52 protein-coding genes (1 of these 52 only partly in view) are annotated in these 57,671 nt (G+C 43.8%); 30 read left to right on the forward strand and 22 right to left on the reverse strand.

Annotation, left to right across the window (positions count from 1 at the left end):
* Positions 1–72: the 5' end (the start) of a hypothetical protein gene (locus tag VRU48_RS02165; protein ID WP_330106289.1), read on the reverse strand. The gene continues 123 nt to the left of window position 1, outside the view; 72 of the gene's 195 nt are visible here — the first part of the coding sequence; the start codon lies at positions 70–72; its stop codon lies off the left edge, out of view.
* A gap of 60 nt (positions 73–132) precedes the next feature.
* On the opposite strand from VRU48_RS02165, the gene VRU48_RS02170 reads away from it, so the two are divergent.
* Positions 133–2,109, forward strand: a complete 1,977-nt coding sequence (locus VRU48_RS02170; RefSeq protein ID WP_330106290.1) for a sensor histidine kinase — start codon at positions 133–135, stop codon at positions 2,107–2,109.
* A 70-nt stretch (positions 2,110–2,179) separates the two neighbouring features.
* Here the strand turns inward: VRU48_RS02170 and VRU48_RS02175 are convergent, their stop codons facing one another.
* The 3 genes from VRU48_RS02175 to VRU48_RS02185 form a co-directional block, all read right to left on the reverse strand.
* Entirely contained in the window at positions 2,180–2,506 is a 327-nt protein-coding gene (locus VRU48_RS02175; protein WP_199141482.1) for a HesB/IscA family protein, read from the reverse strand.
* 98 nt (positions 2,507–2,604) lie between these two features.
* The gene (gene iscU, locus VRU48_RS02180; RefSeq protein ID WP_330106291.1) at positions 2,605–3,018 is read right to left on the reverse strand and encodes a Fe-S cluster assembly scaffold IscU; all 414 of its coding nucleotides are present in this window, start codon (positions 3,016–3,018) and stop codon (positions 2,605–2,607) included.
* 115 nt (positions 3,019–3,133) lie between these two features.
* On the reverse strand, positions 3,134–4,345 hold the full coding sequence (locus VRU48_RS02185; RefSeq protein ID WP_330107747.1) for an IscS subfamily cysteine desulfurase: 1,212 nt from the start codon (positions 4,343–4,345) through the stop codon (positions 3,134–3,136).
* A 123-nt stretch (positions 4,346–4,468) separates the two neighbouring features.
* Here VRU48_RS02185 and mce point away from each other — a divergent pair, with 123 nt between their 5' ends.
* The 9 genes from mce (at position 4,469) to VRU48_RS02230 (ending at position 11,004) form a co-directional block, all read left to right on the forward strand.
* Positions 4,469–4,870: a methylmalonyl-CoA epimerase gene (mce, locus tag VRU48_RS02190; RefSeq protein WP_330106292.1), complete on the forward strand. Its 402-nt coding sequence runs from the start codon at positions 4,469–4,471 to the stop codon at positions 4,868–4,870.
* A 136-nt stretch (positions 4,871–5,006) separates the two neighbouring features.
* On the forward strand, positions 5,007–5,564 hold the full coding sequence (locus tag VRU48_RS02195) for a hypothetical protein (protein WP_330106293.1): 558 nt from the start codon (positions 5,007–5,009) through the stop codon (positions 5,562–5,564).
* A gap of 9 nt (positions 5,565–5,573) precedes the next feature.
* Positions 5,574–5,861, forward strand: coding sequence for a hypothetical protein (locus VRU48_RS02200; RefSeq protein WP_330106294.1), 288 nt, complete (start codon positions 5,574–5,576; stop codon positions 5,859–5,861).
* A 203-nt stretch (positions 5,862–6,064) separates the two neighbouring features.
* Positions 6,065–6,313, forward strand: a complete 249-nt coding sequence (locus VRU48_RS02205) for a type B 50S ribosomal protein L31 (protein ID WP_330106295.1) — start codon at positions 6,065–6,067, stop codon at positions 6,311–6,313.
* 71 nt (positions 6,314–6,384) lie between these two features.
* The gene (locus VRU48_RS02210; RefSeq protein WP_330106296.1) at positions 6,385–7,554 is read left to right on the forward strand and encodes a putative sugar nucleotidyl transferase; all 1,170 of its coding nucleotides are present in this window, start codon (positions 6,385–6,387) and stop codon (positions 7,552–7,554) included.
* A gap of 22 nt (positions 7,555–7,576) precedes the next feature.
* Positions 7,577–8,338, forward strand: coding sequence for a triose-phosphate isomerase (tpiA, locus tag VRU48_RS02215; RefSeq protein WP_330106297.1), 762 nt, complete (start codon positions 7,577–7,579; stop codon positions 8,336–8,338).
* Entirely contained in the window at positions 8,338–9,177 is an 840-nt protein-coding gene (gene prmA, locus VRU48_RS02220) for a 50S ribosomal protein L11 methyltransferase (RefSeq protein WP_330106298.1), read from the forward strand. Before tpiA ends, prmA begins: the two co-directional genes overlap by 1 nt.
* Before the next feature lie 81 nt (positions 9,178–9,258).
* Complete coding sequence (locus tag VRU48_RS02225) at positions 9,259–10,611, forward strand: UDP-N-acetylmuramate--L-alanine ligase (protein WP_330106299.1); 1,353 nt, start codon at positions 9,259–9,261, stop codon at positions 10,609–10,611.
* 33 nt (positions 10,612–10,644) lie between these two features.
* A complete protein-coding gene (locus VRU48_RS02230; RefSeq protein ID WP_330106300.1) occupies positions 10,645–11,004 on the forward strand; it encodes a helix-turn-helix domain-containing protein in 360 nt (119 codons plus the stop codon).
* Here VRU48_RS02230 and VRU48_RS02235 read toward each other — a convergent pair.
* From VRU48_RS02235 to VRU48_RS02255, 5 genes are all read right to left on the reverse strand, one after another.
* Positions 10,981–12,099 (reverse strand): GNAT family N-acetyltransferase, encoded by a 1,119-nt coding sequence (locus VRU48_RS02235; protein WP_330106301.1) that lies wholly within the window; start codon positions 12,097–12,099, stop codon positions 10,981–10,983. The two genes, VRU48_RS02230 and VRU48_RS02235, sit on opposite strands and share 24 nt — an antisense overlap.
* Positions 12,100–12,168: 69 nt before the next feature.
* Complete coding sequence (locus VRU48_RS02240) at positions 12,169–12,375, reverse strand: hypothetical protein (protein WP_199141605.1); 207 nt, start codon at positions 12,373–12,375, stop codon at positions 12,169–12,171.
* A gap of 449 nt (positions 12,376–12,824) precedes the next feature.
* The gene (locus tag VRU48_RS02245; protein WP_330106302.1) at positions 12,825–15,767 is read right to left on the reverse strand and encodes a sensor histidine kinase; all 2,943 of its coding nucleotides are present in this window, start codon (positions 15,765–15,767) and stop codon (positions 12,825–12,827) included.
* Entirely contained in the window at positions 15,757–16,536 is a 780-nt protein-coding gene (locus VRU48_RS02250) for a LytR/AlgR family response regulator transcription factor (RefSeq protein WP_330106303.1), read from the reverse strand. Before VRU48_RS02250 ends, VRU48_RS02245 begins: the two co-directional genes overlap by 11 nt.
* Positions 16,537–16,702: 166 nt before the next feature.
* Positions 16,703–17,827: a CofH family radical SAM protein gene (locus VRU48_RS02255; RefSeq protein ID WP_330106304.1), complete on the reverse strand. Its 1,125-nt coding sequence runs from the start codon at positions 17,825–17,827 to the stop codon at positions 16,703–16,705.
* 181 nt (positions 17,828–18,008) lie between these two features.
* Here VRU48_RS02255 and VRU48_RS02260 point away from each other — a divergent pair, with 181 nt between their 5' ends.
* Genes VRU48_RS02260 through VRU48_RS02270 form a run of 3 tightly spaced genes read left to right on the forward strand, consistent with a single transcriptional unit; the run spans position 18,009 to position 20,991 of the window.
* Positions 18,009–19,247 carry a M16 family metallopeptidase gene (locus tag VRU48_RS02260; RefSeq protein WP_330106305.1) on the forward strand — a complete coding sequence of 413 codons (1,239 nt, stop codon included), beginning with the start codon at positions 18,009–18,011 and terminating at the stop codon, positions 19,245–19,247.
* A complete protein-coding gene (locus tag VRU48_RS02265) occupies positions 19,240–20,514 on the forward strand; it encodes a M16 family metallopeptidase (RefSeq protein ID WP_330106306.1) in 1,275 nt (424 codons plus the stop codon). Before VRU48_RS02260 ends, VRU48_RS02265 begins: the two co-directional genes overlap by 8 nt.
* Before the next feature lie 24 nt (positions 20,515–20,538).
* Positions 20,539–20,991 (forward strand): GNAT family N-acetyltransferase, encoded by a 453-nt coding sequence (locus VRU48_RS02270; protein ID WP_330106307.1) that lies wholly within the window; start codon positions 20,539–20,541, stop codon positions 20,989–20,991.
* 61 nt (positions 20,992–21,052) lie between these two features.
* On the opposite strand, the gene VRU48_RS02275 is transcribed toward VRU48_RS02270, so the two are convergent.
* The 3 genes from VRU48_RS02275 to VRU48_RS02285 form a co-directional block, all read right to left on the reverse strand.
* Positions 21,053–22,948 carry a DUF3857 domain-containing protein gene (locus tag VRU48_RS02275; protein ID WP_330106308.1) on the reverse strand — a complete coding sequence of 632 codons (1,896 nt, stop codon included), beginning with the start codon at positions 22,946–22,948 and terminating at the stop codon, positions 21,053–21,055.
* A complete protein-coding gene (locus VRU48_RS02280) occupies positions 22,948–24,924 on the reverse strand; it encodes a DUF3858 domain-containing protein (protein WP_330106309.1) in 1,977 nt (658 codons plus the stop codon). Before VRU48_RS02280 ends, VRU48_RS02275 begins: the two co-directional genes overlap by 1 nt.
* A gap of 235 nt (positions 24,925–25,159) precedes the next feature.
* Positions 25,160–26,155, reverse strand: coding sequence for a sterol desaturase family protein (locus VRU48_RS02285; RefSeq protein ID WP_330106310.1), 996 nt, complete (start codon positions 26,153–26,155; stop codon positions 25,160–25,162).
* Positions 26,156–26,401: 246 nt separating this feature from the next.
* Between VRU48_RS02285 and guaB the strand changes: the two genes are divergently transcribed.
* The 3 genes from guaB to VRU48_RS02300 all read left to right on the forward strand — a co-directional run bounded on the left by guaB (position 26,402) and on the right by VRU48_RS02300 (position 31,695).
* Complete coding sequence (guaB, locus tag VRU48_RS02290; RefSeq protein WP_330106311.1) at positions 26,402–27,871, forward strand: IMP dehydrogenase; 1,470 nt, start codon at positions 26,402–26,404, stop codon at positions 27,869–27,871.
* Positions 27,872–28,123: 252 nt separating this feature from the next.
* Positions 28,124–31,018 carry a TonB-dependent receptor gene (locus VRU48_RS02295; RefSeq protein WP_330106312.1) on the forward strand — a complete coding sequence of 965 codons (2,895 nt, stop codon included), beginning with the start codon at positions 28,124–28,126 and terminating at the stop codon, positions 31,016–31,018.
* Positions 31,019–31,110: 92 nt separating this feature from the next.
* On the forward strand, positions 31,111–31,695 hold the full coding sequence (locus VRU48_RS02300; RefSeq protein WP_330106313.1) for an LOG family protein: 585 nt from the start codon (positions 31,111–31,113) through the stop codon (positions 31,693–31,695).
* Between the two features lie 3 nt (positions 31,696–31,698).
* Here VRU48_RS02300 and VRU48_RS02305 read toward each other — a convergent pair whose 3' ends face one another.
* Positions 31,699–32,430, reverse strand: coding sequence for a hypothetical protein (locus VRU48_RS02305; RefSeq protein WP_330106314.1), 732 nt, complete (start codon positions 32,428–32,430; stop codon positions 31,699–31,701).
* Positions 32,431–32,582: 152 nt separating this feature from the next.
* Here VRU48_RS02305 and VRU48_RS02310 point away from each other — a divergent pair, with 152 nt between their 5' ends.
* The 7 genes from VRU48_RS02310 to VRU48_RS02340 all read left to right on the forward strand — a co-directional run bounded on the left by VRU48_RS02310 (position 32,583) and on the right by VRU48_RS02340 (position 40,536).
* Positions 32,583–34,211 (forward strand): acyl-CoA carboxylase subunit beta, encoded by a 1,629-nt coding sequence (locus VRU48_RS02310; protein WP_330106315.1) that lies wholly within the window; start codon positions 32,583–32,585, stop codon positions 34,209–34,211.
* Between the two features lie 110 nt (positions 34,212–34,321).
* Positions 34,322–34,894 (forward strand): toxin-antitoxin system YwqK family antitoxin, encoded by a 573-nt coding sequence (locus VRU48_RS02315; protein ID WP_330106316.1) that lies wholly within the window; start codon positions 34,322–34,324, stop codon positions 34,892–34,894.
* Positions 34,895–34,932: 38 nt separating this feature from the next.
* Entirely contained in the window at positions 34,933–35,544 is a 612-nt protein-coding gene (locus VRU48_RS02320) for a toxin-antitoxin system YwqK family antitoxin (protein ID WP_330106317.1), read from the forward strand.
* A gap of 3 nt (positions 35,545–35,547) precedes the next feature.
* The gene (locus tag VRU48_RS02325; RefSeq protein WP_330106318.1) at positions 35,548–36,705 is read left to right on the forward strand and encodes a dipeptidase; all 1,158 of its coding nucleotides are present in this window, start codon (positions 35,548–35,550) and stop codon (positions 36,703–36,705) included.
* 149 nt (positions 36,706–36,854) lie between these two features.
* Complete coding sequence (gene trxB, locus VRU48_RS02330; RefSeq protein ID WP_199138652.1) at positions 36,855–37,823, forward strand: thioredoxin-disulfide reductase; 969 nt, start codon at positions 36,855–36,857, stop codon at positions 37,821–37,823.
* A 166-nt stretch (positions 37,824–37,989) separates the two neighbouring features.
* Positions 37,990–39,858: a beta-N-acetylhexosaminidase gene (locus VRU48_RS02335; protein ID WP_330107748.1), complete on the forward strand. Its 1,869-nt coding sequence runs from the start codon at positions 37,990–37,992 to the stop codon at positions 39,856–39,858.
* 63 nt (positions 39,859–39,921) lie between these two features.
* A complete protein-coding gene (locus VRU48_RS02340) occupies positions 39,922–40,536 on the forward strand; it encodes a hypothetical protein (protein ID WP_330106319.1) in 615 nt (204 codons plus the stop codon).
* Between the two features lie 51 nt (positions 40,537–40,587).
* On the opposite strand, the gene VRU48_RS02345 is transcribed toward VRU48_RS02340, so the two are convergent.
* From VRU48_RS02345 to VRU48_RS02355, 3 genes are read right to left on the reverse strand one after another with little or no spacing between them, the layout of a single operon-like run.
* Positions 40,588–41,130 (reverse strand): DUF922 domain-containing protein, encoded by a 543-nt coding sequence (locus VRU48_RS02345; RefSeq protein ID WP_330106320.1) that lies wholly within the window; start codon positions 41,128–41,130, stop codon positions 40,588–40,590.
* A gap of 52 nt (positions 41,131–41,182) precedes the next feature.
* A complete protein-coding gene (locus VRU48_RS02350) occupies positions 41,183–41,815 on the reverse strand; it encodes a response regulator transcription factor (RefSeq protein ID WP_330106321.1) in 633 nt (210 codons plus the stop codon).
* Positions 41,808–44,747, reverse strand: coding sequence for a sensor histidine kinase (locus tag VRU48_RS02355; protein WP_330106322.1), 2,940 nt, complete (start codon positions 44,745–44,747; stop codon positions 41,808–41,810). The genes VRU48_RS02350 and VRU48_RS02355 overlap by 8 nt, the downstream gene beginning before the upstream one ends.
* A gap of 172 nt (positions 44,748–44,919) precedes the next feature.
* Here VRU48_RS02355 and VRU48_RS02360 point away from each other — a divergent pair, with 172 nt between their 5' ends.
* Entirely contained in the window at positions 44,920–45,774 is an 855-nt protein-coding gene (locus VRU48_RS02360; protein WP_330106323.1) for a helix-turn-helix transcriptional regulator, read from the forward strand.
* Positions 45,775–45,804: 30 nt separating this feature from the next.
* Complete coding sequence (locus VRU48_RS02365; RefSeq protein WP_330106324.1) at positions 45,805–46,248, forward strand: hypothetical protein; 444 nt, start codon at positions 45,805–45,807, stop codon at positions 46,246–46,248.
* Positions 46,249–46,528: 280 nt separating this feature from the next.
* Here VRU48_RS02365 and VRU48_RS02370 read toward each other — a convergent pair whose 3' ends face one another.
* Together VRU48_RS02370 and VRU48_RS02375 are read right to left on the reverse strand one after the other, a co-directional pair.
* Complete coding sequence (locus VRU48_RS02370; protein ID WP_330106325.1) at positions 46,529–47,131, reverse strand: hypothetical protein; 603 nt, start codon at positions 47,129–47,131, stop codon at positions 46,529–46,531.
* On the reverse strand, positions 47,118–47,615 hold the full coding sequence (locus tag VRU48_RS02375; protein WP_199138669.1) for an RNA polymerase sigma factor: 498 nt from the start codon (positions 47,613–47,615) through the stop codon (positions 47,118–47,120). The genes VRU48_RS02370 and VRU48_RS02375 overlap by 14 nt, the downstream gene beginning before the upstream one ends.
* 152 nt (positions 47,616–47,767) lie before the next feature.
* Here VRU48_RS02375 and VRU48_RS02380 point away from each other — a divergent pair, with 152 nt between their 5' ends.
* From VRU48_RS02380 to VRU48_RS02400, 5 genes are all read left to right on the forward strand, one after another.
* Complete coding sequence (locus tag VRU48_RS02380) at positions 47,768–49,153, forward strand: dicarboxylate/amino acid:cation symporter (protein ID WP_330106326.1); 1,386 nt, start codon at positions 47,768–47,770, stop codon at positions 49,151–49,153.
* A gap of 24 nt (positions 49,154–49,177) precedes the next feature.
* Positions 49,178–49,684, forward strand: coding sequence for a hypothetical protein (locus tag VRU48_RS02385; RefSeq protein WP_330106327.1), 507 nt, complete (start codon positions 49,178–49,180; stop codon positions 49,682–49,684).
* Positions 49,684–50,196, forward strand: a complete 513-nt coding sequence (locus VRU48_RS02390) for a hypothetical protein (protein ID WP_330106328.1) — start codon at positions 49,684–49,686, stop codon at positions 50,194–50,196. Before VRU48_RS02385 ends, VRU48_RS02390 begins: the two co-directional genes overlap by 1 nt.
* A gap of 69 nt (positions 50,197–50,265) precedes the next feature.
* Complete coding sequence (locus VRU48_RS02395; protein ID WP_199138677.1) at positions 50,266–50,628, forward strand: BlaI/MecI/CopY family transcriptional regulator; 363 nt, start codon at positions 50,266–50,268, stop codon at positions 50,626–50,628.
* Positions 50,629–50,632: 4 nt separating this feature from the next.
* Entirely contained in the window at positions 50,633–52,132 is a 1,500-nt protein-coding gene (locus VRU48_RS02400) for a M56 family metallopeptidase (RefSeq protein ID WP_330106329.1), read from the forward strand.
* A gap of 111 nt (positions 52,133–52,243) precedes the next feature.
* Here VRU48_RS02400 and VRU48_RS02405 read toward each other — a convergent pair whose 3' ends face one another.
* From VRU48_RS02405 to VRU48_RS02420, 4 genes are all read right to left on the reverse strand, one after another.
* Complete coding sequence (locus VRU48_RS02405) at positions 52,244–54,898, reverse strand: TonB-dependent receptor (RefSeq protein ID WP_330106330.1); 2,655 nt, start codon at positions 54,896–54,898, stop codon at positions 52,244–52,246.
* Positions 54,899–54,920: 22 nt separating this feature from the next.
* Positions 54,921–55,865, reverse strand: coding sequence for a GLPGLI family protein (locus VRU48_RS02410; protein ID WP_330106331.1), 945 nt, complete (start codon positions 55,863–55,865; stop codon positions 54,921–54,923).
* 93 nt (positions 55,866–55,958) lie between these two features.
* On the reverse strand, positions 55,959–56,819 hold the full coding sequence (locus VRU48_RS02415; protein ID WP_330106332.1) for a GLPGLI family protein: 861 nt from the start codon (positions 56,817–56,819) through the stop codon (positions 55,959–55,961).
* Between the two features lie 13 nt (positions 56,820–56,832).
* Complete coding sequence (locus tag VRU48_RS02420; RefSeq protein WP_330106333.1) at positions 56,833–57,666, reverse strand: GLPGLI family protein; 834 nt, start codon at positions 57,664–57,666, stop codon at positions 56,833–56,835.
* Positions 57,667–57,671 lie beyond the last annotated feature (5 nt).

Consider the following 57,671-nt stretch of genomic DNA (forward strand, 5'->3'; position numbering starts at 1 on the left):
GCAAATTTCCATATCTTGGATAGGCTTAATGTAACTTTTTGGTGTAAGAATTGAGGGAGTAAAATGGTCCATGTTTTTTCCTGTTATGTTTTTAAAGAGGACAAAGAAGTAATAACGATAAAATAATTAGCTATGAAATTTACAATTGCTTTTTTGTTGGTGTTTTGTACCGCTAATAGTTGGGGGCAGCTGCCTTCGGATAAACAGCGGCTGGTTGATAGCCTTACCGCATCACTGAAATCGCTCAAAAGCGATACCGCGAAAGCAAGGGCCAATTTTTTGATCAGCTCAAGCTGGTCTGACTTTGATTTCGAAAAAGCGCAGGGCTATCTTAAAACCGGTAGGCAATTGGGCGGAAAGGACCGACTTATGCAGGCGTTGTCTTATTTTTACGAAGGAAGGATTTTTGATCCCCGTGATTTAGAAAAGAGCAGCCAGGCCTACCTTACAGCCATCAGCTTATTTAACAAGCTAAAAACGAAAGAGGCTTATCTGCTTAAAGCAAGAGCTTATTTTAACTACAGCATTAACCTCTATAAACAAAACGAAAGTAAGAAGTGTGTCGATGTAATGCTCAATGAAGGTATCCCGGCAGGAAAAGAAAGCAGGGATTCGGTTTTGGTAAGCAAATTTTATATCATGCTGGGGAAAGTCTTTATGAACAACCAGCAATGGGAAAAGGCGGCTGCTTATTTCAAGCAAGCCATTGATCTGTTGGAAATTGTAGACCCGAAATCAAAGATCCTGCTTACGGCTTACACGCGCTTGGCATTTGCCTACTGCCACGTTGATAAGTTTAACCAAGTGAAAATGGAGTTGGACAAGGCAAAAAAACTGATTGCCTTTTTTCCTGATTCGAGAGAACTGCTCGATTATTATGAAGTAGAGGCCGTGTACCTGATGATGGGGCTGCAACAGGATAACCAAGCACTGGCCACGCTAGACAAAGGCCTTGCGCTCGCTCATAAAATCAGAGCTGATGATAGGGCAATTACTTTTGCTTTTCAGAAATACAATGTCTTAGTAAACAATGAAAAATTTGAAAAAGCACTGCCCATTTTAAAGCAGATAGCCAAGGATACTCAGTTTATGGATGTACCTTTTAATAGGCAACAGGTATACAAAGAGTTCAACAATACGTATGCTTCGATGGGGAACAAAAACGAAGCCTATAACTGGTTGCAGCAGTACGCCAAAATAACCGACAGCCTGAATGAATTAAAATCAAAAAAAGAGATCAATGAGCTGGAGATAAAATTCAGGAATGCCGAGAACCAGAAAAAGATCGTGGAGCTCAACGCCGCCAACGAAAAGAACAAGCTCAAGGCTAAAAACAACCGACTGATTGGGCTTATTGTGAGTTTGTTTTTGCTGGTTGTAGCCGTTTTTGGCTGGATGCTTTACAGGAAGAGCAAAAAATTGTCGGATCAGGAAGAACTTAATCATAAGCAGGAAATCAAAGAAATAGCCCAGAGAGAACAGATTAAAATAGCACAGGCCATGTTGCAGGGCCAAGAAGAGGAACGGAAAAGGGTAGCGCAAGACCTGCACGATGGCCTGGGTGGTATGCTTGCGGGCGTAAAGATGAACCTCTCGGTATTTGTTGCCAAAGAAAGAAAAGAAGAGCAAGCAGAGCTGTATGGCATCATCGAGCAATTGGATAAATCCGCTAGTGAGCTTCGCCGTATTGCCTATAACATGATGCCCGAAACTTTGCTGAGGTTTGGATTGGAAACCTCGTTGAGAGAGTTGTGCGAATCTTTTGTTTCGAGCCAACTGACCATAGATTTTCAGTACTATGGTTCCAAAAATGATTTGCCTATCCAAGAGCAGATCAGTATTTATCGCATTGTGCAAGAGCTGCTGACCAATGCCTACAAGCATGCTCATGCCAAAAAAATACTCGTGCAGTGCAGTCAAGATGAAAAAAACTTTCTAATTACGGTTGAAGACGATGGGGGCGGGTTTGATCCCCATACCGTTAATCAAGGGATGGGCCTTGCCAATATCAGAAACAGGGTAGATTACCTGAAAGGCACTATAGAAATCGTCGCCGGAGCTAAACAGCAAGGTGCCCAGGTCAATATCGAGCTCAAGTTGCAGCGCTGAGCCTGATTTGCCCAAACGAAAAAGGCGCGCTTGATTGCTCGAGCACGCCTTTTTGCCTTATTAAGTAATATTAAACAGAAAAACTTTCGCCACAGCCACAAGAACGGCTGGCGTTTGGATTGTTAAAGTTAAAGCCCTTGCCGTTTAGTCCGTCGGTAAAATCCAGTTCGGTGCCGGCAAGGTAAAGGAATGATTTCATATCCAAGGCGATCTTGATGCCCTTGTCTTCAAAAAACTGGTCGCCGGTTTTGGTTTCGTTGTCGAAATCAAGGTTGTAAGATAAGCCCGAGCAACCACCGCCCTTTACAGAAACCCGTAAAAAGTAGTCAGAACCCAGTTGCGAATCCTGCATCAGGTGGTCTATTTTGCTTTTTGCTTTATCGGTTATGGTAATCATAATTATTTACGATTTACGATTTTGGATTTACGATTTTGAATTGAATTCATCGATTGAATGACCCAATCTAAAATCGTAACTCGTCAATCTCAAATTTACTAGTGGTGCGATTTTTCTAAAACCAATGCTTCCATGCCGTTTTTAACGCGGTAATCGTTAATGGCCGATTTGATGGCATCTTCTGCCAATACTGAGCAGTGGATTTTTACCGGTGGCAAAGCCAACTCTTCCACGATGTCCATGTTGTCGATTTCCAAAGCTTGGTCAATGGTTTTTCCTTTTAGCCATTCTGTAGCCAAAGAAGAAGAGGCAATAGCCGAACCACAGCCAAAGGTTTTGAATTTAGCATCGGTAATCACGTTGTTGGCATCAACTTCTATCTGCAGACGCATAACGTCGCCACATTCTGGTGCGCCAACCAAACCGGTACCTACGGCTTTGCTGTCTTTATTTAAAGTACCAACGTTACGTGGGTTGGTATAATGATCGATTACTTTTTCTGAATATGCCATGATATTTTAGATTTTGGATTTTAGATTTACGATTTTCTAAAATCTAGGTCCCTTTTATATTTTTTCATCGTAGAGTGCTAATCGTAATTCGTCAATCTACAATCGTCATTCTATTTTAGTGTTCAGCCCACTCAATTTTGCTCAAGTCAACGCCTTCTTTAAACATTTCCCAAAGCGGAGAAAGGTCTCTCAGGTGGTTAACGGCTTTCTTGGTGTTCTCAATTGCGTAGTCAACTTCTTCTTCGGTGGTAAAACGGCCCAAGCCAAAACGGATTGAAGAGTGTGCCAAATCATCAGATAGACCTAGGCTTTTCAATACGTACGATGGCTCTAAAGAAGCCGAAGTACAGGCCGAACCTGACGATACCGCCAAATCTTTCATGGCCATCATCAAGCCTTCGCCCTCTACATATTTGAAAGAGATATTGGCTACATGTGGCAAGCGGTGTTCGCGATTGCCATTTACATAGCTTTCTTCCAAAGTAGTCAACGCACTTTCCAATTTATCGCGCAAAGCCGATAAACGCTTGGCTTCTGATTCCATTTCCAACCTGCACAATTCGCAAGCCTTGCCTAAACCTACAATGCCCGGTACGTTTAAGGTACCCGAACGCATGCCGCGCTCGTGGCCACCGCCGTCCATTTGTGCGGTAACTTTAACCCTTGGGTTCTTTCTGCGTACATATAAAACGCCAACACCTTTAGGACCGTACATTTTATGCGCACTGAAAGCCATCAAGTCGATGCCGTCTTCGTTTACGTTTACCGGAATTTTGCCCACAGCCTGTGTAGCGTCGGTCATAAACAAAGCACCATGCTTGTGTGCAATGGCCGAAATTTCTTTGATCGGTTGGATCACGCCGATTTCGTTGTTGCCATACATAATGGTTACCAAAATGGTTTTTTCGGTCATCGCTGCTTCAAGCTCCTGCAAATCGATCAAACCATCTTCTTTTACGTTCAGGTAAGTTACTTTGGCACCCAGTTTTTCCAGGTGTTTGCAGGTATCAAGTACGGCTTTGTGTTCTGTTGTGGCAGTTATGATATGGTTACCTTTGTCTTGGTACATTTCAAAAACGCCTTTAATACCTAAGTTATCGGCTTCTGTAGCACCAGAGGTGAAAATAATCTCCTTGTCTGTACAACCAATTAGTTTTGCTACCTGTTCGCGCGCATAATCAACACCTTCTTCGGCTACCCAGCCAAAGGCGTGGTTGCGGCTGGCCGCATTGCCAAATTTGTTGGTAAAGTAAGGCAACATGGCCTCTAGCACCCTTGGATCAAGAGGCGTGGTAGCATTATTATCTAAGTAAATTGGAAGTTCCATCATCTATCAATTGTTATCAATACACAAAGATACGAAAAAAGTTTTCGAACAATTATAAATAATAGCTATGAAGCTATAGGTAAAACCCGCATTTTTACATTTGCTTAACTGTTTAAAACCAATATGAACAAGATAGAACACATTGGCATTGCCATTAAAGATATGCAACAGGCCTGTCGCACCTATGAAAAACTGCTCGGAACAGCCTGCTACAAAACAGAGCCGGTAGAATCGGAAGGGGTAAGCACTGCGTTTTTTAAGGTGGGGCAAAACAAGATCGAACTGCTGGCCAGTACCCGCGAAGACAGTGCGATTGCCAAGTTTTTGGAAAAAAAAGGCGAAGGAATCCATCATATTGCTTTTGATGTGGAAGATATCTATGCAGAAATGGAGCGCTTAAGAGGCGAGGGCTTTACCTTGCTCAATGCCGAGCCGAAAAAAGGCGCCGACAATAAGCTCATCTGCTTTGTGCATCCGAAGGATAGCAACGGCGTGTTGGTAGAACTTTGCCAGGAGATACGTTAGTTCACTAGTGTCATTAGTTCATTGGGTGATTGGATATTTAGATTGTTAAATTGTTGAATTGCCAAACTGTTGTTAATAAAGAACTGCCAGCTGCCGATTGTAAACTGCCAATTGTTAACCGCCAACTGTAATGGAAATGGAATTAGTTCAAGTTGTAATTGATTTATTAAGAGCTAGTTATTCGGATGTAACTTATGATGGGTTGCACGTCGAATATGAAGCTGGACGTGGCAGGCGTTCTATTTATGTACATGATATCGACTATGCCGATGGCAGGCTGGCTTGGCATGAAGCCGATGGCTCAGACAATCCTTACCTGGTGGTTTATGGCGATGGTGCTGTTTGGAGTTGGGCACCCATAACCGGTGGCGAAAATTCTGTTTATTTTGAATGCCTCTTGGTCGAGTGGTATCAAGGACACCTCCTCTTTATCTGCTTTGAAAAAAACAGGATCTACGTGAACTCGATGAAGGATAAAAAGATCAGGGCCTTTAGTTTTTATGGCGATGAACTGAAAAGAAAAGATGACGTGCTCTATTGCCACCTGTATAAAGAACGGAATCTGGTGAGGCGGGTAAAGTTGCCCGAGCTCATCGAAATGGAGCCCCTGAGTTTAGAGGAGTGCCGAAAAAATGGAGTAGCGCCCGAAACTATAGGCGGATTAAACGATTTGTCGTCAAAAAAATATAAATAAGTTAAAATAATGGCTGAAGTAGCATCATTAATCAAAATAATCAGCAAAGATTTCGATATCGCCGAGAACCTGAACGAAGAACAGCTTTACCACATCCTGGTCAATTCGTTCGATTATTTGGTGGAAAACGATTTTTCGAAGCTTTTGCAAATTCTTTACCGGGCCGATGTAGACCAGTACAAGCTTAAGGAACTGTTAGAGAGCAGTGGCAACCAAAATTCAGCCGAAGTGATTGCCAAGGCCTATATCGAACGCCAAAAAGCCAAGATAGAAACCTGGAAAAAATACAGTTCGTAAGCAGAATTTGGAGGAGCAATCCATCTTCTTCGAATTTTAATTGATTTGGTGTTGTAAATGAAAAATAAAATTAGGATATTTGCATCCTCTAAAATTAGAGCGAAGAAACAAAAGACTAATTGAAATATTCATAAGTAGCGTTGCCAGCAAATTGCAACCTTATTCTTGAAGTTTCATACACATAAAACTTAAATAATATTCAAATGAAAAAAGATTTGCATCCATCAAGCTACAGATTTGTTGTGTTTAAAGACATGTCTAACGACTATGCTTTCTTAACCAAATCATGCGTTGAGACTAAAGAAACTATTAAATGGGAAGATGGAAATGAATATCCATTATACAAATTAGAGATTTCTCACACTTCTCACCCTTACTATACTGGTAAAATGAAATTGGTTGATACCGCTGGTCGTATCGATAAATTCAAATCGCGTTACGCAAAGAAATAATTTTAGCTTACGCATAAAATATTTGAAAGTCCCGTGCAAATGCCTCGGGACTTTTTTTATTTTTGTAGCTTATGACAATCAATTTATTTGATGACAAGTCTTGGCTTTCGCTAAGGCCGCTGACCTTTACCAGGCCTGTGGCAAATTTGAGGATAGGCATCTTAACCATTGCCGAAAAATGGGCAAAACACCTCCATGCCGATTTTGGCTACTTAACGCAAGCCTACCTGAGCTCCAAATACCCTGCAATAGATTCATCTCTTTATATCAACGGGTCTATTTGTCCGGATGAAGCGTTGCTGCAGGCTGTAACGGCACTCAAAGATGGTGAGGTACTGGTTAAAAACGAATTGGTTATCGCTTATGCTGCTTCGGTTCGCTTAGTGGCCGACCAGGCTTTGGCGCAATTGAAACCCATAAACTTTACTGGCGATTTTACCCATTTGGTTTATCCAGAACAGTTGTTTGGGCTTAACCCCACAGAGATAAGAAAGGATTTTGCCTTGCTCACCAAGGGCAGAACTTCGGCGCAGCTCGACAGTACCAATACCGTTTTGGGCGACCATATCTTTGTAGAAGAAGGTGCAAAAGCTACATGCAGTATATTTAACACCACTTACGGGCCTATTTACCTGGGCAAAAACTCGGAGGTTTGGGAAGCGAGCGCCATCCGTGGTTCGTTTGCGCTTTGCGAAAATTCGTCGGTAAAAATGGGTGCCAAGATCTATTCGGGCACTACAATCGGCCCTAATTGTCGCGTAGGAGGCGAAATCAACAACTCGGTAATCTGGGGCAATTCGGCAAAAGGCCACGAAGGTTACCTGGGTAATTCGGTGATGGGCGAGTGGTGCAATATTGGCGCCGACAGCAACAATTCGAACCTGAAAAACAATTACGCCAACGTAAAGCTATACGATTACGAAACGCAAAAAATGCGCGATACCGCCTTGCAGTTTTGTGGCTTGATCATGGCCGACCATGCCAAATGTGGCATCAATACCATGTTTAACACGGGTTCGGTAGTAGGGGTAGGCGCCAATGTTTTTGGGGCGGGCTTTCCGCCAAACCATATTCCAGATTTTAGCTGGGGCGGTGCGCAGGGCTTCGAAACCTATCGTTTAGACAAAATGCTGGCTACCACCGCAAAAGTGCTGGCCAGGAAGCAAGAGGTTTTAAATGATACCGATGGGGCCATTTTGGCGCATATTTTTGAAATAACAGAACAATATAGAGGGTTTTAAACTCAACAAAGCAATAAAAATTATGAGAAAGAAGATAGTTGCAGGCAACTGGAAAATGAATTTAGATTACCAAGAAGGGGTATCTCTTTTTTCGGAAATCGTAAATATGGTGAGAGATGAAAGAAAAGGCAATCAGATTGCCGTGATCTGCTCGCCGTTTATCCATCTTAACAGCTTGTCGCAATTAGCTGGCGGCGTAGTGAAGATTGGAGCCCAAAATTGCCACCAAAACGAAAGTGGTGCATTTACTGGCGAAATTTCGGCCAAGATGCTCAGTTCTGTGGGTTGCGAATATGTAATTATCGGCCACTCTGAGCGCAGGCAATACTTTGCCGAGTCGGACGAGCTTTTGGCTCAAAAAACCGAATTGGTACTTAAAAACAACCTTACGCCAATTTTTTGCGTAGGCGAAACCCTCGATGAGCGTAACAATGGCAGCTATTACCACGTGCTCAAAACACAATTGGAAAACGGCCTGTTTAATTTAAGCGCTGATGATTTTGCGAAGATTGTTTTGGCCTACGAGCCTGTTTGGGCTATTGGTACCGGTTTAACTGCAACGCCAGAGCAGGCACAAGATATCCACGCCTTCATCAGGGCCGAAATAGAAGCCAAATATGGCGCTAACCTTGCCGATAATACAACGATTTTATACGGTGGCAGCTGTAACGCCAAAAATGCGCCCGAACTATTTGCCCAACACGATATCGACGGTGGCTTAATTGGCGGCGCTTCGTTAAAATCACGCGATTTTGTTGACATCATCAAAACCTTCAATTCCTAATGGATTATAAACAAGTAGCTTTTCAGTTTGGCCAGATCGAAGAATACCAGAAAGATTTATTGGTAGGCGCCCTCGGCGAAATCGGTTTTGATACCTTTGAAGATAACGACAAGGGCTTTGATGCCTTTATTCTGGCTAACCAGTTTAACGAAATCGAACTGAACGAGGTTTTGGCAAGTTTTGGCGATGAACTGCAGTACACTTACTTGGTAAGCGATATCGAGGCCCAAAACTGGAACGAAGAATGGGAAAAGAATTTTAGTCCGCTTATTATTACCGACAATTGCTATGTGAGGGCCACTTTCCATGAAGCACAGCCCCAATACGAATACGAAATCGTAATCGACCCCAAAATGGCCTTTGGCACCGGGCATCACCAAACCACCACCATGATGATGCAGTATATCCTCGAAACAGACGTTGAGGATAAAACGGTACTCGACATGGGCGCAGGTACCGGTATATTGGGTATTTTGGCTTCGAAAAGAGGCGCAAAGCAATTGGTTGCCATAGACAACGACGAGGTTTGCCATCGCAGTACCATCGAAAATGCCGAATTGAACGAAGTAAGCAATCTGGCGTCGTTTTGTGGCAGCAAAGAGGCCATTCCAGCTACCCAGTTTGATATCATATTGGCTAATATCAACCGTAATATTTTGCTCGATCAAATCGAGTCTTATGACAAGGTTTTAAGAGAAAAAGGCCTGATTTTTTTCAGCGGCTTTTATGAAAGTCCGGATTTGGACATGATCAAGGCGCACTGTGCCGGTTTCGACCTGGTTTATCTAAACCATAAGAAGCTCGGCGATTGGGTAGCGGCCCAGTTCGTGAAAAAGTAAGCCGTAAGGTTGTAAAGTTTTAAAGTTGAAATGTTTGAGTATCTGAGCTTTTCAACGTTCCAACAATTTAACATTAAGCATATGCGTATACATTTTATCGCAATAGGGGGCAGTGCCATGCACAATTTGGCTATTGCCCTGCACAAGAAAGGTTTTAACGTTACAGGTTCTGACGATGTGGTTTTCGAGCCATCGAGCAGCAGACTGGCCAGCTATGGACTTTTACCGGCCGAAATGGGTTGGAACGAAGAGTCGATTACGCCTGATATCGATGCCGTTATCTTGGGTATGCATGCCCGGGTAGACAATCCGGAGTTGCTAAAAGCTCAGGCATTGGGCTTGAAAATTTACTCTTATCCCGAATACATCTACGAACAATCTAAAGATAAATTGAGGGTGGTGATTGGTGGCAGTCATGGCAAGACCACCATTACTTCGATGATCTTGCATGTGCTCAATTATTACAAGCGCGATTTTGACTATTTGGTAGGGGCACAGCTGGCCGGCTTTGATACCATGGTTAAGGTAACCGACTCTGCACCTGTAATTATTATTGAAGGCGACGAGTATTTGGCTTCGCCAATTGACCGCAGACCAAAGTTCCATTTGTACCATGCAAACATTGGGGTAATCAGCGGCATAGCATGGGACCATATCAACGTTTTTCCTACATTTGGGGAATATATTTCCCAGTTCAGTAAATTTATCGACACGATATCGCCCAACGGAAAATTGATTTATTGTGAAAATGATCCGGAATTAAGAAAAATTGTAATTAACTCTAAAGCAAATATTGAGCGCATTCCCTATGGCGTTCCGGCCCATGAAGTAATAGACGGAGTAACATATATTTTGCCTCAGCGCACCCCGCTTAAGGTGTTCGGGGATCACAATTTAATGAACACGAGCGCGGCCAGGTTGGTGTGCGAGCAATTGGGTATAAACGAAAATGATTTTAACCAGGCTATTGCATCTTTTACTGGGGCAGCCAAGCGTTTAGAGCTGTTAAACGCCAGTAAACAGACCAATGTATACAAAGATTTTGCACATTCACCATCTAAGTTAAAAGCTACTATTGATGCCGTAAAGGCACAATTTAAAGATAGGAAACTGGTGGCCTGCATCGAGTTGCATACCTTTAGCAGCTTAAACAAAACCTTTCTGCAACAATATCAAGATACGATGAACGACGCTGACGTCGCCATTGTTTACATAGACGAAAAGACTTTTAGCCAAAAGAAAATGGAGCCCTTGACAGAAAAAGATGTTCAAACATCTTTTGGCGATGAAAGGCTGCTGTTTTTTAACAACGCGGCACAATTGGAAGCATATTTGCGGCAGCTTGATTTTGCTCAAACAAACCTGTTGTTGATGAGCTCGGGTAACTTTGGAGGCATGGATTTGGTTAGATTGGCATTAGAGTTGAATGTATAGTGATGTACAAACTCTATTTACCTAACAAATCAAATGAACAACATTGGAAAAAACATCAGACAGTTGCGTCAAAAAAATGGCTGGAGCCAAGGAGAGGTAGCCAAAAGACTTGATATTTCTATTCCCGCATTTTCAAAAATCGAGACAGGTATAACAGACATCAATATTTCCAGGTTGGACCAGATAGCCAAGCTATTCGAGGTTTCTACGCTGGAAATTATTTCTAACGATGGCAAAGGCATCCAAGGTGGGATTTCGTCGGTAGAAATCAGCATTCTGAAAGATAAGCTTGCCATCAAGGAAGAAGAAATCACCAAGCTCCAAAAAAAGATCATCGATCTTTATGAGGAGCTCAGAAATTTATCGGAATCAAAGAACTTTCCGCAACGTTAAATGGCGCTTGCCAAAAGTTGCACCAGTAGCCTGATGTACGGCAATCATTTTTTCGTTAAAATCGCCTACCCACGAAAGTTCCAGTTCCTTATATTGGTTTTTGGGTATAACGTACTCCTTTAGCTTGATAAAAAGTGCGGATTCTAATCCGTGCTTTTGGTAGGCCGATTTGGTACCCATTACAATGGCACGCATACGCGTAACGCCTACCCATCGCCTGTAGGCAAACTTTAGCTTTTCCAATAGGCCCAATTTGCCATCCAACCCCTTGATCATTTGGTTGGCATCGGGAATAATGACCACAAACGAGGCTGGTTCGCCATTGGCATAAGCAAACCAAATAAGCTTTTCGTCCATGATAACTTCCATTTGCTTAAAGCTTTCTTCGAGTACTTCCTGCTTAATAGGTACAAAGTTTTCAAAATCCTTCCAGCCATCGTTGTAAATCTCCATCAGGTCTTTGATGTATTTTTGGGAATCGCTTTTTTTGAAATGCTCAAAAGTATAGCCTGGCTTATTGGCCACCCAGTTGGCAATTTTGGTAAACCTCTCGGGAAACGGGATGCTGAGGTTGATATGGTTGGTTAGCTGTTCGTAGGCGGTTTCAAAACCATATTCGGTAAAGAATTTCTGGTAATAAGGCAAATGGTAGTTCATGCCGTAAGAAGGCGGCGTAAATCCTTCAACCAATAGCCCCCAAAACTGATCGTTTTCGCCAAAGTTGATGGGGCCTTCCATTACTTTCATGCCTTTAGACAAGAGCCAGTTTTTGGCGGTATCGAACAGTAAAAAAGCAGCTTCTTTTTTATCGATGCATTCGAAGAAACCCATGCCACCGGTAGGCTGCTCATAATGGTGCGCTTTTTTCTCGTTAATGAAAGCGGCTACGCGGCCAATGGTTTGGCCTTTGTTGTCAACCAAAATCCAGCGTGTGCATTGGCCATGCTTAAAGAAAGGGTTTTGTTCTTCGTCGAATATTTTTTCGATGTCCTGGTCTAGCGGGCGGATCCAGTTATGGTCGTTTTGATAGATGGTATCTACAACATTTAAAAATTCTCTTTTCGTTCCTTTGTCTTTAACGGGTACGATCTTCATTTGCGGCATGGATTTAAAATAAAAAGCACCCTAAGAGGATGCTTTTAAATATAAGGTTTTTAAACTTGATTAGTATCTGTCGTCGTCATCGTCGTCATCGTCAAAACTTTCGAAGGTATCTAAATCGTCTAACGGCATATCGAAGTCGTCGTCATCGTCTTCGTCCCTGATATCACGATCTTGGATATCATCATCTTCTTCTTCATCTGATTCCTTTTTGCTAGACATCGGCTTGTTCAATGGGTTTTTCTGAATAGGTTTTTTTGGCGTTTTCATAACACAAAAAATATTAATTGTCGGAAAGTTTTAACGATTACTCTAAATTACAAAAAATCTTTTTAAATAGAAAGAAACCTGTTTTTTTAGAATTTTATTTGAGTCAAAATTAATATAAAATCATTCTTTCTGAAAGTTTTTTTGATTTTTTTCGGGGCTTGAAACGTAAGAGATTAAGCAACAGTCGGACAGCTTTCGGAGAGCGGAAAATAGGCGTTAAAACAAAAAAGCGTCTCGAGTTTTTCGGGACGCTTTTAACACACAAATGAAACCTGAATTGAGATATAGTTTTAGGTTAGGTTAAAAAATATCTTTGTCAATCCTATAAGAACGTTTTTAAAACAAACCCATCTGGGTTGTTGAATATCTTATAACAAGTTTAATGCTATTTGAACAATGATTAGAGAATATTTAGTGAGTGGTATGAATAATTGAGTAAACGGTAAAAATTACTGCAACGGGACCAAAATTGTGATGGAAGTGCCACTTTCTCCCAGCTGTTCGATGTACAATTGTATAGGTTTTGCTTCAATCTTGTTCAATAAATTGATCCTTTCTTTGGTCAGGCTCATGCCTTTGCTTTGATGGCCACCTTTCTTTTGGCCCAGCGAATTGTTGATGCCTACGCCATTATCGATAATCTGAATGCGCAGGTAATCGTCGTCTTGCTGATTGATTTGGATATTAACCTCGCCGCCTTCCTCTTTTGGCATGATGCCATGCCATATTGCGTTTTCGATGTAAGGTTGCAAAAGCATGGAAGGAATAAGGGTTTCTTCCTTGTCGAGCTGCTGATCAACCTGGATGCTGTAAATGAGCTTGTCGCCAAAGCGGTTTTTCTCCAGGCTGAGGTATAGATTGAGGTATTCGGTTTCTTCTTCCAAGTTGATATAGCTCTTGGTACAGATCTCGAGGTTCTTTCTGATGAGCCTCGCAAAACCCGTGAGCACCTTGTTGGCCGATGAAGTGTTTTTGGTGTTGATGTAGTGCTGGATGGAATTCATCACGTTGAACACGAAATGGGGGTTCATCATGGCCTGCAGTGCCTGTTGCTCCAACATCAGGATTTTGTTTTTCAGCAATAGCTGTTCCTGTTCCTTGTTTTTCTGCCTCTTGGTAATGCTAACGGTTATGGCGTATAAAATGTAGCCGCCAATGGCCAATAGCAGGGCGAAAAACCACCAGGTTTGCCAAAAATGCTTTTCGAGCACAAAGTTGAACTTGGCGGGCTCGCTCCAGGGGCTGTCCTGGCTTTTTGCGCTTACTTCGAAGTTATAGGTGCCTGGTTCCAATGAAGAAAGTTCCAACCGTCTGTTTTTGGTTTCAGACCAAGGGGCATCTGGTTTTAAGCGATACCTGTATAGTATTTTGCGGTTCTTAAAGTCGATGGCGCTGTAGTTAAAGGTAATGTTGCGCTCGTCGGGTTTGAGCACAAAACTGGCCGAACTCAAATCGAGCACTTCCCGGTTGTTGAGCACCGAAGAAATGTAGATTTTTGGCGCTTTGGTTTGCGTGGCCCTTTGGCCGTGCGCAAAATACACCAAACCATTGTTGGTGGCAAAATAGGCCGTGTCGGTATCGATATACAGGTCGTTCAGGTCGTCTGATAGCAGGTCGTTGGCATAATCGAACGAATTGATGCTAAAGCTGTTTTGGGCTGTCGAAATGCGGGTAATGCCGGTATTGCTGATGGCCCACAGGTAATTGTCTTTAACAAACAATCTGTTGATGATGTTGTTGTTGAGGCCGTCTTTCTGGGTAATGTGCCTAATTACCTTGCCATTTTGAAAGATGACGATACCATAGCCATCGGTAGCCATGGCCAAGGCGCCGTTAGCCAGTTCCTTGATGTCGTTGATGCGTTTGGTGAGCAAAGGCGCATGCTCGTAATATTTGTTGAGCACGCCACGGTTAAACTCCGAAAGACCGCTGATGTTAGAAAACCATAAATCTTGTTTGCTGTCGTAAAAAACACGGTAAGAACGGTCCTTAAAATAATCTTGCTGTTCTTTGTAGTTGAGCGAGGAGAATTCGAACTTGTTTATCCGGTCGTTGATGATTACCACGCCCGAAGAAAGAGCCAAGGCCAGTTTGGCACTGGTATCGATGCTGAAGTTTTTGACTACAAACACCGAATTGTTGGTTTCCTTTAAAAAGCGAAGCGATTTTTGTTGCGGATTGGTAGCGGAAATGGAACCGAGGCCATAATCGGAAGCAAAGTAAAGGGTATGGTTCTTTTTGTCGATCAGCAATTGCTTGATGGTATTGTATTTTCGCTTGTCGGCAATGTTGATTTGCTGTACACTTTTCGATTTGATATTCAGGATGTTGAGGTCGCCAGTGCCCATACCCAGCCACAGTTTACCATTTTCGTCTTTGGTTACGCTTTTCACCACTTCGGTACTCAAGCCTTGGTCTTTATTGACGATGTAAAGCCTTTCTTTGGCGGCGGGCAAGCGGTAAATACCGTTTTTGGTGGTAAACCACATGTTCTGGTTGTTGTCTCTGATGACCTGGTTCACATCCACGTTTTTGAGCAGCTGCTTGGTGTTGCCGTCGTAGTCTATTACATAAACGCCGCTGTTGTTGCTTAGCCAGAGTTCATCGTCGTTGGCATAAATGTAACCCGGACTATTGCCGAGCAGTTCTGGGGCTACGTGCAAAACCGGTCTGCTCATGGCACCCGATTTGATGTTTAAGCCATCTTTATTTAAAAAGTAAACCAGTTTATCCTTGGTGAGCGCAAGCGTTTTATAAGACAAGGGCAAGAAATCGTCTTCGATGCGCACAAAGTTGTTCCTGATGTACAAAAAGCTGGCCGTGGTGCTATAAGCCCAGATATTGCCATGCAGGTCTTCATAAATAAAGGCATTGGCAAATTGCTTATCCATGGTAGGAGAGCTGTATTTGAGCAACGATTCGCCATCCCATACGCCAATGATGTTCTTATTGGTGCCAAACCAGATACGGCCTTTGCTGTCTTCGAAAAAAGAAACAACTACCGCATTGAAATTGAGCTTTTTGAGCTGTTTATCGTTATCGGGATTATAGATTTTGCCATTGTAGAAATAGCTCAATTGTCCATTAAGCGATAAAAACCAGATCCTGCCTTTTTTGTCTTCCCTCAGCTGCAATACCTGGTTGTCGGGTAGGCCATCATCAACAGAAAAGTTTTCGAACATGGTGCCGTCAAAGCGGCTTACGCCGGCATCGGTGGCAATCCAGATATAGCCCTTGCGGTCTTGCAAAGTATAGTAGCAGTTATTGCTGGGCAAGCCGTTTTTGGTGGTGTAGTGGGGCAGGTAGGCCGTTTGGGCAACAGCTTTTGCGTTGGCGAATAGCAATAAGGCCAAAACAGCAAAAAATAAACGCAAACAAGCTCTAGCTCTCACTTTGGATATTGGTATAGGCTTTAATGGCATCGAAAAAATCGCTCGCTCTTCTGCGCGACACGCTAATCGCTTCGCCGTTGGTTAATACGACCAGCAGGCCATTTTTAGAATTGTATTCTTTGACGTATTTGAGGTTAACGATGCTCGATTTATGGATGCGTACAAAGCGTTCTTCGGGCAATATCTCTTCGTAATCCTTTAAGATCTTAGAAACCGCAATTTTTTCGAGGTTGGTCAGGTGGAATACCGAATAGTTGCTGTCGGCTTCAATGCGTATAATTTCGTCTATATCCACCAATCTGTAGCCCTGTCCGCTGGGTAAGGTTATTTTTTTGATGGTGCTGCGCTCGCTCAGGTCGTTGGCCAGGTTTTTTAGGCTTTCGTTGCGGTTGTTTTCGGCCTTGTTCAGTTTGATGTACTTGGTGGCCTTGGCTACGGCCTCTTTCAGTTCGTCTATGTCGATGGGCTTGAGCAGGTAGTCGAGTGCATTAGCCTTGATGGCTTTTAAGGCATACTGGTCGTAAGCTGTGGTAAAAATAACCGTAGCATTGGCATTTTGGGCCTGCGGAATAAGTTCGAAACCATTCTCGCCTGGCATGGCAATGTCTAAGAAAATCAGGTCGACACTGTATTGGCTCAGCAGGGCCCTGGCATCGTTTACCGACTTGGCGATACCCATAATATTGACGTTTTCGCAATTTTCCTGCAGGAGGAAATAAAGCGAGGAACGCGCAAATTCTTCATCATCAACTATGATCGCATTTAGCATAGGTTAGTTTTAATAGGGCTTAATTTATCAAAAAAAGCAGGAAATAGGAAATATTCTGTGCGATTACATCCAAAAATTAGCCTTGTACGCTTGAGCGCATTGAGCTTTTTCCCTATCAATCCAACACCTGCCGTTAGTGGCGCCATTCATCGTGGTGCTAACCTTTTTAGTAGGTAATTACCTGTTCTTCCAAATGTGCGGGCAGGTCGCGGTAATTGTATTTTTGGCCACGCAACTGAGGCTCGAATCCGGCTTCCCTGATGGCGGTTTGAATGCCGTTTGCGGTGAAGCGGTGCGGTGCGCCGGCTGCCGAAACCACGTTTTCTTCGATCATGATCGAACCAAAATCGTTGGCACCGGCATGCAGACAGAGTTGGGCTACGGTTTTGCCAACGGTTAGCCAGCTGGCTTGAATATTTTTGACATTGGGCAGCATGATTCTGCTCAAGGCAATCATCCTGACGTATTCGTCGCCGGTTACGTTGTTGCTAATGCCTCTTAAACGTTTCAGCAAGGTGCCGTCATCTTGAAATGGCCAAGGAATAAAGGCCAAAAAGCCATTGGCATCGGCAGGTTTTTCGCTTTGTACCTCTCTGATCCATACCAAGTGCTCAAAACGCTCTTCAATGGTTTCTACATGGCCAAACATCATGGTCGCCGAGCTGGTAATGTCCAGCTGATGGGCGGCGCGCATCACATCGAGCCACTCCTGACCGCCACATTTGCCTTTAGAAATCAACCGACGCACCCGGTCGTTCAATATTTCGGCTCCGGCACCCGGTAGCGAATCCATGCCATTGGCTTTGAGTTCTTTCAAAACTTCGGTATGCGAAATGCCTTCCAATTTGGCGATATGGGCAATTTCTGGCGGACCTAAAGCATGTAGCTTCAAATCTGGATAAAGCTCTTTGAGCTGCTTAAACAAGTTGGCGTAAAAGCTCAGCCCCAAATCGGGATGGTGTCCACCTTGTAGCAGCAATTGATCACCACCCAGGCGAAAGGTTTCTTCTATTTTAACCTTGTAGGTTTCGATATCGGTAATGTAGCTTTCGTCGTGGCCGGGCCTGCGAAAGAAATTGCAGAACTTACAGTTGGCAATACATACGTTCGTGGTATTTACGTTACGGTCAATCTGCCAAGTCACTTTTCCGCTTGGCACCTGTATTTTTCTCAATTCGTTGGCTACATAGGCCAGCTCTGCTGTGGTAGCATTGTGGTATAAAAAAACGCCTTCTTCTTTGGTAAGGAAGTCGAATTTAAGCGCCCGCTGTAATAAATCGGCAGTGTTCATAACACAAAGATAACTAAAAGGGATGTAAGGCGGGTGTAAAAATAGTCGGGAAGTTTTGTAGTCCATGGCCTTAAGGAAAACAGCCTATTCATTAATCAATTTATCATAAAACAGACACATCTGCTATTTTGCCTTATCGGTTTTGGCTTTTTCTCTATATTTACGCTCCTTAAAAAATATTATGGTAGATTTTAATCGTTTTACGCTGTCTAATGGCCTCAAAGTACTGGTACATGAAGACAGCACCACGCCCATGGCGGTATTGAATATTTTGTATGATGTTGGCGCCAGGGACGAAGAAGCCGGACGGACCGGTTTTGCCCATCTTTTTGAGCACCTGATGTTTGGCGGTTCGATTAATATCCCGAGTTACGACGAGCCTTTGCAACGGGTTGGTGGCGAAAACAACGCTTTTACAAGCAACGATATTACCAATTATTATATTACTTTGCCGGCCGTTAATATAGAAACGGCTTTCTGGCTCGAAAGCGATAGGATGCTCAGTCTTGCCTTTTCCGAAAAAAGCCTCGATACGCAACGCAACGTAGTGATGGAGGAATTTAAGCAACGCTACCTTAATCAGCCTTATGGCGACGTTTGGCTTAAATTAAGACCATTGGCCTATCAAAAGCATCCCTACCAATGGGCAACCATTGGCCAGGATTTGGCGCAGATAGAAAATGCTAAGATGGACGATGTGAAAGCGTTCTTTCAAAAACATTACAATCCGAAAAATGCCATTTTGGTAGTAGGGGGCAACGTCAAGACCGAAGAGGTGAAAAAATTGGCCGAGAAATGGTTCGAACCTATTCCGGCCGGCGAAAAATATGTGCGAAATCTGCCTAAAGAACCTGAGCAGCAAGAGGCGAGGACCTTAACGGTTAATGCAAACGTGCCTTTGAATGGCATTTATATCGCTTTTAAGATGGCTGCAAGGCTGGATGCCGATTACCAGGTATATGATCTTTTGTCTGATATTCTTTCGCAGGGACAATCTTCGCGCCTGTACAACAGCCTGCTCAAGGAACAAAAGCTGTTCAGCGAAATCAATGCCTATATTACGAGCAGCCTCGACGAAGGCCTGTTGGTGGTAGAAGGGAAATTGGTTGCCGGTGTGGCCATGGCCGATGCAGAAAAGGCCATTTGGAAGGAACTGGAGAAGATAAGCACGGAGCTGGTTAGCGAAGAAGAACTGACCAAAGTAAAGAACAAATCCGAATCGATTATGGTATTTTCCGAAATGAGCCTGCTAGACAAAGCCATGAACTTGGCTTATTACGAGCTGTTGGGCGATGCAGCGAAGCTGAATACCGAAATAGATAAATACCTGGCCATTACAGCCACCCAGCTTCAAAGCGTAGCTGCAAAAACCTTTGTAAAAGAAAAATCGTCTACCTTATATTATTTGGCCAATGCTTAACCGTACAATTGCACCTGATTTTAAACAGGTAAATGATATCCATTTTATTCATCCCCAAGCGCAGCAACTCGATAATGGCATCAAGGTTTTTACCGTCAATGCGGGCAAACAGGAGCTGGTGAGGATCGAATTCATATTCGAAAACGTAAACTGGACTGCCAACAAGCCTCTGCAGGCCATGGCCGTAAATGGCTTGATCAATAGTGGCACCAAACAGCTTTCGGCCAAGGAAATTGCCGAGAAAGTGGATTATTATGGCGCTTTCCTGCAAACGGATTATACTGCCGATCAGACCAATGTTACGCTCTATACCTTAAATAAACATTTAAAGGCCGTGTTGCCTATTGTTTGGTCTATCCTTAACGAAAGTGTTTTTCCTCAGCACGAATTGGATATTTACATCCAAAACCAGAAGCAAAGGTTGCAGGTAAGTTTGCAGAAAAACGACTTTATGGCGCGCAAAACATTTGCAAATGCTGTTTTTGGCCAAACTCCCTATGGCGTAGATGTGCAACTGACCGATTATGATGCCTTGACCCAGGCCGAACTGCTGGCTTATTTCAAGGCGGCTTATCAACCATCAAATTGTACCATCGTTGTAGCGGGCAAGTTTGAGGAGCAAGAGTTTGCCGTCTTAAACAAAGTTTTTGGTGGTGAATGGGAAAACCGCGAGGCTTCGGCAGTCAACAGTTTTGGTTTTGAGCCTACAACGGGTCAAGAAATCTATGTAGAGCGAGCAGATGCCCTGCAATCGGCCATCAGGATGGGCAATTTGAGCATTAACCGTAAACATGCAGATTTTCCGGGCTTACAGTTGCTCAATTGCGTGCTTGGCGGCTATTTCGGATCACGTTTAATGGCCAACATTCGCGAAGACAAAGGCTATACCTATGGCATCGGGTCGAGCATTGCCTCGTTAAGGCATGCAGGCTATTTCTTTATTGCCACCGAAGTTGGAACCGAGGTTTGTGCCAGTGCCTTGAATGAGATAGCGAAAGAAATCGACTTGCTCAAAACAGAGCTGATCAGTAACGAAGAACTGGATTTGGTACGTAATTACATGCTGGGTTCTATGCTCGGCAGTTTGGAGAATGCTTTTTCGCATGCAGATAAGTTCAAAAACATCTATTTCTCTGGTCTGGATTACGATTATTACGACAGGTATATCCAAACCGTTAAAACTACAGGTGCCGAAGAACTGAAGCAACTGGCCAATACGTATTTGAACTGGGATGCGATGACCAGGGTAGTAGTAGGTAAAAAATAATCGCTCGTTGACATCAAAGATTTTATGAACATCCCTCAAGAAAACCCACAATATACCTATATCGTTAACCCCGATTTGTCTAAAATAGACTGGGACTATGTAATTTCGCTCTTTTATAAAATAGAGTGGAAGCATCGCAAGGCCGAAGAAATAGCGGCCGCCTTTAAAAACAGCACCACAACGCTTTTTATATTCGATAACGATCGGATTATTGCTTTTGGCAGGGTGGTAGGCGACGGCCGGTATTACGCCATGCTGGCAGATATTGTGGTAGATCCCGATTACCAGCAACAGGGTTTGGGCAAATATCTGGTCACCACGCTCAACAACCAGTTAGAAAACTACCACTTCGTTAATTTGAGCGTTGCCCCAGGTGCCGACCATTTTTATAAAAGCATGGGCTGGAAAAAACAAACAACAGCTTTTATCTGGCCACAGGGCCCCAAACAGTTAAGGCAGCACTGTGAGGCCGAATAGCTTGGAAGTAAATATTCAAATCATAAAAAAATCCCGCATCGTTTAGGATACGGGATTTTTTTTAAGGCGCTTTGGCCAAAATAGCCTTTTGCTTGTCGGCCTGATAGATTTTCTTGTAAAAGTCTACCAGTTCGTTATATTTCTCTGGCGGAAATTTCTTGGCCTCCATGCTTTGGGTGCGCGTATAGGTAATGGTATTGTCTTTAGCTACAAACTTGGCCGTGTAGGTTCCAAATTCAGATGTAATGCTGATATCCTTCGGAAGAAATTCTATTGTGTAAGACTTCGGCAAAACAAAATTGATTTCGTCTAGGTCTTGGTAGCTGAACGGAACAGCGAAGTAGGTTTTACGGTTATCTAATTTGGCTGGTACGCTTTCTCTCCGGTTTACCAAATTCACGGTCAGAAAAGCCTTATCGCCACCTTTGCTTAACAGTTGGTTGCTCTTCAGGTTAATTTCTTCTGTCATTATCGGAACAGCTTTGTTGGCTTGCTCGTATTTGAACGAACCCAGTTCTGCTCCCGGGATGTCGTTGCTTTGGTTTATTTTTTTGCGTTGTTCGGTAGGTTCTATCAGCAGCATGCCAAAATTATCTTCAAACTGGGCATTGCCATAAGTGGCCTTAATGTTGATTTCGGCGGTGCCATCTTCCGCAAAATTCACCTTGGTTTTCCTGTCCTGAAAGTTGTCTTTTGCGCTATAAGCAGGTGTGTGTACCAGCTTGCCCCCGTCTTCGGTTATCATCAATACATTCCTGTCGGAATTGTCGAAGCCGATAAAGCCCATAGGCATATGCTGGCTGGTACATTCTAAAAAGGTAGTATCGTTAGGCAAGGGCACGGAAAGAATCATGTGGTTGGCTTGACCCATGCTCGAATAGGCAGGATTAAGCCCGGGCATGCCATTGCCGATTACAATCAGGTTAGATTTTATGCCTACCTCATTCAGCAGTGCCTTCATGTAGTTGGAAAGCGCTTTGCAATCGCCATAATTTACCTGAGCCACTTTTTCGGCCAAAATAGGCTTAAAGCCACCAATGCCAAGCTGTACGCTAACATAGCGTGTATTTTGCTGCAGGTAGTTGTACAAAATCCTCATCTTTTCTTTGGGTGTTTTGACATCCTTGGTCAGGTTTTGTACCTGCTGTTTGGTAGCTAAAGGCAGGGTGTTTCCGTTCTCGTTCAGTTTGTATATCCAATCGCCAAAATTTTTCCAGCTGTTAAAATTGCCCTTGGTGCCATCGTATTCGAATTCGTTGGGCGAAACTTTTACCCAATCTACTACATTGTCGAAACCAATGCTCAAAGGCTCACTGCTAATGGCTGGTACATTGATGCTTGACCATTTATACACCGTTTTATCGCCGTTTTTAGTCGAGTCGGTTTTAAGATTGGCGCTGGCCAGATACCTCAGGTTAACCGAAGGGCTTTTTTGCAGGGTATAAACTGATTTTTCTGTAGCAATGCCATAACCTTTAATGGAGCGCCATGAGGGGAAAGACAAAATGCCTTTAAAATCTTGGCTGTAGCTGTACTCAATGGTGTAAGGATAAGTGGTACTGTAAAATTTCAACAGCTTTACGCGGTTGTCTTCAAAGATAGAGTAGTCGGAAATCATGCTCATGTCCCTGATGTCGGCCGATTTGTACTCCCTCACTTTTTTGCCTGTAGCATCGTACAGTGTGGCCTTGATGTTGTAAATGCTCGAAAACTTATCGTAAGATTCGGCCATTTCGGCAAAATCGTCTCCGGCTTTATTCAGCACGGTAATCGCAATTTTGTAATCCAGTTGTCCTGAACCGATGTTTTTAAAATCAAAAAACTGTTCTTCGGTACGCACAACGGCCACCGCATCTTTGGTTAAACTGGCATCTATTTTAGACGCATCATAAGTGCCTTGGGCATAAGCAGCCAGGCTAAGCCATGCAAATAAGGTGCTTGTTACTATCTTTTTCATTAAGATTTCTTTTTGAATACAATCTGCTCGGCTTGCTTCTCGACAACGGCCTTAAACAATTCTTTCAAATCAAAGTATTCATCAGGTTCGTAAACAGATTTAGGAAGGTCGATTATGCTTTTTACCAAAAGAGTTTTTCCTTCGGCTACAAAGCTGATGCTGAACGACCCTTTGTTATCGGGTAGTTTGTAAGCCATGCTTTTAGGCAACTTGTCTATTTCATAATCCTCAGGAAAGGTTACCGTAATGCGGTAGTTTTCTTTAAACGGATAGGCAAAATCTACCGGAAAAACACGTTGCTCGTGTTTAAAGAGGTTTTCTTTGGTACGCTCGTACAAGAGTGGCGTAAAGTAAACCAGGTTGCCGGCTTCTTCCACATTGTCGTCAATCTCTACATCCATCGATTCGGTCAAGAGTTCGTCGAGGTTGTCAAGATTATCTATTTTATAATTTTTGAGCTCAAGACCTGTTTTGTCTTTTTTATAGTTCTTTAAAAACTCGGTCTCATTGTTGGTTGTTCTGTACTTGTCTCTCAGGTTCAGTGCCGAATAACCCCTAGAATATTGGCTCAGCTTTCCTTTTAGCTTGTTTTCCTTGTCTAGGGCGAGGGTATAGTTAAAGATTTTTTCGCTTGGCAAGGTTGGTTCTGTTGCGATCCATGCGCCAACACCATTTTTAATATCTATGGCAAAACCCGTATGGTTTAGGTTGTCGTAACCGATAAGGCCCACAGGGATATCTTTGTCGGTGGCATCTAACAACACGTTTTTATTGTTTACCACTATGCAGACAATTACGTTGTTGAATTTAGAGATGATAGGATAGCCCGGATGCATGCCATTGTCTCTGGTACTTAGCAAAACCGCATAGGCTTGGATCTTGGCTTCGTTTAAGAGGCTCAGCAAGCTCAGGTTAATGTCGGCCGCATTTCCGGATTTCTTTTCGAAAATGGTTTTCGGATTGGTGGCCGAAGTATAAAAGCTGTACTCGTCATTCCATTTTAAATTGTTCTTCACATAGTTGAAAATCAGCGTAGCCATGGTCAGCGTATCTTGCTCGCCCTTTAAGATGCCAGGCAAAACAGACTTGGCATAAGAATTCTTGTTCACAAAGCCGCCGATGTTTTCATCATCTTTCAGTTCGGCAATTATTTTCGGCCAGGTGCTGCTAAAGTCCTTGTACATTTCGCCAGGAAAACGTGTAGCTTGGAGCTCGAAATCAACAGATGGTATATAATCGTCGATTGTAGTGAGGTAGGCTTCGTTTTTTAAGGCAGGGACATTTTCCAATACATACTGATCGTATTTAGCGGTAGAACTTGATGAGCCATAAGTAGCGTTTACATCTTCGTGCTTGGTTTGCTTTACCTGCATATAACCAGAAAAATTGGTTTTGTAGATCAGGAATTCAGGTATTTTAACGTTGTATTCCGTATAAATTGTAGGAACGCCACTCTGGAAACTCCAGCCACGCAGGTTAAAAATAAACGGCGACCTGATGGTGTATTTATATTCGATGATCGAACCTTCTTTGACGTTAGGCAAGGTAAACTTCTTGTAAGTAAAGGCTTTGGTCAATTCTTCGGTAAACTTGGCATCTTTGGTCAGTTTGCTGGCTACCATTTTCCCATCAACCATATTGTAGGTAGCAGCATCCATATTCAACAGGACTTCCTTGCTGCTTCCTGTACCGCGGAGACCAATTTTATAGTTGGCCAGATCGTAGCCATTTTTGTTAAGCACTTTGTAGCGCACATGCTTTTCGAAAATATAGACAAAGCCTCCCGGACCGATTTCAAAATAACAGTTGCCTACATCGAACAGTTTTACGGCCGATGCGGCGGTGTCTGCGCCAGGGGCCTTGGCAGCAAAATCTTCGGGAGCAATTTTTCCGAATTTAAATTCCTTTTTTTGGGCATAGCCAACCAAATGGGACAGAGTAATCCCTAATAGAAGTAGGAGAGCTTTAATTTTCATAGTTTGGATTTATTTTGGTGCAATGATAGAAACATTTCTATAAGTTTTAAAAAAAACACAGAAATATTTAGTTAGTGTATTTGCAATAGCGTGATTAGGCTATCTGCGATGCTTGGAGGCGTGTTTTTGTGTTTGTAACTTTTGGATTTGCCAGGTATGGCTATGCTAACAAAACCTAGATTTACACGCACTGTAAATAGAAAACAATCACATTGTAAGTATGGCCGAATGGCATTTAGGCACTTTGTTGCGCTTGTAAATATTCGCTTCGCACCACCTTGGCCGTTTTGTGCGCTTTGGTATGGCTCCAGCCAGGTGGCATCACGATGTATAAGAACTTGTTTTTCAGTCCGGGTGCATTCCAAACATCTTGGGCCAGCACTACAAATTCGCCAAAATAGGCATCTAAAAAGCTGTTCTTTTTCATGACCCTCGTTATGCCATACTCAATTTTGATGCTTTTGTCTTCTTCTTGGTAGGTTTTAAAAACATGATCCCATATGGGTAGGAGATTGCAGAAATTGGTATCCATGTACAAAGGGTTTTTGGCATGGTGTACCCGATGGTGCGAAGGCGTCAGGATAATTTTGTTCAGGAAGCCAAAACGTCCATCTTTCGAAATGTTTTCGCCAATGTGGATGAAAGAACCCCAAACGCCATCAATAAACATAATGAGAAACAACAAGGCCGGACTAACGCCTAAAAGAATACAGACACTCGTCCTGATCAGGTCGGCATAAGGTGCTTCGAGAAAGAAATGGGCAAAGTTAACCGATAGATTCATGGTTTCGGGCGCATGATGGGTAGAATGCAGGCACCAGAACAAACGGATCTTGTGGCCCAAATAGTGATAGATGAAGTGGCCAAATTCCCAAACAACATAGCCGTAAATCAACCCGTACCAGGTAATTTCGAGGCTAAACGGCGCAAATTTGGCAAACAGGCCGATACAGATGGAAACCATGCCGATAGAAATAACACGGCCTACCAGCGAATTGAGCACCAAAGAAAAGAAGGAAATCCGGTAATCAACCAATTTGAACCTGCGGTAAAGCAGCATCCTTATAATTTCGAAGAGCAACAGAAAAGGAATGATAGGCCCAATAAGTGCCGTGATGCCTTTCCAGGTCAGAAATTGCCCATAATCGTGGGTGGTCATTAGCTTTAAAAAATCGCCAAGCCCAAAGAAGCCGATGAGCCATTCTTTAACGCCGATAAAAAAGTTTTCCATATGAGTTAAGGTGTTTGCAGCAATTGAAATTAACTCAATTCTATAACTTTTGCAAGCAGCAGCCTATTGGCTAATACCGAACGCCGCAATGAAAAGAGGGGCGCAAATAATTATTTCCTTCGGCAAAGCCATTTTAAACTAACAATCCCTAAACTTTTTTGGTGGCATAAAACACAATCATATTTTTATATTGACAGATTATATTGTATCTTTGCCCGGCAAATAATAATTCTTAATTTATTTGCTATGCAACTCGATCCCCAAAAATTTATTGCAACTGGTTTAACCTACGACGACGTGCTTCTGGTGCCGTCTTATTCGGAGATTTTGCCCCGTGAAGTGAATACATCCACTTTTTTGACCAAGAAAATCAAGCTGAACGTTCCTTTGGTTTCGGCCGCTATGGATACCGTTACAGAGGCGGCATTGGCCATTGCCATTGCGCAGAATGGCGGACTTGGCATGTTGCACAAAAATATGACGATTGAAAGACAAGCCGACGAAGTGCGCAAAGTAAAGCGCTCTGAAAGCGGTATGATCCAAGATCCGGTTACCTTGTTGGAGCACTCGATCGTAGCCGATGCCTTTAAGATTATGAAAGAGCATAAAATTGGTGGCATTCCGGTGGTCAGTAGCGATAATAAATTGGTAGGGATTATTACCAATCGCGATCTGCGTTTCCAAAAGGACATGAACAAGCCAATTGCCGAAGTCATGACCAAGCACAACCTGATTGTGGCGCCAGAGGGAACTACTTTGTTGCAAGCCGAAGAAATTCTGCAAAACCATAAAATCGAGAAATTGCCTGTAGTCAATAACGAAGGCTACCTGAGCGGATTGATCACTTTTAAAGATATCCAAAAGGTAAAAAACTACCCTGCCGCCTGTAAAGACGAAAAAGGTCGCCTAAGGGTAGGTGCTGCAGTAGGTGTTACCGCCGATACCTTGCTTCGTGTAGATGCTTTGGTTAAAGCTGGGGTCGACGTTATTGCCATTGATACCGCACATGGCCATTCAAAGGGCGTAATCGATAAATTAAAAGAAGTAAAAGCCAAATATCCAGATTTGCAGGTAATTGCCGGTAACATTGCCACCGGCGCAGCCGCCAAAGCCTTGGCCGATGCCGGTGCCGATGCCGTAAAAGTGGGAATTGGACCAGGATCTATCTGTACCACCCGTATCATTGCCGGTGTAGGCGTGCCTCAGCTTTATGCGGTTTTCGAGTGTGCCAAAGCCCTCAAAGGAACTGGCGTGCCGGTTATTGCCGACGGTGGAATTAAACATACCGGAGATATCTCTAAAGCCATCGCGGCCGGCGCAAGTACCGTAATGGCGGGCTCGCTGTTTGCAGGGGTTGAAGAATCACCAGGCGAAACCATCATCTACGAGGGCCGTAAATTCAAGTCGTATCGTGGCATGGGCTCTATAGAGGCGATGGAACAAGGTTCGAAAGACCGTTATTTCCAGGATGTAGAAGACGATATCAAAAAACTGGTACCGGAAGGCATTGTTGGCCGTGTTCCTTTTAAAGGTACTTTGGCCGAAGTGATGTACCAATATGTTGGTGGCTTGCGTGCCAGTATGGGTTACTGTGGCGCCGCTACCATCGAAGCTTTGCAGGAAGCACAGTTTGTACAGATTACCGCTGCGGGTATGAGAGAAAGCCATCCGCACGATATTACCATTACCAAAGAAGCGCCAAACTACAGCAGATAGGAGGGCATACTCATCATACTGAAAAAGAGCATCAACTATTGATGCTCTTTTTTTGTTAAGACGCGATTGGTGTGGTGGAATTTTATTTTGCTTAGCATGATTTTTTGAATAAAATACAGTATAAAATTTTGTTGTTGCTTTTTTTAAAATATATTTGTCTACTTAATCTATGGATATTATATATTATTCAAATCAATTTTAACATAATCATGCTTTATGAAACACCATTACTCCCTTTTTAAACTTTTATTTTTGCTGCTCCTATTCGTCGCGCCTGTGCTGGCCCTGGCACAAGGCAATAATTTTATCGAAGTAAGCGGCCATATCATCGATAAGGAAAACAAACAATCTTTGGTAGGCATCAACGTATTGATCAAGGGTACGGTAAATGGGGTAGCCACCGATTCGCAAGGAAAATTTACCCTAAAAACCAAAGCCAAATACCCTTTTACCCTGGTTTTTTCGGCTGTTGGCTTCGAAACGCAGGAATTTGAGGTTTCAAGCCCCAATTCGGTGCTCAACATCGAGCTGGTTACCCAAACGCTGTTGGGCAAAGAGGTGGTTGTTACCGCATCGAGGGTAGAGGAGAGCATCCTCAAATCGCCGGTTGCCATCGAAAAGCTCGACATCAGGGCCATCCGCGAATCGCCAGCGCCCAGTTTTTATGATGCTTTGGAAAATGTAAAAGGCGTACAGATGACTACCTCGAGCATTACCTTTAAAGTACCCAATACCCGGGGCTTCAACATTCCGAACAACTTCCGTTTTGTGCAGCTGGTTGATGGCATCGATATGCAGGCCGCCACTTTGGGCGTACCATTGGGCAATGCCATCGGGCCAACCGAACTGGATATTGCCAGCGTAGAGATTACGCCGGGTGCGGCATCGGCACTATATGGCATGAACGCCATTAATGGCATGGCCAATTTGCTTACCAAAAGTCCGTTTTTGTACCAAGGGCTAAGCTTCTATCAAAAAACAGGCCTTAACCATGTGGGCGGTACCGGCAGGGAACTAAGCAATCTCACCGAAACAGCCTTTCGCTACGCCAAGGCTTTCAACAATAAATTTGCCTTTAAAGTCAACTTTAGCTACCTGAGGGGGACCGATTGGTTGGCCGATACCAAGACCAACCAAAATCCCAATAACCTGAATACCGCCAATCCGTCGTTTCCCGAGCTCAATGCCGATGCAGACAATCCGGCCTACGATGCCTGGAACAAATATGGCGACGATAGCGGGAGCAATGCCGTAACCCTGACTGGACTTACCATTCCTGGCCACACAGGAAGCCAGAGCATTATTGTAAGACGTACCGGTTATTGGGAAAAAGATGTAGTAAAGCCCACCGTCGATAACCTTAAATTCGATGCCTCGTTGCATTACCGTTTGGGCGACAATGCAGAACTGTCTTATGGCTACCGCATTGGTAAAATGGATGGAGTTTTTCAGCGTGGCAATAAAATCCAGCTAGACAATGTTGTGGTACAGAACCATAAACTGGAACTCAAAGGCTCTAATTATTTGGTGAGAACTTATGTTTCCTTAGAAAATACCGGCGATTCTTACAACATCAAGCCATTGGTTGATAATTTAGACATCACCAGCGGAGGCACCAACAGTGTTTGGGGCGCCAAATACAAAACGGCTCTGCAAAATGCGCTGAACAATGGCGCTTCGTTGGCCGATGCCTTGCGCATTGGGCGTACGGCAGCCGATGCCAGCAGGGTAGTTCCGGGTACACCGGCTTTCGAAGAACTGAAAAATACCATTATCGCCATCAATAACTGGGATCACAAGGCCGTAGTGGGTGGCGATGCGCCTGCAACGGGTGGCGCTTGGCTGAGCCAAAAAAGCCATACTTACCATGCCGATGGCCAATTAGACCTGTCGCACAAAATCAAGGTGTTTAACCTTTTGTTGGGTGCCGATGCCCGTATTTACGAAGTAGTGCCCGATGGCAATAACTTTGTGGACTTTAAAAGACCAATTGCCGATAGGAACAAGCCTTTGCCCGACGGCAGTTTTGGCGACAATGTTTATTACAAGAAATTCGGTGCCTTTGCCCAAGTAACCAAAACCTTTTTCGAAGAAAAGCTGAAACTGTTTGGCTCGTTGCGCCTTGATTACAATCCAGAGTTTACGGCCAAGCTTAACCCGAGGGTGGCTGCGGTTTATACGTTGGCCCAAAAGCATAATTTTAGGGTATCTTTCCAAAACGGCTACCGTTTCCCGGCGCTGTTCGAGGCTATTTCTTTTGTCAACAATGGCAATATCAGACGTGTTGGAGGCTTATCGTATATTAATGAAGGATTGAACTATCTCGACAACTCCTACACCCTAAACTCGATCAACAATTTTAACGCTGCGGTAAACAAAGATGTGGCAGGTGGCTTAACGACCAATGCCGCGGCGTTAAAAAACAGGAGCCTGCTCGAGGTGACCAATCTCTCGCCAACAAGGCCAGAGCGCATCAATTCGTTTGAGTTCGGCTATAAAAGCGTGCTGCTCGACAATAAATTGGTATTGGATATTGATGCCTATGTAAACCAGTACAACGGATTTTTGGGACAGGTAGAAGTTGCCGTGCCTTATGCCACAGGATTAAGCTCGCAGGTAAAGGTGGGCTCTGACGAAGCGGTAATAGCCATGGTGCAATCGAACAGAAACACCCAACAAACACGCTACAGGGTGTATACCAACGCTAAAAACCAGTACAACAACTATGGCTCGTCGTTAGGCTTGACCTATAATTTCTACAAGCAGTTTACCATAGCCGGAAACGTGAATTACAATGATATTTCGGAAAACAAGAGCAAAGATGTGTTTGTAACCGGTTTTAATACGCCAAACTGGGCGACCAATATTTCATTTGGCAATCGGGAAATCGTAAAGAATTTGGGCTTTAATGTATTATGGAAATGGCAACAGGCATTTTTATGGGAAAGCCCGCTGGTTAATGGCCAAGTACCGGCATTCAATACCTTCGATGCGCAGGTTACTTATCGCATTCCGCAAAACAAGGCCACCATTAAATTGGGCGGTACCAATATCTTCAACAAGAACTATGTGCAATATGCAGGCGGGCCAACTTTAGGCGGACTTTACTACGTAGCCGTAACTTTTGATGGTTTGCTGGTGAAATAGGTGGGAGTCCATAGTCCATAGTGGGTAGTCTTATTAACCATTAGCTATGGACTATCTACTATTTTCATACTTTTGTATCAAAACAGAAAAATATGAAATCCATCTGCGTGTATTGTGGCTCTAATTTTAATGGCGACCCTATCCTACAAAAAGCAATAGAAGATTTGGCTTTTACCCTGGCCAATCAACAGATTACCTTGGTATATGGTGGCGGAAGCGTAGGCGTAATGGGCGTGTTGGCCAATCAAGTACTCGAGAAACAAGGCCAAGTGGTAGGCGTTATTCCGCAGTTTTTAATGGACAAGGAGGTTGGTCACAAAGGATTAACCCAACTGATCGTTACCGAAAACATGCACCAGCGCAAGCAAAAAATGGCCGATTTATGCGATGGTTTCATCATTCTGCCGGGTGGCTTTGGCACTTTAGAAGAATTTTTTGAAGTATTGACCTGGTTGCAGCTGGGCTTGCACGCCAAACCCATAGGGGTATTGAACGTAAACGGGTTTTACGATCCGTTGTTCTTGCAAATGGACGTCATGGTACAAAACCGCTTCTTGAAGCAGGTAAACAGGGATTTGGTTTTTAACGAAACAGAAGCTTCGGTATTGGTCGAGAAGATGAAAAATTTTAACGCCAAGCCAGACGATGTTTGGTTCAGGGATCGGAACCTGGCCTAAAGCCTACAAAAAGTTATCCTTGGTAATTTCCCAGGTCCAGGGTTTTTTAAAATCGTTGAGCGTACGCAGGTCGGTAAAATATAGGATCTCCTCGCTGATAATGTTGGCGGCATTGCGCGAAAACAAATTGCCGTCTACCTGCTTGAGCCTACGGTCTATAAAATCGTAGGTCTTGTCGCTAATTTCGCCAGAAGTAATGTTGTAATAGGTATTGTTGGCCTTAATCAGTGCCCATTGCTTGTGCTGGTATTTAAATTCGTAAGCCAATTTCCAGCGCCAGTCGTTGCCACCTTCAAACAGCAGGTTCAGGGTATTGTTTTTAATGCTTAGTTCTTTAAAAGGTTCGCCCAAAGCACCGCCTTCTTCAGATCGGAGAATAAAATTGTTGTTCTGTAAAACCAGTTGATAGCCATTTGATGGTTTCTGCTTAAAAAAGATGGCCAGGATGCGCGGTTTTTGAAACTCCTTGATCAGTTCCGTTTCGCTATCGCCATAGGCTCTTCTTTCGGTAACCGGAAAGTTGTATTCCAGCACCAATGCCATATCTTCAAGTCCATCGTTGTTCAGGTCGCCGTAGGCCGTATCAATGGCTTTCCAGTTATTGGGAACAAAAGTGCCAATGGTTTTGCCCTGTGTGGCCAGTTTGGGATAGCTGAAAGTTTGTGCCGTAGCCAATTGAAAGCAGCAGGTGCAAAAAATTAAAATCAGGTAGCGCATCTTTAGTAGAACGTTCAAAAAACCAAATTAGCATATCACTGTTCCTAAACTAAATACCAAACAGGGTTTTAGTTTTAAGAATATAGCGGCTAACTTGCTCGCCTGAACCTGGCGCGGTTAAAATTTAATCGTGTCGAGGCCTCATCTAACCAAATCAATAAGCAATATAGATGAACATCGAATTCAACAAAAACGAAGATGCAAATAAGCAATTGGTGTACGAATTAAAAACCAGGCTTAAAACAATATATAGTGGCGGTGGAGAGAAGAATGCCCAAAAGCAAAAAGAGAAGGGCAAAATGCTGGCCAGGGAGCGCATCAAATACCTGATAGACGACGATCGCGAATTTTTGGAACTGGCTGCGTTTGCGGCCGATGGCATGTATGCGGCAGAAGGCGGTTGCCCAAGTGCCGGCGTAGTAGCCGGAATTGGCTATGTATCGGGTAGGCAATGCATGATCGTGGCCAACGATGCCACCGTGAAAGCCGGTGCCTGGTTTCCGATGACAGCTAAAAAGAACCTCAGGGCGCAGGAAATTGCCATGGAAAACCGCTTGCCAATTATTTATTTGGTTGACAGCGCCGGTGTTTACCTGCCTATGCAGGACGAAATTTTTCCCGATAAAGAGCATTTTGGCCGTATTTTCAGGAACAATGCCATCATGTCGTCAGAAGGTATTGTGCAGATTGCGGCTATTATGGGGTCTTGCGTAGCAGGAGGGGCCTATCTGCCCATTATGAGCGACGAAGCCATGATTGTTGATGGTACGGGTTCTGTTTTCTTGGCGGGCTCTTACCTGGTTAAATCGGCCATTGGCGAAACTGTAGACAACGAAACGTTGGGTGGCGCTACTACCCATTGCGAAATTTCGGGGGTTACCGATTACAAGCACCCGAACGATCAGGCTTGTTTAGACAGCATCCGCAACATCATGAGCATGCTGGGGGCGCCACAACAAGCTGGCTTCGACAGGATAAAACCGGCCAGTCCAAAGCTTAATGAGCAGGAAATTTATGGCATTTTGCCCGATAACAGGGAAAAACCCTACGAAATGAGGGATATCATCCATCGTTTGGTCGATAATTCCGAATTTGAAGAATACAAGGCATTATATGGCCAGAGCATTGTTTGTGGCTTGGGCCGTATCGATGGCTGGGCCGTAGGCATTGTAGCCAATCAGCGCAACGTGGTGAAGTCTAAAAAGGGCGAAATGCAGTTTGGTGGCGTTATCTACTCCGACAGTGCCGATAAGGCTACCCGTTTTATCATGAACTGTAACCAAAAGAAAATACCATTGGTGTTTTTGCAGGATGTAACCGGTTTTATGGTAGGTAGCAGGTCTGAGCAAGGGGGCATTATTAAAGATGGCGCTAAAATGGTAAATGCCGTAGCCAATTCGGTTGTGCCTAAATTTACCATTGTTGTGGGCAATTCGTACGGGGCGGGCAATTACGCCATGTGTGGCAAGGCCTACGATCCTAGGCTTATTTATGCTTGGCCAAGTGCCAAAATTGCCGTTATGGGCGGTGCACAAGCGGCCAAGGTTTTGTTGCAGATCCAACAGGCATCATCAAAAGCCAAGGAAGAAGTGGCCGATCCAGCAAAAGAGAACGAATTGCTTAAGCAGATTACCGACCGCTACAACAGCCAAACTACGCCTTATTATGCGGCGGCCAGGCTTTGGGTTGATGGGGTTATCGATCCTTTAGAAACCCGCAAGGTCATTTCGATGGGTATCGAAGCGGCCAACCAATCGCCCATTACAAAACCTTTTAACGTAGGGGTTATACAAACCTGATTTCATTGGTCAAGAAAATCCTGCTTGTGGTAGTGGGGAATCACGATTTCTAGGTCATGCCACTGCGGATTTTTGAAAAATCATGATCGTTTTGTATATTGCTTTTGCAAATGAAAAATGTCTTAGTCTTGTTTTTACTACTGGCCTGCTTTGGTGTTAGGGCGCAGGTAAGGCCAATCTATTTTATTGCCGATTCGATAACCACCGATAAGAGCAAAGCGACGCATTACGGTGTTTTTGGAAAGATCAGCACCGATACTTTATGGACATTTAAATTGTACGATCTTCGCAATAACCTGGTGCAGGTGGGCACTTTTGCCGATTCGTTGCTGATGGTACCCGTAGGCAAATTCTCTTACTATGGTTCTGTAGATGATTTCAACTACGATCATAATACCCATTTCTATTTCAAGCAAACCGATCGTTTTCTGGCCGAACAAGGCCAGTATGTAGCCGGAAAGAGAAGTGGCAGGTGGGTCGAGTTTTTTCCAGATGGAAAGATTTTGAGCATCACGGTATACCTCGCTGGATTAAAACATGGCGAATACAAGTTGTTTAACCAACGTGGCAAGTTGCTGGTGGCTGGCCAACATGACTTGGATTTGCGGGATGGCGAATGGAAATATTTGGAAGGAAAAAAAGAAACCTATAAATCGGGCGAATTGATAGCCATCAAGCCTTAAAAAGTAAGTAGGGACTAAGAACTAAAAAATAATTTTTAATGAAGAAATATCTGATCCTTTTTGTTTTGGGCATGTTTGGACTTGCCACGAAAGCCCAGAAACCTATTTATTTTATGGGCGATGGCGTAGTGAATGACGCTTCAAGAGCCACTTCTTATGGTATTTATGGCAAGTTGAGCACGGAAGACGTATGGGTGCTCAAAAGGTACGACCTTTACGATAACCTGATGCAAACGGGCTCTTACAAAGACGAAAACCTGACCATTCCGCATGGGCAGTTTGTTTTTTATATGGACCTGGCCTATTTTAACATGCTGGGCAAAGAAAACTTTAAACTGAAGAATAAAACCCGTTTTAAATATCAGGAAGGCTCTTTTGTGGATGGCTTGGAGCAGGGTACGTGGACTTTGTTCTATCCTGACGGGAATATCTTGAATATTCAGAATTATAAAAACGGCAAGTTGGATGGTGAGTTTAAAACACTGGATAGGTACGGCAGGATAGTGGTAATTGGTCATTTTGTAAACGGCAAAAAAGAGGGCGAATGGATTACGGAAAAGGGAACAAAGGTAGAACTATACGAACAAGACGTCCTCAAATCGACCAAATCTGTAAAGGCTGAAAAAGACAGGCAGCAAACCAAGAGTTAAGCGATGAAAAAGCTCATTTGTTGGTTGTTTTTATTACCTGTTTCGGTTTGCTTTGCCCAAACGGCTTCCACCATTCACGAACAGGCCATCGTGGTTGATACCCATGGCGATATTCTGTTTAACCAGATTAAATCAGGTATTGATATTGGCCAGTTGCAACCAACTGGTAATTTTGACTTGGTACGTGCCAAAAAAGGCGGATTGGATGTGCAGGTATTTTCCATCTGGTGCGATGAAACCGGTGGCTTTGCGGTAGCCAATCGCGAAATAGATTCGCTTTATAGCCTCATTAAGCGCTATCCCCAGCAAATCGCTTTGGTTAAAAATGCCAAAGAATTGCTGCAGGCAGTTAAAGATAAGAAACTGGCCGCCATGATTGGGGTAGAAGGTGGCCACATGATAGAAAACGACCTAGCCAAACTAGATGCCTTGGCCAAGCGAGGCATGATTTACCTGACCCTCACTTGGAACAACAGTACATCGTGGGCCAGTTCGGCCGCAGACGAAACCAGCGGAAAGGTAAAGCCAGCTGCTGCAGGACTTAACGAACTGGGTAAGAAAGTGGTACGCCGACTTAACGAATTAGGGGTGTTGGTAGATCTTTCGCACATAGGCGAGAAAACTTTCTTCGATGCCATTCAAACCTCCAGCAAGCCTGTATTGGTATCGCACAGTTGCGTTTATGCTTTAAATCCCGTAGCCAGAAACCTTAAAGACGAGCAAATCAAGGCCGTTGGCAAAAACGGTGGTGTAATTTCGCTCAACTTTTACAGCGGTTTTCTCGATTCGACTTTCGATGCCAAACAAAAACGCTTCTTGGCCAAATACAGCGACGAACTCAAAACTCTGAGCAACAAATATGGACGCAGCAATGCCATCGATACACTTATTGCCCTGCATAGGCAAGATGCCGATGCCACGAGGCCTTCCATCGAATTACTGGTTGATCATATCGACTATATCGTAAAACTGATTGGGGTAGACCACGTGGGCCTGGGTGCCGACTTTGATGGTGCCGAATCGTTTCCGTTAGGCATGGATAGCGTAGCCGATTATCCGAAGGTGACGGCTGCCCTGCTCAAAAGAGGCTATTCAACAGCAGCTATCGAAAAAATATTGGGTGGCAATTTCGTGCGTTTGCTCAAAGCTAATGGACGTTAAATGCTTTTCAAGTGCCTGGCCGTGTACCTATTGTTAATACCTATAGCTTTATCGTTAAAATTTATTGATTTTCCATCTTAAATTCACATTTTAGCGCAGGGTTGTCCCATCAAAACTTAAACCGTATTTTTGTATAAATTTTAATTATAATGTCTCAAGAACAAGAAATAGAACACGTAAAATGTCTGATTATCGGCTCTGGCCCTGCGGGCTATACTGCCGCCATTTATGCTGCCCGTGCAGACCTGAACCCGGTAATGTATACCGGAATGGAAATGGGAGGCCAGCTGACCCAAACTACCGATGTAGATAACTTTCCAGGTTATCCTGATGGAATTATGGGCCCAGAAATGATGGAAGATTTTAGGAAACAAGCCGAACGTTTTGGTACACAGATCCGTTTTGGCTACGTAAGTTCTGTTGATTTTTCGGCCATGCCACACAAAGTGGTGGTGGATGAAATAAAAACCATTACCGCCGATACGGTAATTATCGCTACCGGAGCCAAAGCCAAATGGCTGGGCTTGCCTAGCGAGCAGCAATACAACGGCTTTGGCGTTTCGGCTTGTGCCGTATGCGATGGCTTTTTCTTTAAAGGCCAGGATGTAGCCATTGTAGGTGCTGGCGATACAGCTGCCGAAGAAGCTACCTATTTGGCCAAACTTTGTAAAAAAGTATACATGTTGGTACGCAGGGACGAATTTAGGGCTTCGAAAGCCATGGTTCACCGTGTGCTCAATACGCCAAACATCGAGGTAATTTACAATACCGAAACTACCGAGATTATTGGCAACGGCAAAAACGTAACCGGCGTGCATGTATTTAACCACCAAACCAAAGAATCGAGAACTTTGGATATCGAAGGCTTCTTTGTGGCCATCGGACACAAACCTAATACCGATATTTTTAAAGGCTGGTTGGATATGGACGAAACAGGTTATTTAAAAACCATTCCGGGTACTTCTAAAACCAATATCGAGGGCGTGTTTGCCTGTGGCGACGTACAAGACCATTATTACCGTCAGGCGGTAACCGCTGCGGGTTCTGGCTGTATGGCGGCCTTAGATGCCGAACGCTATTTGGCGGCCAAAGGCGATGTGGCCAAAGTAACGGCCTAGTGCGCCCAAATTTTGATAAGCTATAAGAAAGCGTTGCCAAACCGGCAGCGCTTTTTTGCTTTAGGGCCATGGTAAATGCTTTTAGCATTGGCTTAAATTTTATATCTTGTGGACTTAACCACATACAACCATGAAAAAACTAATACCTGTCTTTTTACTTGCCTTGATGGCCTTTCAAAGCCGAGCGCAAACAGACGCAAATTTGGGAATCATCCCCGCGCCTGTATCCGTCCAAAAATCGAATGGCAGCTTTCATTTAAGCAAAACGGTAGTTTTGATAAACAATGAAGCCGAAAATGCCAAATCGGCCGATTTGTTGAATGCTTTTATCGTTACCAAAGGCGGTTTCGCTTTGCGCGAAGCTAAAACTATAGACAAGGGCCAAAAAGCCATTGTGCTGACTTCGGTAGGAGCCGATAAATTGCCTGCCGAAGGCTATACCATTAAAATTACGCCTAACGAAATTAAGGTAACCGGTAAAGGTGCAGGCCTTTTTTATGGCGTGCAATCGCTGATGCAGCTGATGCCGGAAAAGGCACAGGACAAAATTATTGTTCCGGCTGTAGAAATCAACGATTACCCACGTTTCAAATACAGGGGACTTCATCTAGATGTAGGCCGTCATTTCTTTCCGGTTGCTTTCGTGAAGAAATACATCGACCTGATGGCTCAATACAAGCTCAATACTTTCCACTGGCATTTGACCGAAGACCAAGGCTGGAGGATAGAAATCAAAAAATATCCGAAACTGATTAGTGTAGGCAGCAGCAGAAACGGAACCATTGTGGGCAACTATCCGGGTACCGGCGGCACCGATAATGAGGTTTACAAAGGTTATTATACTCAAGATGAGGTAAAAAGCATTGTAGCTTATGCAACTTCGAAATACATCAATGTGATACCCGAAATCGAAATGCCGGGCCATGCCTCGGCCGCTATTGCTGCTTATCCAGAATTGAGTTGCTTTCCCGACAGGGATACTTTTATTGGTGATAAAACACCTTGGTCGGGCAGCAGAAAAGGCAAACAGGTACAGCAAACCTGGGGCGTTTTTGACGATGTTTTTGTACCGACAGAAAATACCTTCAACTTTTTGCAAGATGTATTGGATGAGGTGATGGCCTTGTTTCCTTCAAAATACATCCACATTGGTGGCGACGAAAGTCCGAAAGAGTATTGGAAACAATCGCCGTTTTGCCAACAGTTTATCAAAGACAACAACCTGAAAGACGAACATGGCCTGCAAAGCTATTTTATCCAACGTATTGAAAAATACATCAACAGCAAAGGCCGTTCGATTATTGGTTGGGATGAGATTTTAGAAGGCGGTTTGGCACCAAATGCTACGGTAATGAGCTGGAGAGGCGAGGCTGGCGGTATTGAAGCGGCCAAACAAAACCACGATGTGATCATGACCCCTGGTTCGGCCGGCATGTACTTCGACCATAAACAATCCGATTCACCTGATGAACCGTTAACCATTGGCGGTTTTGCACCTTACACCAAAACCTACGCCTACGATCCTGTTCCAAAAGAATTGTCGGCCGATCAGCAAAAATATATCATTGGTGTGCAAGGCAACGTATGGACCGAATACATGGAAACTCCGGCCAAGGTAGAGTACATGATTTTGCCTAAGCTTTTCTCTTTGTCTGAAATTGCATGGAGCCAGGTAGCCAGAAAAGATATCAAGAACTTTACCGAAGAAAGGGTGCCATTGCATTTGGCGCGTTTAGACAAAACAGCTACCAATTATTGGGTGCCAACGCCGATAGGACAGGACCAAAAGGTAATTAACGGAGAGAACATTACTGTAGAATTGAAAATCCCGATCCCAGGTGCTAAAATCTATTACACTTTGGATGGCTACCGTCCGTCTGAAAATGCCACTGAATACACTTCGCCTATCAAAGTAATTGTACCACAAGGGCAAAAGAAAACGTTAAAGACCATAGTGGTTGCGCCAAGTGGCAAAAGGAGCGTAGTTAAGGAAACCACTTTGAACAACGGTTCGCCGGATGTAAAGGCCAAATAAGTATAAAATGCTTGCAAAAAAAGGATAAAACCTATAATTTGGGGTTTAAAATCATCACAACAAATGAAACTAAACAACGCTATTAAATTTTGCCTTTTTGCACTAACGGGTGCATTGCTGTTCGCTTCGTGTCGCAACGAGCAAAAGCCTGCGCCTGCAACTAAAGTGGTTGCCAATGCCAAACAAGTTAATCCTTTCCCGTTTTATAAAGACATAGAAATCAAACCGGGCTATCATTTTGAGGTAGTAAGCTGGGGCAAAGGCGTAGACACGATCGGTGGTTATCTGTTGCTCATGTCTGATTCGATCAAAAACAATTACCGGTCGATAGCCGGAGAGCGGAAAGGCATTATTACCGATGCCTGGAATATGGATTTGGATAATGACGGAAATCCGGAGTTATACATCCAATACGTGGTAAGGAACAATGTAAGTGACCTGAACGTATACGAATTTGCAGGCAATAGCTTTGACAAGATCAGTTTTCCAGGTTTGAGCAGCAACCTGAAAAAAGACTATAAAGGCAATGACAAGTTCTTTGTTAAAAACGGCGATTTGTTCCGTTCGGTACCTGTGGTAAGTACCGATAGTGGCAAAACCACTACGGTAATCAAAACCCTTAAATACCGTTTAAGCGGCAACAGCTTTTCGGCAACCGAAGTCAAGCCGGAAAATTAAGAGCTGAGATCGTCCAAATTAAATCCCTATCGCCGAGCGGTAGGGATTTTTTTATGAATATTTGTTCAGTTCCGATCGTAAAAAATCATCCCAACGGGCTTGGGCTTCCAAATCCGATCCGTGTTTGGTTTCGTCGTCGTAGCGGTCTTGCATGGCGCTGTAATAATCGCTGATGCGATTTGCCGTTTGTACAATGAGCCTTTTGTAGTTGCTTGTGGTATATTTTTGGCTCGGAATTTGGATTTCGCCCACTTTAAGCAGCAAAAAATTGATGTAAACATGCCCCTGTTCATGGTTTAAAAGCTGGCGGCTGGTTTTTCTGTTGCTGATGCGATCTCTTTTCACCCACGAACGCGTAGGATCTACACCGGCGGCAAACTTAAAATCGATAGACAAGTGGCCGTCCCTTATTTTCGAGGTATAGCTATAATGCCAAGTGGTTACGGTTAAGGCGGCATAAGCCGAGTGGGAGTCGGGTTCGCCCCTAAAATGGGTATCCCAGTCGAGTTGCTCAGGATAAACTTCGCGACCAGCCTTAAAACTGCTTAGGCAAACGATTAGGATGACGATGGTAAAATTCAATACGGTTTTCATTCGATGATATAGAACGAAAGCCGTGCCAAGAAAGTATGAAAGAAGATAAAAGCTAAATTAAACGGTTGGCCTTGGCAATTTTAATGGCATCGGCCTTTGAGTTGACGTTCAGTTTGATGTAAATATTCTTGACGTGCGTTTTTACCGTTTCTACTTCTATAAAAAGCTCGCTGGCAATTTGGCTTCGGTCTTTGCCTTTCGAAATCAGGTCCAAAATCTGGGCTTCTCTTTTGGTCAGTGGCGAATCGAAGTTCTTTTGCAGCGACCTGATTACCGTTCGGGCTACGTTGGGGCTCATTGGTCCCCCACCCATAATCACTTCTTTAATGGCATCGATAATCTTTGCCGAGGGCGTGTTTTTGGTGAAATAGCCGGATGCACCGTTGGCCAATGCATCCAGAATAGTTTTTTCAACCTCAAATACGGTTAAAATAATCACATAAACCTGGGGCAGCATTTTTTTGATCAATGGTAGCGCATCGATTCCGCTAACGCCGGGCAGTTGTATATCCAGCAAAATCACGTCCGGATTGTCTTTTGCCAACTGGTGTTTGGCCGTTTCAAAAGAAGCATAGGTGTTAACTACCTGGTAGGGCGAGGTATGGTCTATTAAATAGGCGTAGCCTTCCCTAATGGTTTCGTCGTCTTCTATAATTGCAATCCTTGTTACTGCCTTGTTATACATTTTGTTTTCGTTTTAAGGTGGAGAAATTGATAAGCAGACAAATGGCCGTTCCGTCGGCTTTCGAAATTATATTAAGGTCGGCACCAATCCTTTCGGCGCGCAGGTACATGTTGTTCATGCCATGTCCGCTTTTGGCTTGGTTAATGTCAAAACCGGTACCGTTGTCTTCCAGGCTAAGCAGTAATAGCTTGTTGTTGAGCTTGGCCTTGAAATAGACTTCGGTGGCTTTAGAATGCTTGAGGGCATTGTGGATCGATTCCTTAAAAATAAGCAGCACGTTTCTGTTCAGGTCTAACGTAAGTCCGATGTGGTTGTCGGGAATATCGATATGGTGCTTAAACTGTGCCGGGGTATCGTTAAACATTTCCATTCCAAATTCCTTGATATGGTCTACCAACTGATTTAGGGTGTCGTTTTTGGGGTTCAACGACCAAAGGATATCTTTTGTGCCGTTATACAGCTCGTTAACATTAGTGGCTATTTTCTTGATGATGTTCTTTTTTTCGGCGTCGTCTTCGCGAAGCATGCTGCTCAGTACTTCAGAAAGTACGGTAATGCGCGTTAGCTTGTTGCCCAGGTCGTCGTGGAAATCTTCGGCCGTCTGCTTCCTGATTTTATATTGTTCTTCGAGCTTTATTTTTAAATGAAGCTTCCTTCTGCGCTCATTAATGGTTAAAATGGCATATACGGTCATCAAAATGAGCAATATTACTAAAAGGAATACGAAAAATCTGAACGTATTGGTTTGGTAGTAGGGCGGAAGGATCTCGAACGAAAAGCTGGCGGTATTTACAGAAGTGAGGCCTTCTTTGGTAATGGCAATTACTTCGAAGGTATATTTTCCGGCGGGTATGGCGGTAAAGTTAACCGCACTGTTGGTGCTGGCCTGGCTAAATTTGTTGTCGAGGCCAACTAAACGATATTTATACCGCAACGAACTCGGGTTGGTAAGGTAAATGCCCGAAAAATTAATGCTGATATAGTTATGGCTATAAGGAAACGAGGGCCTTTCTTGAAGTTCGTGGCTCTTGAACGCAGTTTTAAAAGTGTTTTGTTCGGTTTTTCTTTTATAGCTGGGAAAAACGTTGATCGAGTTGATAGTGATGTAAGGCTTTACTTCAACGCTCGGCATGGGGTCTACCTTGTACACAATAACGCCTTTGGTGGTGCCTATCCAGATGTTGTTGTGGTCTTGCAAAATGGCATTCTGGTTGCATTCTACCAAAAGTCCATCGGCATCGGGTGTGTTGATGAGCTTGAAGTTTTTGGGGTCCATGCGGCTAATGCCTCTGCCGGTTCCCAACCAGATTAATCCGTTGCTGTCTTCAATGATGCTGTAAATATGGTCGGAAGCCAGACCGTTTTTGGTATTGATGGTCCAGTTTTTTCCCGTTTCCCAGTTCCAGATCAGCAGGCCGTAATCAGAAGTGCCAAACAAGATGTAGTTTTTGTATTTGAGCATGCAAAGTATGCTAGAGCCCATCAGGCTTTTGTTTTTGATATGCCTTACATTCTGCTTGTTTACAAAAACATAGGCGCCGTCTTGTGTGCCTACCAAAACCGTATCCCTGCCCAGGTCGAGCAGGCTGTTGCCCGGCAGTTTTGAAATTTTGTTGAGCGTTTTGGTTTTCTCGTCGAACGTAAAAACACCACGGCTGGTGGCTAGCCATATTTCTTTGCTGTCGGTTTCTATAATAGCTTGGTAGGATATGGGTGAAGCGCTTTTGGGGTCTACTCTTTTGATGGCTTTGTTGGTAGCCAGCCATAAACCTCCTTCGCCAGAACCAATCCATACCCTTTTTTTGCTATCGCGATGCAGAAAATTAATATGATAGGATTCGTCTTTGGCAAAAGGAATTTCGATGTTCCTTATTTTTTGGCCCGAACGGTATTCGTAAAGCCCATCATAAGCGCCCATCCATATGGCGTCGGGGCTGGGACCATAACTCACAGCCATTACGAGTTTGTTGTGTATGCCTTGGCTTTCGTCAAATATAACGTAATTGTTGTTGTTGAATTTAAAGAGGCCCGCGCCATAGGTGCCCAGCCAAATGTTGTTTTCTATATCTTTGAATATTTTGCTTACCGTATTGTCGGTGAAGCCATTCTGGGCGGTAAAATGGATAATTCTTCTTTTCTTGATGACATAGGCACCTTTTTCGGCACCAACCCAAACTGCACCGTTATCGTCTTGGGCAATGCACATGGGCTTGCTGTCTATTGCCCAGGGTTCTTTGCTTAACAGGCCGTTTTCTGCCGCGTAAATGCCTTTGGGCGAGACCAGCCAAAGCTTGTTGCGGTTATGGTTGTCGAGTAGGATATCCGAGATTTCCAGATCTGGAGGAAGCCCGTTTTTGAGTTGTAGGCTTTTCCAGGTGTTGTTTTCCAAAAAGTAAATGCCCTTGTTGTAAACTGCCGCCCATAGCCTGCCCATCGGGTCGCCATAGATGGAACTTACATACTCCATGCTATCTTTGGTAATGTTGATGTATTGCTCCTGATCCTTTTCAACCTTGTACAGCGAACGCTTCCGGAGGGTAAAGATTTCGCCATTTTTGGTGCTGGCCAGTTTTCTTGTCCAATAAGAAGAAGCGCTGCGTTTTACAAAGCGTTGTCCATCGTAGCTGGTTAGTGCACCAGATGAGCCGATCCAGATCTTGTTGCTTTTGTCTATGGCCAATGCCACATTGTAGTTGCTGGTTAGGCCGTTTGTTCTGCTGTAGTTGGTAAACTGCCTGCCGTTAAAAGAGCCTAGTCCACCCAGCGTGGCTATCCAAAGCTTGCGTTTTTGGTCTTGCACAATGGCCGTAACCTGCGACTGGATAAGACCCCTGTCTATATCGTATTGTTCAAAATAATATCGCTGTGCGACAGATTTATAACTATAAATTAAAAATAATAAAGAAATGAATAATATTTTTTTGTAGCTCAAGGTATTAGAGATAAGAAGCCTAACCTAAAGTAAATATATTTAACTGTGTAGATTTAAAAAATACCCCCTAAAGCGGGATTTTGTGTTTGTGGCCAAAAATACCCCCTGAGGGGTGAAAAGGGCGCCTTATTGTTCAGGTAAATTTGTTTAACACGATTAAACCTGCCGAACCATGAGCACCAAAAGGATCCGAATCTTCAAGAACGAAATTCTAAACGAATTCTCAAGTAACTCTTCCTATACAGGCATCAGTACCAAATACATCATCAGTTTGGTTAGCAATGGTGCTGTGCAGTATCATTTAGGCAAAAGAGAGCTCACCCTGTTTCCGCAGAGCTTTGTTTTTTTGAATGAAGGTACCCATTATGCCAGTCAGATCAATTCGAAAGAAACCATCAACAGATTCTCCGTTTTGCTAGACCCGGGCTTTGTTTGCGATTATGAATATTCGGTGGCCAACAAAAGCCATACCTTATTAGACTGTCCGGCTTACAAAGACAGCAAGCCTGTTTTTCTGGAGGCGATTTATCCATTGCAGGGAGAAATTGCCACGGTTTTAAGGCAACTCAAAAACAATATGGAAAGCGGCCAGACGAGCGAATTGGTTATGGGCGAATACCTGAACCATTGTTTGGAAAGCTATTACAGGCTTTATCGCACGGAGGTGACCAACAGGGGCGAGGCGCTTAATTTTTTGAACAAATCTACCCGGACCGAAATCCTGAAACGCCTTTCGATAGCCAAAGACTTCATCAACAGCAATTACAACAAAAATATCAGCCTGAATGATATTGCATTGGCTTCCTGCTTGTCTGTAAATCACCTGCTCCGTACGTTTAAACAAGCCTACCAAATGTCGCCCCACCAGTTTCTTACCCAGGTAAGATTGAGGCAGGCCAAGTATTATTTAAAGCATACCGATTATCAGGTAAACGAGATTGTCGATATCATCGGCTTCGAATGCCAGAGCTCTTTTACGCGCCTGTTCAGAAATTCGTTTCAGGTTACGCCCAAACAATACAGATAATATCAATAGTACACCACAAAAAACCACGCAATGAAAAAAAGAATGTTTACGTATTTGGCTTTACTATGTATTGCCTTTACAACCGCTAACGCCAGCGAAATCAAACCCGCTAAAAAAGTGAATATGACCAAACCCAGCGCTGTTATCGATGCTTTTATTGAGGCACAGGTAAAAGGCGATGTTTCGTTGTTTGACCAGGTGCTGGCCAACGAACTTGTGATGAAGGTAAATAGACCGGGCAGCATAAATTTCCATACCAAAGAAAATATCATGACCTACTACGGAAAGAATGCCGACGTGCTGCGGGGCTACCAGCCAAACTACGAAATCCTGTCGAGCAGCAAAACCGCTATTTTGGCAAGGGTAGACCTCAAGTTCGCTAGTTTTATACAGCAAAATTTTGTTGCCTTGGAGAAAGATTCTTTAGGCGAATGGAAAATCACCCAATTGAACAGATTTAACAAGGCGATTTAGTTTGGAATGGGTGATTTTCGCCTATCTAGCTTGACAAAGCCACACTATCTTTGAGCTTAGGAAACCCAATATAAGTTTGGATGAATTTAAGATTTGGGTTAGTTAATAGTAGGAGTCATCCGTTTACGGATGACTTTTTTTATGCCCAATCTGATTGTTATTAAGGCGATTGGAGGGGTAGCTGATAAGCCACCTTTATAGATTAATGGATAACTAAAAGCTGTTTAGACAGACCTGCGGAGCCGAAACTCCAGATACCGAACTCTTTATTTTGGCCAGCTTAATGTTGCTCCTTAAATTGCCCGCTGATGCGTTCAAATTTTTCGATCAGTAAGGCAATTCTTTCCTTGTCTTTTTTGATTACGGCCTTGCGCACCAGGGTAGAGCAGAAAATCATCCAGCCGAAGCTTAAAACGAGGGCCGTTATTTTTGCCCATAATGCCAGGTGTGGCAATATTTCGAGGAAATAGAAGGCCATGCCCAGCGATATGGCAATGGCGTAGAACCAATACAGGCGGTTGTATAAACGGAAACGCTTGAGCTGGTAAAGCTTAAGCTTAGCCATAAACTCGTTCGGATTGGCCGTAAAATCGCTTTTGGCAAGGATGCGGTAATTGTTGTATAAAATGATGGTGTAAACGATAATGGCACCGATCATCAGGCTAATGCCGATATGGGTTGTCAACGATTGGAAATCGATAGCAAACCATAAGATGGCCAAGGCTATAAAAGCGAGCGTCATGCCCACTACGGTGAGTAGCGATTTGGTACGCATGCCGCTTACTTCTTTTTTGGCCTGCTTCAGCATTTCATCGGCAGATATTTTCACATCTACGGTGTTGTGCTTGGCCCAAAGCGCTTCTATGTGATCAAATTCTTGCATGCTGGTTGTATAATTCAGTCAGTTTTTGTTTAATGCGATGGATCTTTACCCTCAAGTTGCCCTCACTTATGCCCGAAATCTCGGCAATTTCGTTGTAGGGGAGCTCGTCTAATACCATGGTAATGATCAAGCGGTCGTTTTCTTCGAGCTTTGATATCGATTTGTAGAGCAGGGCAATCTGTTCGTTCTTTTCAGAATACTCCTCAATCTTGTTTTCGATAATGTTTTCCGTCAGCTCATCCTTGGCCTGTCTTTTTTCAGAGCGCAGATAAGTGAGGCAGGTGTTAACAGCAATACGATAGATCCACGTAGAAATAAGCGATTTGTTTCTGAACTTGTCCAGGTTTTGCCAAACCTTTAAAAAAGTTTCCTGCAACAGGTCGTTGGCCGAATCCTTATCTCCGGTATAACCATAGCATAAGTGAAAAATCTTCTTTGAATTCTTGTCGAAAATATCCTTAAATAGTATATCTTTTTGGTTCACTTAGCGGCTTTTGATGATCAACGATTAGATGTCCGGAATATAGTTTTGTTACGGCCCAAATATGTAAAATAACTAATGCTTTATCAACAATGTTTAGAGAATAATTTAATTATTGTAGTTTTACGGCTTCTATTCAAATGTAAACTTAACAAATGTCGAATAAGAACAAACTTACCCTCTTTATTTTCATAGCGCTGGTATTGGGCGTAGCCGTAGGTTATTATTTAAACGTTAATAATTTCAGCAAGCATAACGAAGTTATTGTAAGCGCCGATGCACAAATCAAGAAAATAGACGGACAATTGGGCGACATGACAGACACCACCGTGGTGCAGTATGCCCAGCTCAAAGCCCAAAAAGCGGCACAGGTGAAAATCCGCAAGGAAAACGAAACCCTGCGCGAGAAAAAGCTGGAGCCGTTTACCTTGCTGAGCGATATCTTTTTGAGATTGATCAAAATGATTGTTGCGCCCTTGGTGTTTACAACATTGGTAGTAGGGGTGGCCAAAGTAGGCGATATCAAAGCCGTAGGCCGTATTGGAGGCAAAACCATGTTGTGGTTTATCAGCGCTTCACTCATGTCGCTGTTGCTGGGTATGTTATTGGTGAATATTTTTAAGCCGGGACAGGCTATGCACCTGCCTTTGCCGAGCACCCATACCGATACCGGTATCAAGGCAACGGCCTTATCGGTTAAGGATTTTATCTCGCATATTTTTCCAAAAAGCTTTGCCGAATCGATGGCAACCAACGAAATTCTGCAGATTGTCGTGTTTTCATTGTTCTTTGGCGTAGCCACGGCGGCCGTTGGCGAAAAAGGCAAAGTGGTAATCGAATTTTTCGATTCGGTAGCGCATATCGTGCTTAAAGTAACGGGTTATGTAATGAACTTTGCGCCGTTTGCGGTATTTGGTGCCATGGCGGCCATCGTGGCCAAGCAGGGTATCAGCGTGCTGTCTACCTATGCTTTGTTTATCGGCGAGTTTTATTCGAGCATGCTCATTCTATGGCTGTTGCTTATTTTTATCGGCTATCTTATCCTCAAACGCAGGATCTTTAACCTGATGAACAGGATGAAAGAACCCGTAATGCTGGCTTTTAGTACCGCCAGTAGCGAAGCCGCCTACCCGAGAACCATGTTGCAATTGGAGCGTTTTGGCTGTAAAGACAAGATCGTAAGTTTTGTACTGCCTTTGGGCTATTCGTTTAATCTCGATGGTTCGATGCTGTACATGACCTTTGCTTCGCTGTTTATTGCGCAGAGCTATGGCATCCACCTGTCTTTCGAACAACAGATTACCATGTTGCTCATCCTGATGCTGACCAGTAAAGGCATTGCGGGCGTACCTCGTGCCTCATTGGTGGTAATTGCGGGTACCATTGCCACTTTTAATATTCCGGAGGCTGGTTTGGCCTTGCTTATTGGCATTGATCCGCTGTTGGATATGGGCCGTTCGGCAACCAACGTTATCGGCAATAGCATTGCTACGGCCGTGGTAAGCAAGTGGGAAGGCGAATTAACCGAACCTCTAGATTAGTTTTAAAGTTTTTAGCATACGGCAATGACAAGCAGGGCAAAGAAAGTTTTTTTGGCATCTACCATCGTAGTACCTTTTATTATTTATTGCATTATTTATTATGCACCCATTATCAGAAACGCACCCTTTAAAGCCAAGGAGTTTGTTTCGCTTGAGTATAAATGGGGGGCAGGAGATCACCTCGAAAATTCGTACAACTCGGCTACTGGCGAATACAAGTACCTGAACGATAAAGATTCGATGGTTACGAAGCATGTGATGCTGAACGAAAGGGACAAAAAGTTCTTAGACAGCAACGCCGATGTGCAGGGCTTTTGGAATTTGCCGGATGTGGTAGCCAATAGCGCAGAAGACCTCAAAAACTCTAAAGCACCACGCTTTTTTATGAAATTCAACTACCAGAAAAAATCTAAGGAAGTAACTTACCTGGCCGATTTTTCTGGTAATCCCAAAATGAAGGATGCGGCTGCCCAGATGCAGAAAATTATCGAGCAAACCATCAACGACCGCGAAGAAAAGGAGCGTAATTAATGATTTCGGCTTTTAAAAAGAACTGGTCGCTCATTAGCATTATTGCCGTTATCGTTATTGCCGGCATTGGAGGCTATTACGTAATCAGGCTTAAGCAAGGACCTTACCGGTCGTCCGATTTCGTTTCCATTCAGTACAGCTGGGGCCTCGGCGATACCTTGGTCAACAGCTACAATTCGGCTACCGGCCATTATCAGTACCTCAACAACAAAGATTCGCTGGTTGTCAACAAATTCAAGCTGCGCACCCACAACATGATCTATTTGCACAGCAAGGCTAACGAATTAAACTTATGGACGCTGCCCGATGTCATTGCCAACCGTGGTGCAGACCTGAAAAGCAACAAAATATTACGCTACGAAATGGTTTTCAATTACGTAAACAAGACCAAGAAGATTATTTTCATGAGCGATTACGACGGAGATCCCCAAATTGCACAAACAGCATCTGCACTCCAAAAACTGGTAGAAAGTACCATCACTGAGGCCGAAGACAGGTACACAAACCATTAGTTTACAAAGCTTTTCGAAAATTTTTCAGATTGCGGTTTATTTCGTATGTTTACGATATATTCGTAAATAATGGAAAAATTAACTGCACAGGAAGAAGAAGCAATGCTTGCCGTATGGCAGGCCGGCCCGGGTTTTATCAAAGACTTTATGGATGCCATGCCAGAGCCCAAACCTCCTTACACCACTTTGGCTTCAACCATCAAAAACCTCGAACGTAAGGGCTTTCTCAAAAGCGAGCGTTATGCCAATGCCAATCGCTATAGCGCCAAGGTAAAAGAAGCCGAGTATAAAAAGCGTTTCATGAGCGGTTTTGTAAACAGTTATTTCCAGAGCTCGTACAAAGAACTGGTTGCTTTTTTTGCCAAAGACAAGAAAATCAGTGCCGAAGAACTCAAAGAGATTATCAACCTGATCGAAAACCCTGAAAAGTAATGCCATGCCACACTTTTTTGTCATCTTGCTTAAAATAAACCTGGTACTGATCCTTTTTGGAGCGACTTATTACCTGGTTTTGCGCCGACTGACTTTTTATACGCTCAACCGTATATTTTTGGTTTTCGGTATTTTGTTTTCAACCGTTTACCCTTTCATTAACCTCACCGATTTTTTCCATAGCCAAAAAGAAATCAGCCAAAAGGTGGCTTTTGTGCCAGAGCTTAACCAAAAGGCGGCAGAACTGGTGCCCAGCCAATTCATCGCGCTCAACTGGCAATTGCTTACGGTTTTGTTTTATGCCGGTGTAGTGCTCATGGCCTTGAGGTTGCTGGTGCAGTTTATATCGCTGTACAGGATGCACCGCAGGTCGGCCCCGGGCCAAGTAGCCAATTATCCGGTAAGGGTATTGGAAGAGCCGGTGAGCCCCTTTTCGTTTTGGCAAACGGTTTACATCAATCCGTCGATGCACAAGGAAAAGGAACTGGCTACCATTTTGGAGCATGAAAAAGTACATGTAAAGCAATGGCATTCGCTGGATATTATTTTGGCCGAACTGAGCGTGGTTTTTTACTGGTTCAATCCTGGGGTTTGGCTGATGAAAAAAGCAGTTAAGGAAAACCTTGAGTTTATTACCGACGAAAAAATACTGAAAAAGGGAGTCGACAGAAAAACATATCAATACAGTTTGTTGGACGTAGGCAACTTAACGCCTTCTGTAGCCATCGTGAATAATTTTAACCTTTCCGATCTTAAAAAACGCATCAAGATGATGAACGCCAAACGTTCCTCGCGTTTAACCCTGAGTCGCTACCTGTTTGCCTTGCCTATATTGTTGCTAACTACCTTGGCCTTTACGGTAAGCAAAAAGGATATCGACAAACACTTGGCGCCGCTAACAGCTGCCATTGCCCATACCATTGCTGCTCAAGATACTACTGAAGTTGTTCCACAGCAGCAACAGCAAGCAGTTAGAAAAAGAAAACCCCAGGCTGTTGCAAGGCCAGCTGATAGTGTAACGGTAGCTGGCATCATGTTAAGACGTATCGATATCAATGCCGATTCGCTAAAAGCCGGCCATGTAGATTTACCCGGATTGCTTGATGATGAAAAGACAAGGGAAATGATTGTTGAGGCTTTAAAAGGAAAAGTACAAGGTAAAAATACCATGTTGGTTCGTAGAGATAGCCTTAGTGGAACTGGAATGATGAAGGGTAGAGTAAAAAGCGTGAAAATAGAGTTTAAAGGTAGGATAGGGCAACCTCTTGATAGAAGCGAATTTCCAAATGACCAGGTAATTGTAGTTAAAGGCTATGCCACTAAGAGAACGCCTAGCGATAGCACAACAATCAATGTTAGCGACCGATTGAATTATTATATAAACGGCGTAAAAGTGAGTGCAGAAGAAATGAAAAAATCGCTCGAACCCAAATTGGTTAAGGGAATTACGCTGAAAAAGAACGATAACCAAGAAACCAATTTTATGATAGAAACCAAACACTAAAACCCGTTCCTGCCCAAAACTGCAGCTCGGTTTGTTGGCGCAGCAATGAATGATATCCAATAGAAAAAGCCCCAGATTTGGGGCTTTTTTCATGGTTGTTTGTTTGGTTATTTAGAAATTAAAGGTGGCTTTGAGCATGGCTACACGCCCAGGGATGTAATAAGTGCCAGAGGTAAGCGAGTTGACGCTCAGGTTAATGGCTTCAAATTTCTTGACGTTGGCCAGATTGGTTAGGCCAAACTCCAGATCGGTTTTGATTTTTACGAACCTGTACCTTACGTTAAGATCGGCAAAAATGTATTTCAGATCTGGCTGACTGGCCTGATGCGTGAAGATATGCTCGGCGGTAAGGTTTACGAAAAGGCTTTTGAACATGGTGGTTGTAAGAGCCGATTGCTGTCTCAGTTGTTGGTATTTGGTGGTAATGGCATCGGCTTTAGACGATTTGCTGGTATTAACGGAGTAGTTGGCATTGTACGACCAGGTCATGAAACTAGTTAGCTTAGACTCGATACCCGCTTTATAATTCATGGTTTCTGAGGTAAAAGGCAAGAGCTCGTTGTTTAATAACTGATCAAGCTTGGTTTGGCTAAAGCTTACGCCACCATTAATCGTACTGCGCCAACTAAATAGGTATTTGCTGCTGTTGGCGCTTAACGAGAAGCTTTTAAGCTGGTTAGACAAAGGCAATACTATTCTTTGCTGAATGCTGTTGGTTAAGGTATAAGAAGAAATGGTATTGAGCGTGGTGTTGCTGTAGCCTGCATTGATCGAAAAAAAGAACATCTGCATTGCCTTGCGGAAATTAAAGCCGGCACCTGCAAAATGGGTCTTTTTCTCCGAAATAGGGGCGTCGTTGGCAAACAGCGAACGATAGTTCTTCAGGATGGTGCCACGATAAACCTCATCGAGCCCACCAAGGTCGTTTTTAAAGCCATAATTGGCAGTTACATAGTTTTCGATGCCGGTTTGGTACTTGATGTTAAAGACCGGGTTGATGAAAAGCTTTTCGAGGCTTTTGTCTAAGCTGTGGCTTGCATCGTTATAGTCGATTTTGTTGTAGCTGAGTGGTACGGATAAGCCAACTTTAAGTTTATCGCCTGCATACTCGTAATTCGCCTCTGCATAGGTTCTGAATTTGGTCCAGTCCAAATCGTTGGTCATATCGGCCGAAACCAGCTCGGTAGTTTGGTCGTTTTGGATGCGGTACAGTTCGGAACCCAATTTTTGGTTTTGCCAATTGAAGCCAGCCTTATAGGTTTGTGTAAACTTGCCGTTTACCAAAGCAAAGGAGAAGTAGTTGTTGGTAAACCAGGTAGGAAAGCTAATGTATTGGTTTAATCCGGCATAAGGCGTATTGTTGTTCAGGATGTTCTCGTTCAGGCCCGGCCTGATGTTGAGGGTTTCCGGCTGCGAACTCCGATCAACGTACGAATAGAAATTAACCATGGTGGATTTCAGTTTCCTTCGGTAATTGAACTCGTTAGAAATATCGTACATCCGTTGCGATAAAGACTGGTTGGCTCCAATGCCGTTGATAAAGACCTCCGAATTGGTTTTAAACGGATTGTAATCGGCAATAAAAGTATTGTTCAGGTAATGCGTTTCGGCATTGCTGTTCAAATTGAGCTGTGCATGCAGTTTCTGCGGATTAATGCTATTATTCTGCAATTCGGTATACCTGATGGTTTGTCCCGGCAGGTAAGTTTCCGAAAACTTGTTGTACTGCTGGTTCCTTTGGTCGTACAGGTAAGACACGTTGGCTTTCAGCTGCAGGTCTTGGTTAAACTTAAACAAATTGTTGAGGTTAATCAGTCCGGCTTTGTTAAACAGCGAACGGTTTTGGGGCAGGGTAGGCACGCCCGCTGCGCCCGCCGACAAAAAGTTGCCAGGTTTGTCGTTTTCCTGTCTTTTAAAGAAATCGTTGAAAGAAGTAAGGTCTATCCCTGGATCGATGCCGATGTTGTTGCCCTTGATGTTGTTGAGAAACTTGATGTTTTTCTTAAACATCATGGCATTGATGTTGCCGTCAAAACGATCTGGCGTACCTAAACCGGCTTTGATGTCGCCCATTATTTTGAGCCTGGCCTCGTCTTTCATCACCAGGTTAAGTGCTACATCGTCGCTCATGTTGTTTTTGCGTAGCATTTTAATCGGCTGGTCTTTTTCAATCACCTGAACCTTGTCTACAGCGCCATGTGGAACGCTTTTGGTGGCCACGCCGTACTTGTCGTCCAACAAGTTGTCGCCGTCAAAGTAGAAATTGGAAATGCTCTTGCCGTTATAGCTGATCTTTCCGTTTTCGGCCACCTCAATGCCTGGCATTTTTTTGAGCACGTCGCCAATGCTGCGGTCTTGCTTGTCGGCAAAATCAGAAGTCTTGTAGTTCAGCGTGTCGCCGTTTGAAGTAAGGGACGGCCTGTTTTTAACTACAACGGGTTTCAGGTTGATTTCGCTATCCTGCAACACCAGGTCGTAGCTTTGGTTAAGGCTGCTTATGGCGACGGCTTTTTTCTCATAGCCGATAATGGTGGCCTCAATGCTCAGGTCCTTGGTTTCGTCGCCAAGGCTCAAGCTGTACTCGCCTTTGGAGTCGGTTCTGGTAAAGCTGATGATGTTGCCGTCTTTGTCTTTCAGGTTTACGTTGGCCGATACAATGGGCGCACCTTTGCTATCCTTCACTTTTCCTTTGAGCTGTTTTTGGGCAAAAGCCGATACGTTGGCAAACAATAGGAAAAGCAAGGCGAGGATATATTGCTTTTTCATGGAATTCGGTTTAACGGTGAACTTATTTTTTCTCTGGCAGTTCTATCGGGTTGTTGATGGTGATTTTAACCGGACCAGCCGTGCCCGCAGGCCTCATTTGGGTGTTTGTGTTCATTTTAAACGATCCTTGGATGCCGCTATTGGCCAGCTGTGCATTCAAGAAGCCCTGTGGATCTTTATCTCTGGCTTCTTTCAGCTTGTCGAGTTCTTTTTGGGTGGTTTTAAGTGCATCGGCAGGCAATTTGATTTCGCTTCCCAAATAAGCATCGGCTCCATCCATGCCCATAACTTTTACGACATTACCGCTGATGGGTTTTTCTTCTATGGTAGTGGCAACATTGGTTTCGTCAACCTTGTCTATGCCCGCAAACTGAAACTGCACTTCCTTTTTCTCGTCGTAGGCCTCTACAATCAATCCCGGCAAACCGTTCAGTTTCCATGGTCCGCTCTGAAAAGGCATATCGGGCGCATACCAGGCAATCCAGTTTCTGCCCTTAAAATGGGTGGTTGCTTTTTGGCAATGTACGCCCGAAAAACTTGCGGTGTCTTTGGTAATTTTCCAACTGATTTTAGGCGCTTCCTCTTCAATCAGGTAGTTGTTAAATAGGCGTTCTTTGGTTACGAATTTGTTTTCCTTCACAAAAAAGAAATAATCCAATCCATTGGTAGGCTTAGAGGAAGTTCTTTTGATGCTGATGCTTTGTGGGCCACCTGCATTATTCCTGATCTGTTCCTGTAACTGCTGGTTCATAGCTATCGCGCTGTTCAGCTTGTCGTAGCTGGTGTAAACCGATGCGTTTTTGCCAATAACCAAAAGCATGTTCTCGGTATAAGGCTTATCGCGCTGGGTGGTGTCTTGGATATGTGTAAAACTGTATTTTACCCTGGCCAAGGCCTTGTCTGGGCTTTGTGCAAAAGCTGCCGTTGTAATAGCTGTTGCTAAAATGGTGCTTAAAATAGCTTTCATAATGTTGTGTTGGGTTTGTAATTAATTATTCGTAAATCTACGATTAATTCGTAGTTGTAAAGATGATTTAACATTTTTTAACGAATACTAGATTTAGAAACCAGATTGGGCCTTGACAAAGCCTCTAGGGTCTTTCTGAAAGGCTGCCCTGAGGTTGTCGAGTTCTTTTTTGGTGGTTTTAACTGCGTTTGTGGGCAGTTTAATGATGTTTTCGAAATAAGCGCCAGATACATCGATGCCGATCATTTGGTCAATGGCATTCATGTCGCCAGGGCGAGAATCAGGTCTTTTTCTTATATCGTCGATACGCTGAAAATCGCCTTCCTTGGCATCTGCTATGCCCGCAAAGCGGTAAGCAGTATCCTTAGATTCATCATAGGCCTCGATAATCAGTCCAGGCAGGCCATTCAGTTTCCAGGGGCCGTAGCGAAAGGGCAGGCTGGGTGCAAACCAGGCCGTCCAGTTTTTGCCTTCGAAACTGGCGGTGGCCTTTTGGCAATGTACACCCGAAAAGCTGGTGGTATCTTTGGTAATCTGCCATTTGATTTCAGGTACCTTTTCTTCGTATAAGTAACTTTGCAGGGATATGAATTCCTTGCCAAAAAGCCTGTTCTCTTGGGCAAAATAAAAATAAGAGGTCCGGTACATCCAATTGGTGGCATTGGCATCGGTAACAAAAGCTACTGGTTTGTTTGAACCGGCCCTGTTGGCAATCATGGCCCTAAACTTCTGATCTTCGGCTATCTCGTGTCTAATTTTGTCGAAGCTTGTGTACAAAGAGGCGTTCTTGCCTACAAAAAGGAGCATGTTATGGCTAATGGCCTTTCCGTTTTTCAAGGTGTCGTCTTTTTGGGTGTAGGTGTAGCTTACACGGGCAAGCACTTGGTCTGCCTTTTGTGCAAAACCATTGGTGCCAATCCATGTCAGTAAGAAAGCTATTGCTAATTGTTTCATCTGCTTGTCGTCGTTATTTTTTTTCGGGAAGTTCTATGGGGTTGTTGGTAACGGTTGGCCCCGCAATGCCGGTCATGCTCACGCCCATACGAATGTTCTTGCGGTCTGTACCGGTCATCGCCGAAGCAAAACCAATCGGGTCTTTTACAGAGAATTCTTTGATCCTGTTGTATTCCTTCATGTCGGTGCGCTTGGCATCTTTTGGCAGCTTGATATCTTTCTCGTAAAAGAAGCTGTCGCTATTGGTATTGGCTTCGGTTACCTTGTCCATGCCCGCAAAATGAAATTGGACCTGTTGCTTGTCGTCATAAGCCTCCACGATCAATCCCGGCAGGCCGTTCAATTTCCACGGACCGCTTTGAAATGGCAGTTCTGGTGCGTACCAGGCAATCCAGTTGCGGCCTTTAAAATAGGCGGTGGCTTTTTTGCAGGCTATGCCCGAAAAGCTGGCGGTATCTTTGGTGGTGGTCCAATTTATTTTGGGCGCATTTTCTTCAGCCAGGTATTCGTTATAGATTTTCTCTTTGATGAAAAACAGGTTTTCCTTCACAAAGAAATAATAGTCTTGAAACGATACGGGCTTAAAGGGCGCATTGGGAGCCGTAGGTTCGGGTTTGGCTTTTCCGTCGTCTACCAGTTTGCGGTTTAGCCGATCGAGGCTGGTATAAACCGAAGCGTTTTTGCCAATCACCAAAAGCATGTTCTCGGTGTAGGGGTTGTTCTTTTGGGTGGTATCTTTAACGTGTACAAAACTGTATTTGACACGCGCCAAAGCCTGATCCGGGTTTTGGGCAAAGGCCTGAAGCGAAAGTGCAAAGCATAGGCCGGTCATTAAGCTGGTTTTCATGTTGT

It is taken from the genome of Pedobacter albus (assembly GCF_036324255.1).
Classification (GTDB): domain Bacteria; phylum Bacteroidota; class Bacteroidia; order Sphingobacteriales; family Sphingobacteriaceae; genus Pedobacter; species Pedobacter albus.

What these genes read in the sequence shown, in the direction of transcription:
- trxB (WP_199138652.1), top strand. Translation starts at nt 36,855, where the DNA reads ATGTCTCAAGAACAAGAAATAGAACACGTAAAATGTCTGATTATCGGC.
- VRU48_RS02380 (WP_330106326.1), top strand. Translation starts at nt 47,768, where the DNA reads ATGTCGAATAAGAACAAACTTACCCTCTTTATTTTCATAGCGCTGGTA.
- VRU48_RS02385 (WP_330106327.1), top strand. Translation starts at nt 49,178, where the DNA reads ATGACAAGCAGGGCAAAGAAAGTTTTTTTGGCATCTACCATCGTAGTA.
- VRU48_RS02185 (WP_330107747.1), bottom strand. Translation starts at nt 4,345, where the DNA reads ATGGAACTTCCAATTTACTTAGATAATAATGCTACCACGCCTCTTGAT.
- VRU48_RS02170 (WP_330106290.1), top strand. Translation starts at nt 133, where the DNA reads ATGAAATTTACAATTGCTTTTTTGTTGGTGTTTTGTACCGCTAATAGT.
- VRU48_RS02390 (WP_330106328.1), top strand. Translation starts at nt 49,684, where the DNA reads ATGATTTCGGCTTTTAAAAAGAACTGGTCGCTCATTAGCATTATTGCC.
- VRU48_RS02310 (WP_330106315.1), top strand. Translation starts at nt 32,583, where the DNA reads ATGAACATCGAATTCAACAAAAACGAAGATGCAAATAAGCAATTGGTG.
- VRU48_RS02205 (WP_330106295.1), top strand. Translation starts at nt 6,065, where the DNA reads ATGAAAAAAGATTTGCATCCATCAAGCTACAGATTTGTTGTGTTTAAA.
- tpiA (WP_330106297.1), top strand. Translation starts at nt 7,577, where the DNA reads ATGAGAAAGAAGATAGTTGCAGGCAACTGGAAAATGAATTTAGATTAC.
- VRU48_RS02395 (WP_199138677.1), top strand. Translation starts at nt 50,266, where the DNA reads ATGGAAAAATTAACTGCACAGGAAGAAGAAGCAATGCTTGCCGTATGG.
- VRU48_RS02350 (WP_330106321.1), bottom strand. Translation starts at nt 41,815, where the DNA reads ATGTATAACAAGGCAGTAACAAGGATTGCAATTATAGAAGACGACGAA.
- iscU (WP_330106291.1), bottom strand. Translation starts at nt 3,018, where the DNA reads ATGGCATATTCAGAAAAAGTAATCGATCATTATACCAACCCACGTAAC.
- VRU48_RS02400 (WP_330106329.1), top strand. Translation starts at nt 50,633, where the DNA reads ATGCCACACTTTTTTGTCATCTTGCTTAAAATAAACCTGGTACTGATC.
- VRU48_RS02265 (WP_330106306.1), top strand. Translation starts at nt 19,240, where the DNA reads ATGCTTAACCGTACAATTGCACCTGATTTTAAACAGGTAAATGATATC.
- mce (WP_330106292.1), top strand. Translation starts at nt 4,469, where the DNA reads ATGAACAAGATAGAACACATTGGCATTGCCATTAAAGATATGCAACAG.
- VRU48_RS02325 (WP_330106318.1), top strand. Translation starts at nt 35,548, where the DNA reads ATGAAAAAGCTCATTTGTTGGTTGTTTTTATTACCTGTTTCGGTTTGC.
- VRU48_RS02370 (WP_330106325.1), bottom strand. Translation starts at nt 47,131, where the DNA reads ATGCAAGAATTTGATCACATAGAAGCGCTTTGGGCCAAGCACAACACC.
- VRU48_RS02340 (WP_330106319.1), top strand. Translation starts at nt 39,922, where the DNA reads ATGAAACTAAACAACGCTATTAAATTTTGCCTTTTTGCACTAACGGGT.
- VRU48_RS02320 (WP_330106317.1), top strand. Translation starts at nt 34,933, where the DNA reads ATGAAGAAATATCTGATCCTTTTTGTTTTGGGCATGTTTGGACTTGCC.
- VRU48_RS02175 (WP_199141482.1), bottom strand. Translation starts at nt 2,506, where the DNA reads ATGATTACCATAACCGATAAAGCAAAAAGCAAAATAGACCACCTGATG.
- VRU48_RS02300 (WP_330106313.1), top strand. Translation starts at nt 31,111, where the DNA reads ATGAAATCCATCTGCGTGTATTGTGGCTCTAATTTTAATGGCGACCCT.
- VRU48_RS02225 (WP_330106299.1), top strand. Translation starts at nt 9,259, where the DNA reads ATGCGTATACATTTTATCGCAATAGGGGGCAGTGCCATGCACAATTTG.
- VRU48_RS02270 (WP_330106307.1), top strand. Translation starts at nt 20,539, where the DNA reads ATGAACATCCCTCAAGAAAACCCACAATATACCTATATCGTTAACCCC.
- VRU48_RS02285 (WP_330106310.1), bottom strand. Translation starts at nt 26,155, where the DNA reads ATGGAAAACTTTTTTATCGGCGTTAAAGAATGGCTCATCGGCTTCTTT.
- VRU48_RS02255 (WP_330106304.1), bottom strand. Translation starts at nt 17,827, where the DNA reads ATGAACACTGCCGATTTATTACAGCGGGCGCTTAAATTCGACTTCCTT.
- VRU48_RS02405 (WP_330106330.1), bottom strand. Translation starts at nt 54,898, where the DNA reads ATGAAAAAGCAATATATCCTCGCCTTGCTTTTCCTATTGTTTGCCAAC.
- guaB (WP_330106311.1), top strand. Translation starts at nt 26,402, where the DNA reads ATGCAACTCGATCCCCAAAAATTTATTGCAACTGGTTTAACCTACGAC.
- VRU48_RS02410 (WP_330106331.1), bottom strand. Translation starts at nt 55,865, where the DNA reads ATGAAAGCTATTTTAAGCACCATTTTAGCAACAGCTATTACAACGGCA.
- VRU48_RS02335 (WP_330107748.1), top strand. Translation starts at nt 37,990, where the DNA reads ATGGCCTTTCAAAGCCGAGCGCAAACAGACGCAAATTTGGGAATCATC.
- VRU48_RS02230 (WP_330106300.1), top strand. Translation starts at nt 10,645, where the DNA reads ATGAACAACATTGGAAAAAACATCAGACAGTTGCGTCAAAAAAATGGC.
- VRU48_RS02275 (WP_330106308.1), bottom strand. Translation starts at nt 22,948, where the DNA reads ATGAAAAAGATAGTAACAAGCACCTTATTTGCATGGCTTAGCCTGGCT.
- VRU48_RS02210 (WP_330106296.1), top strand. Translation starts at nt 6,385, where the DNA reads ATGACAATCAATTTATTTGATGACAAGTCTTGGCTTTCGCTAAGGCCG.
- VRU48_RS02345 (WP_330106320.1), bottom strand. Translation starts at nt 41,130, where the DNA reads ATGAAAACCGTATTGAATTTTACCATCGTCATCCTAATCGTTTGCCTA.
- VRU48_RS02360 (WP_330106323.1), top strand. Translation starts at nt 44,920, where the DNA reads ATGAGCACCAAAAGGATCCGAATCTTCAAGAACGAAATTCTAAACGAA.
- VRU48_RS02235 (WP_330106301.1), bottom strand. Translation starts at nt 12,099, where the DNA reads ATGAAGATCGTACCCGTTAAAGACAAAGGAACGAAAAGAGAATTTTTA.
- VRU48_RS02195 (WP_330106293.1), top strand. Translation starts at nt 5,007, where the DNA reads ATGGAATTAGTTCAAGTTGTAATTGATTTATTAAGAGCTAGTTATTCG.
- VRU48_RS02365 (WP_330106324.1), top strand. Translation starts at nt 45,805, where the DNA reads ATGAAAAAAAGAATGTTTACGTATTTGGCTTTACTATGTATTGCCTTT.
- VRU48_RS02315 (WP_330106316.1), top strand. Translation starts at nt 34,322, where the DNA reads ATGAAAAATGTCTTAGTCTTGTTTTTACTACTGGCCTGCTTTGGTGTT.
- VRU48_RS02260 (WP_330106305.1), top strand. Translation starts at nt 18,009, where the DNA reads ATGGTAGATTTTAATCGTTTTACGCTGTCTAATGGCCTCAAAGTACTG.
- VRU48_RS02200 (WP_330106294.1), top strand. Translation starts at nt 5,574, where the DNA reads ATGGCTGAAGTAGCATCATTAATCAAAATAATCAGCAAAGATTTCGAT.
- prmA (WP_330106298.1), top strand. Translation starts at nt 8,338, where the DNA reads ATGGATTATAAACAAGTAGCTTTTCAGTTTGGCCAGATCGAAGAATAC.
- VRU48_RS02420 (WP_330106333.1), bottom strand. Translation starts at nt 57,666, where the DNA reads ATGAAAACCAGCTTAATGACCGGCCTATGCTTTGCACTTTCGCTTCAG.
- VRU48_RS02280 (WP_330106309.1), bottom strand. Translation starts at nt 24,924, where the DNA reads ATGAAAATTAAAGCTCTCCTACTTCTATTAGGGATTACTCTGTCCCAT.
- VRU48_RS02240 (WP_199141605.1), bottom strand. Translation starts at nt 12,375, where the DNA reads ATGAAAACGCCAAAAAAACCTATTCAGAAAAACCCATTGAACAAGCCG.
- VRU48_RS02250 (WP_330106303.1), bottom strand. Translation starts at nt 16,536, where the DNA reads ATGCTAAATGCGATCATAGTTGATGATGAAGAATTTGCGCGTTCCTCG.
- VRU48_RS02415 (WP_330106332.1), bottom strand. Translation starts at nt 56,819, where the DNA reads ATGAAACAATTAGCAATAGCTTTCTTACTGACATGGATTGGCACCAAT.